The organism is Vibrio parahaemolyticus (assembly GCF_900460535.1).
Taxonomy (GTDB): Bacteria; Pseudomonadota; Gammaproteobacteria; order Enterobacterales; family Vibrionaceae; genus Vibrio; species Vibrio parahaemolyticus.
Window position 1 is genome coordinate 2018497 of sequence record NZ_UHIL01000001.1, and the last position, 57671, is coordinate 2076167.

A 57671-nucleotide genomic window follows, 5' to 3' on the forward strand; every position below is an offset into this window, starting at 1 on the left:
TTTCCATAACTCGGTTGAGATCCCGCGTGATTTGGTTTTAGCGTCACCAACTTTGAGCCAATCGACCAAAAATGAAATTACATCGATTTTATTGAAAATGGATGCCTCACCAGAAGGTTTGCATGCCTTGGATGTATTCCAAAATACCAAGCGCATATCAGCACTCACGCCAGATATGGCAACGTCTCTCGACACGGTTCGAAAGTCTGTTAACTTGCTACCAAAGGCAAACTGATGCTGAACAAACTTTCGCTAGAAACCAAATACATTTTCGCGACCATCTCCGTCGTTGTTTTGGTGGTTGTGGTCAACCTTGTACTTTACATGCATGGCTACGACACATACTCAAACAATCTCGCGCAGCAGATTACGCAAAATTCTCAAGATAAGACGGAATCCTACGTCAAACAAAAAGGATTAGTGTACGCGGAGTTGTTGTCTAAGCAGCTGTTTGATCCGCTTTACAACGATAACATCAGCCAAGTCTATGGACAGATTACGGCAACCTTAAGCCAACCGGACGTATCAAAAATCCATGTTGTAGATAACGATGGACTTGTATTCCACGACGGTACACCTCAGCTTGCCATGTTTGCTCAGCCCCACTACCGCTCAGACTTTATTCTTAAGGCAATTGAACAAGAACGTGTCCAAGTCGCTCTATCTAGAGAACAACTGGAAATTGCCGCGCCTATTCACCAATCAGATGTGACGCTTGGAGCCGTATATTTGGAGCTTAACCTTGCCCATTTATTAGAAGAAAAAGAGCAAAACATTGCACAAGTTGCAGCGATAACGTCTAAAGATAAACACAACATGTTTATTTTGCTGCTGGCAATCAGCATTATTTCTATCTTCATGGGTAGCTTATTCGCGTTTGCCGTAGGTCGATCGTTGGTGAAACCAATCAAACAGTTGAGTGAACAGTTTTCGGAATTTGATACCCAAGCACTTCCAGTTACCGATATTCAACGCAAAGATGAAATTGGTGAGCTGATTACTGCCTATAACAAGATGTCTAACAAGGTAAACACCTACACAACCCGTGTTGAGTTCATGGCCTATCACGACATTCTGACTTCGCTTTCTAATCGTGAAAAGTTGCTGATTGATCTTCAAGAACAAATCAGCACCAAGAGAGCGCCAGCGCTTGCCGTCCTGTTTGTCGATTTGGATGATTTTAAGCACATCAACGATAACTACGGCCACAATATTGGAGACAAATTACTGGTGCACCTTTCCGCGTTATTAAGGAATGAACTGCCAATTTATATCGAACCAGATTATCGACCATGGATACTCGCAAGCCGCGTTGGGGCGGATGAGTTTGTCGTTGTATTCCCTTGCAACAACAGCTTAGAAGCGCGCGAGATTGCCAACCAAATTCATAGACAAGTGCTATCGCCATTGAGGCTCGACAGTCACAATATCCGCTTAACCACCAGCCTTGGTGTCGCGGTATATCCAGAGTTTGGTTGTAACGCAGATTCGCTGCTGCAACTTTCATCCCTTGCCGCACAAGAATCAAAACGTCGCGGCAAAGACATTATGTCCGTTTACGATCCCGCATTCGATGCGACGGTGAAACAACGACTCTATATCGAAAGAGAACTGAGTCGCTCCATCCACGACTTATCTCAGTTTGAGCTTTGGTATCAACCTAAATTTGACCTTAAGACCTACCAGTTGGTTGGGGTTGAAGCATTAGTGCGATGGAATCATCCCGAGAAAGGTTACATTGGCCCTGAACAGTTTATTCCGATTGCAGAACAAAACGACTTGATTCTCGATCTTGGTGAGCATTTGATCGAAACCGCGATCAAGCAAAGATCGGAATGGGCAGAAGCATTTGACCATGATTTTCATATCGCGTTGAACTTGTCCCCACGACAAATCTACCGTCAGGATCTTAGCCTCATATTTGAGCACTTTTTATCGCAATACAATGTATCCGCCAAAGACATTCACGTAGAAGTGACGGAGTCACTTTTGATGGACGACATAGAAAAAGCCCACTTCGTTTTGCGCAAACTGCAAGCCACTGGTATTGAAGTCTGGTTAGATGATTTTGGTACTGGCTATTCTGCCCTGTCCTATCTTCAACAAGTTAACTTTGATGGGCTTAAAATCGATCGCTCGTTTATCGCACAAACCCAGCAAGACAACAAAGATGACTCTCTGGTACGCGCCATCATTTCAATGGCTCACAACCTCGGAATGAAAGTTGTGGCAGAAGGTATAGAAACCCAAACACAACTGGCGCTGATCGAGCGTCTAAATTGCGATGTGGCACAAGGCTTTTTCTTAGGCAAGCCTGTTCCAGCGGCGCAGCTCCTAGAACTTGAAAATACCTGCCAAGTAATGAAGCACAATGCCTCTTCCATCGTAGGTTAAAAACTGGCATGAAAAGCTCATGACGCTCTGCTTCTTGCTTGGCGTTATGAGAAGCTTTCTGCAAAACACGTCACATTTTTATCCCCTTTTAAACCCGATTGCACTCACAGCGCTAACAACCCAAATAGATAAACTACACTTTTCATATCAACCCTTTGGATATGGAAATGCGCTGTGGTCGGAATTTTTTCGTGGAATAACCTGTCAGTTAAACACAAACTGTTTGGCCTTGTCTTACTGCCAATCATTTTGTTGTTTTTTCTGGCGGGACAACACGTTCATAATCTTTCGACTCAAGCTCAAGATTTACAAAAAGCTCAATTATTCTCTGTTTACATCGACAAAGTCTCTTACCTGTTTAATTTACCCAATAACCCATCCATCCCGAATAAAGCTGACAAAACAGCGCAGCTCATTCAAGAACTAAAAGAAACGACCCCCCGCGTTTTTGGCGACAATTCTGAGGTTTTGCCTCTACTTGCGAGTTTTGAAGAAGCCAGCCTCTCGATGTTCACAGCAATCGTTATCGAAGAAAAACTAGATATTGCAGAATGGCGAGCAGATACTTTTGAGCAAATCCTACTTAATCTCGACAAGGTCTATTTTAGTAACGTCAGTTACGAAACCGATCGCCATCTTTCCTCCTTAATGCAATTGGAATGGTTAATGTTTTGGTCGACGGAAGAGCGTCGATTGAGTGAATATCTCATTTATTCAGCCAATAAGCGTCTTCATTACGACGACGCTGTTCGTGATGAGATTCAGTCTCTGATTCAAAACCAACAACTGCTTGTAGAGCGCTTCGTCGCGCTCAATGCCAACCAGAACCAAGTCCAGTTGCTGATAGAAACCTTTAGCAACAAGGTATTTCAAACTAGCCAAGAATTTCGTGATCAGTTACTTAACCAAGAGGAACTACAAGCGTTATCTCCTCTTAAAACGGGAGCTGGACTTGCTGCGCTGAACACGCGGCTGGCGCTACTTCATGACATCGACGATACGATGGAACATGAGCTGCAAACGAAGCTCGCACAAACCATTAAAGCAACCACGCAACAGCGGTTGGTATTCATTGTTCTCATGTCGTTGGTGACGATTCTTGTTATCAGCTTAACCATTCGCTTGGTGCGTAAAGTGACCAACAACCTGCATCTTGTTCTTGAGTTTTTAAGCCGCGAAAATTACAGCGAAGACTCACCACTTTCTGAGCTCATCAAAGGCAAAGATGAGTTAAGCAAGTTTGCTCAAGAAGTGGAAAAACTCAGTCATGAGAGAGAACAAGCAAAGCAGAAACTCACCAAAGCCAAAGAAGATGCCGAGCGCGCCAAAGACGACGCGATTGAAGCCAGCAAAGCGAAAAGTAGCTTCCTAGCGAACATGTCGCACGAGATTCGTACTCCGCTCAACGGTGTAATAGGTATTTCTGAAGTGCTGGCAGACACCCCGTTGACCGCTACACAGCGAGATTACGTCGACACAATAGAGACGTCTTCCCAATTGCTGCTCAGCCTGATTAACGACGTGTTAGATTTTTCCAAAATTGAGTCCGGCATGTTGCTGATAAGTCCTCATTCAACCTGCGTGCGAGAATCAATTTATGACATCGCCTCAATCGTGTCCCCAAAAGCAAAAGAGAAAGGCATCGAATTAACCGTCAGCATTAGCCCGAACACGCCTTATCACATCGTCATTGACGATCACCGCTTGCGTCAGGTGATCATGAACTTCATGTCCAATGCCGTTAAATTTACGGAACGAGGCAGTGTAGAGCTTTCGATTACCACGCTTGAAAGTACTGAATCGGAAGCCATCATCGAGTTTTCCGTGCAAGACTCAGGTATCGGCATCGATGAGCAGCAACAGAAACGAATCTTCGCACCATTCGCTCAGGAGGACGATTCCACCACCCGCCAATTTGGAGGAACAGGTTTAGGTCTTGCCATCAGTACGCAACTTGTCGAACTCATGGGCGGAAGCATACAACTTGAATCTGAAAAAGGCCGCGGAAGCCGTTTCTACTTCCAACTCACAGCGCCGATTTCTCAAGCCCATTTTCGTGCTCGACATACCGTGAATAACCAAATCTGGCTCGTCTGTGACGACAGTGACCTAGAAACAAAACTGCGCAATGAGTTGAGCTTCTATCAAATTCAAGTGCATCAATCTGTTCATGATCTTAGTGCTCTTCCGACATGGATTAACGACAAAGAACGCATCATCATTCTTTATGTTGAAACGACGCCAGATGCCGCAGTGAAGAACACAGATTTGATGCGAAATTTGGAACATCAACATGTGCAAGTTTGCCTAATCAAACATCTACACAGCCAACAGCTTGATTTCGGTCACCGTGTCGCAGCGATCATTACTCAACCTTTGCTAGGACAACGTCTACTCAAAGCGCTTGAAAGCTGTGCTGAACGATTTACTCAATCTATTTCCGTCGTTCAGCCTGCAACCCGACTTGAAAAATTACCCAAAGTGCTCGTTGTAGACGACAATACTGTGAACCAAAAAATTGCAGGGTTGCATGTCACCAAAGCAGGTTTTAGTTTTGATGTCGCTGCGAATGGTGAGGAAGCGGTCGACATGTTCAGGACATCCCAATACTGTCTGATTTTGATGGACTGCATGATGCCGGTGATGGATGGGTTTGAGGCAACTAAACAAATCCGACAAATAGAGCAGAAAGAAAATCGAACGTTCCGCATTCCTATCATCGCGTTAACAGCAAGCGTTGTTGATGACGATATTCAAAAGTGTTTTGACGTCGGCATGGACGACTACGTACCAAAACCGTTTAAGGCGGATTTGCTCAAAGAGAAACTTGATAAAGCCGTTGGGTTGCGACTTCCCGTAACTGCATCGACAAAGCTCAACCAATCAAGCTTGTCCGCTTTTGAAGAACCCGAATTTAAACAACGCGTTGGTGAGACGTTAAGTGCTGCGCCAATGCGACGTGAACGGATTTTATTGGTGGAAGATAACCGAGTGAATCAAAAAGTTGCTTCTTTACTGTTAAGCAAGGCTGGCTATCAATTTGAAGTCGCGGAAAATGGCCAGATCGCAGTGGAGATGTTCCAGCGCGATGGTGGCTTCGACATCATTTTAATGGACTGCATGATGCCAGTGATGGATGGTTTCGAAGCAACGAAACAGATCCGCGCTTATGAAGCAAGCTTAGGACTCGAAAAAACGCCGATCATCGCGCTAACAGCCAGTGTGGTCGACGACGATATTCAACGCTGTTTTGACTCTGGAATGGACGCTTATGTGCCAAAACCAGTGAGAAAGGAGAAACTGTTGCATCAAATCGAAAACGTAATATAGGCGAGCCACACATGAGCATGATTCTCCCCCCTCATAATCAACGAGCGCTGCGACTACTGGCCTCCGCTTGTTTGCTGCTTATATTTTCGTTGCCTTGGAGCCATCAGGCATTTGCCGCAGAAAGTTACGCCATTTTCTCACTTAACGCTCAGTTTGACGCGTTGACCATTAATAAAGCGAGGAAGCTCTACCGAGGCAAAACCAGACTATTACAAGGCCAACGAATTGAACTCTCTGATTGGCCAGAGACGTCCGTTGAACGAACGGAGTTCTATCGCTACCTGCTTAATAAAAACTTGGCTCAAATGAATGCGCATTGGGCCAGCCTTTCGTTTTCAGGCAAGGCGCGTCCACCCAAAGTAATTGATCAACCCAGTATTGAAATCTTGTTAGCTTGGATGCGGGAACAACCTAATCGCATTGGCTATGCCCCCGTCGACTCGTTGCCGTCGGATGCTCATGTTCTTTATGTCGTCAGTTCGGAGAAATGAAATGAAGAGATCGCTCCTCGCAGTACTTATTAGCAGTGTCGCTTTTCCGAGCTTAGCAACAGTAGAACTGACCGATAACTTATCGCTTAGCGGGTTTGGCTCCATTGCTTGGGCTCAGTCCGACAACGAAACTTCATTGCTCGTGAATCGATTTATTGATGATGACAGCTGTTTCGATTGCGACACTACGTTCGGTCTCCAACTTGATTACTTCTATCAAGCTTTTCGTGCTTCTGTTCAAGTCGTCAAGCGACCGCAAGATCATTGGAGTGAACCCAAAGTAGAATGGGCTTACCTCGCTTACACCTATAACAACGTCGAAATTCGTGGTGGTCGATTGCGTTTGCCTGTATTCCTTATTTCTGAATACAACTATGTGGGACAAGCGTTTACCACCGCCAGACCGCCGAACGAAGTGTATGACAGCATTCTCGGGATCACGGCGTATGATGGCCTATCCTTTAGGTGGAATTACGACCTGAATGAGAATGTGATGATCACTGCAATGCCGTTTGTGGGCTACGGTTACAGCAGCGACGTTACCATCAGTGAAGATACGGACATTAGTATAGACACCAACTATTCAGCAGGGCTTAACTTGACGTTAAGCGGTGATAACTACCGTTGGAACTTTGCGTATTTGAATGCCGAGTACGATCAAACCACCGTACTTTCTAACGCCATGCAGCCCATACCTGGCCAAGGCAGCGCAGCGGGAACAATACGGCTGAAAGATGAAGACCAACACATCCAGCTGTTTTCACTGGGTGCAAAATATGAGTTTGACCGTATAACCGTCACAGCCGAAGGACAAACCAGCGATATCTCGACCTCGTGGTACGCCGCTACCAGCTACAACCTAAACAAGTTCACCCCTTACGTGGTTTATGGCCAGCAGTTTGACGACAACGAAAAGAAGACCGGTGACAGCGTCCTTACAGGGTTAAGGTTTGACGTGGATTACAACGTGTCAGTGAATGCCGAATGGCAACACTTTAAAGCCTTCAACAACGACTCCGGCGCGTTTTCTCTCCCACCAGCCGATACCAATGCCAACCTCTACACGGTAATGTTGAATTTCGTCTTTTAGCTACTCAATACAAACAAAGGCAGATTGGATGGTCCATCTGCCTTTTCTTGTTTCTATCTATCGCTTCATGTGCCCAGCGTTAAGCCTCTTCTTGGTCGCTATAGACATTGCCCTCGACTTTACGATCCTTGAAGTAAAACTCTCGGTCATGCTCGCCGATTTCACGTAGCACACGACAAGGGTTCCCCACCGCAACGACATTACTTGGAATATCTTTAGTCACAACGCTCCCTGCACCAATAACCGAGTTTTCACCAATCGTCACACCCGGTAACACCACTGAGTTTGCGCCAATCCAAACATTGTCTTCGATATGAACAGGAATATTGAACTGAGCAACTTCCCGACGTAAATCTGGCTCTATAGGATGTCCTGCTGTCGCAATCGTCACATTCGGGCCAATCATCACGGAATTGCCGATATAAATATAGGTGTCATCGACAAGTGTAAGATTGAAGTTGGCGTACACATTATCACCCAGATAAGTGTGACGCCCCCAGTTTGCTCGAAGCGGTGGCTCTAAATAACAGTTATCGCCCACAGACCCAAGTAAACGCTGAAGGATTTCACCACGTTTTTCGCCCTCTGAAGGTCGCGTTTGGTTGTAGTCATAGAGAATCTCTAGGCATTGCGTTTGCTGTTTTGCGAGTTCTTCGTCAGTACAAAAATAAATCTTCTGACTATGCAGCATTGATTGTCGGTCCATGTATCCATCTCATTTAACGTTCTATTACCTTCGGTCTTACAATAACCAATCACAGTGACTGACCGGAGTATGTCTTGTAGAAACTAGCAGACCTTGCATGAACAAAATTTGCAAAAAATCATGAAAACCTTGCGGATTACTGCACGAAAAACAGGAAGTTGCGCCATCGCACAAAATGAAATTAACTCACTGATGAATTGTTTTGCTTTGCTTTTTCTCGCTTCATCTTTAGCTGCTTATCTTTACGTTTTAGAGCACGGAAGAACTTGGACTCTTCGTGATACCAGCCCACAACACTAATCGGGAAACCAACTAACATCATGATGAAGAAATCTGCCGGAAACTGCTCCGTCACGTCCTGAAAAGTGTGAAGCTCTCCAAAGATGAACAAACCGATAATTTTACCCACCAACAACGCACAACAAATCATAAAAAACGATTTCATGATGTAGTGCCATTTTCCTTTCTTTCTCTCCTCTCGCCAATAAACATACTTATGTTCTCGGTTATACATTACTCCTCCACAAAGTGACAGCGTCACTCATTAAATGATAGTGTGGGTTCAGTGCATCAGCACTATGGTAATCATAGTGCTGTTTACTAGGAGTTGCCTGTCAAACCAATGAGAAGAACACAAAAATGACATTGTGTTTTGAGAAGAATTCGCTTCGCGTTTTAGAAAGGAAAGAAATAGCGACTATGCTGATAAAATCTCTTTGTATGAGCGATGCTCTCTATCCGCTTCGCTCAGATGAAACTGCTGCGCAAGTGCGACTAACCGCTCGCGATAGCGAGCCAATGCTGTTTCGTCGTCGGTCATAATAGCGAACTCCGCAAAGTGACCAAAACCATCGAGAAAATCTAAGGTGATATGGAACTCGCCGACAAAGAAGATACTTCTGATTTTCTTGCTGCGTTGAATCACTTCGTAGCCCATGTTTTCGAGCATACTTTGAGCAGAATCTAACTTAGTGATATTTGTTGCTTCACAACGGTCAGCTTCTGGCCCTTTTACAATCCACAGTTTGATGCCGGCAGGCCGAATTTCTCTGAGCACTAAACTCTTCCCCTGCTGAGTCAGCGTGCGTTGTGGGGTATCGTAAAACCAATCTGACTCTTGGTTGTTTTCGAACATGACTTCATGCTCAATCTGTTTGAGCGTGTTTAAAAATGCATCATGATTTTTTACTCGATACTTTAACTCGACTTCAAACTGCCCTTGGAAATGCGCGTCACTCACCACTCGCCTCTACTACATAAACTTCGAAAGGAGCCGAATACTACACTCAAAATCTTAATCGTGTTGTAGCAATACACTCAGCTTGCGCATTTAGTGCTTTCGAAACACCCAGATTGGGCCGATTAATAAGAACTGTAGGTCCTCAAAAAAGGATGGCTTTTTGCCCTCGATTTTGTGCCCAATGAACTGAAGAATCCACAAAGCGCCAAACAACAGCATAGAAATGTGTAAGACGGGTAGCTGTAGAATCTCCAACGACCAAATCAAACCAATGCACGCTAACGTGTAACCGAGCATCATCATGAACACACTGAGAGATAAACGGAAGTAAAAGACCCAAACCGGAATGACAGCGAACCAAACCCAGTTGAGCTGAAAACCTAAGATTGAAAGTTGAGGAATGGACCAAATAAGCCCTACCACAGAAAGATAAATACCCGGTACGGCAACTTTGTGAATTTTTTGATTGATTGGGTTTTGATGGCTTTCACCGTAGGCTTCTAACCAGTCAGATAGTGCTCGCATATCACTTCCCTTTTTACGCAACTTCTTTTTATATAGTCCGAGCTCAAAAAAGGTGCGAGTTTTTCAGCGAGCAATTGATGGTTTTCGTTATTGCCTAAACGCTTTCCTGAAATGCTATTTGGCTTCAGTGTCCAAGCAATGTACGTTGCGCTTTGGGCAGTTTCGCTACAACCAAATCGTAGGAGCGCTCGCACAAGTCTTGAATGAGACCATCTTCGGCATCACCATTGAAATACACTGTGACCCAATGGCGTTTGTTAAGGTGGTAGCCCGGTGTGATGTCGGTAAACTGGGACGTTAGCACTTCTCCATCTTCCGGTTTCACTTTAACACTGACGTATTCTCGACCACCACGCTCCGCGATTATCGCGAACATTTTGCCTTTTACTATGAACACAAGTGCGTCAGGGCCGAAAGGGAAGTCACTTTCGGCGCACATAAATGTCTCTAAATACGATTCCAATTCTTTGATATTCATGCTCATTCCTTGTTTTTTTGCAACGAGATTCGCTATTCAAATTGAGGCAGTAGTAACTTTAACGCCTGATTCACTTGTGACTTTTCATCCGCCGACAATCCACTAATCAAACTATGTTGTACATCCACATGCTCTTGGATCAACGACTCAATCAATGCCAAACCTTCAGCCGTTAGCTCAACAGTAACACTGCGTCGGTCTTCTTTACTGTGCTCTCTGGCAATAAAGCCTTTCTTTTCTAGCTTGTCTAAGCGGTTGGTCATCGCTCCGGACGTGAGCATCATCGACGCAATCAACTCTGATGGGGTGAGACGGTAAGGCGCTCCGGCACGGCGCAGCGTGGCTAACACATCAAATTCGCCCATTTTCAGGTCATATTGTTTGTGCAGATCAGCGACTCGACACTCCATATGCTTAGCAATGCGCATTAGCCTACCCATGATAGCCATTGGTTCGGTATCAAGATCTGGTTTTTCCTTCGCCCACTGCGTTACTACTCTATCAATTGCGTCCACGAGTTTTCTTTCTCCAATACGAATTCGGTCTGACGATTTATTTTAACATAAAGATACTTTACAAAAAGCAATCTAGCGCGTACCTTTACAATTAATTATCTCAACGTAAAGATATTTTACATGAACATATTACTCGCAATGATCCCCGCATTTTTCTGGGGCACAACTTATGCCGTTACGCAGTTCACTCTTCCAGACTGGCCGCCTGTGTTGCTGGGAGCGCTGCGGGCACTGCCAGCCGGACTACTGCTACTGGCAATCAAACCTTCGCTGCCTAAAAAGCACGAATGGAAAGTGTTATTGGTATTGGGCACGATTAACATCGCTTTCTTCTTTGGCCTCATTTTTGTGATGGCGTTGACCCTACCTTCTGCAATTTCCGGTGTCGGCATGATTTCTGTCCCCGTCTTTGCCATGCTGTTTGGTTGGGCGGCTTACAAACGTCAGCCTAGCGCAATACAAGGCATTAGCGGCGCAGTATTGATTGCGTTAGCGTGGTTCTTGTTCGATCCAAGCTCAATCTCGCTCAACCCTATCGGTTTAGGGGCGATGCTGGCGGCCATCATGTGCATCGTGATTGGCAGTAGCGTAACCAAATCACTCGGCACAAAAATGCATTGGTGGACGGTACTCACGTGGCAGTTGATTTTGGGTGGTGTATTGCTGTCTATCGCCGCGGCTGTGTTAGCTACCATCAATCCGCAGCCTTATGTGCATGCCGTACAGAATATCGATATGACCAACACACTAGGGCTGCTGTGGGTCATTGTGCTCAACACCGCGCTAGGCTACGGCATGTATGTGTGGTTGTTGCAACGCATGTCTGTGGTCGACTTTACGTTTGGTGGCATTGCCAACCCGATTGCAGGGATCGTCTCTGGGTTATTGCTGTTGGGTGAAAACTTTACTCCACTCCAATACAGCTTGATGGTGGGCATGATTGTGATGTCTTTACTGCCTCAAATTTTAACGTCGTTGCGCGCAAGAAAAGAAGTAATAACGGTTTAAGTAATCATCCCCCATCATATTCAAGAGAACGCCCGATTTTGTATCGGGCGTTTTGTTATTCAATTCGCTCTGAGCTGGGCTTGTTTTCGATAAGCAAGCGGTGTGACACCATATTCTTTTCTGAAACAGGCACCAAAATAAGAGGCATGCTTAAAACCACATAGCTCAGCTATTGCACTGACACTCGCATCGCTATTGCACACCATTTTTTGTGCTGTATCTAGTCGTGCAGCCTGCAGCACGTCAGTAAACGTCGTCCCTTCCTTGTTCAACTTTCTTTTTACCGTCGACTCACTCATGTAAACCAGTTTCGCAATTTCTTTGAGCGTCCACGGCTTCGTTAGATCTTTAGAAATAAGCGCGCGAATACGTGAAGACAACGAAGAATATGAACGAGTTTCTGCCTGACTGGCGCTCTGCTCAAAGTGCATCAACAAATACAAAAGCATGCTGTTGATATCGAGCAATTCATCATTTGAACGGTTACCACAGCCCTTTTTCACCATTGCTTTTAATGCCGAGTAAATATCCACGATTCCCGGACGTAAAGTGAAACTCACCGCCACATTCCCCGAGAACACGCCATCGCAAAGCTCGCGGAAGTTCAACTGTTGATTGAGTTTTTCAATGAAACACGCAGCCAGTCTGAAACCCGAAATATTGGCATTTTCTACGAACGAATTGATGGCGATTTGCCCTTTGAAATCCGCGCCAATAGCGACCAAACAAGGTGGTTCAATAAACTGTTTAATGCCTTTGGAATCACATAACTCCAAAGCACAGTTATGGTTTAAGACAATGTAAAAATCCGTCGAGCTAATATCAAACTTTTGATTTATCGGACAGTGTTGCACCTGCCCGTCAAGAACCTCAATCAAAGCCTTCATTTACATTTCCAAAATGAGTGTCAACGCTATCTTGAAACGATATGAACAAAGTGCGTGAATGTTAGTTCTCGCGGTCAGAGAGTCAATTTGATATTTTTTAATCAGCGTTCAGAAATACTGAACACTGAAATCGGTTAGTTAACCAGCGTAATTTCGACTCTTTCTTTTCCTTTACCAACGTTTTTACGTTTTAAGGCAATGCGGCCGACTTCAGAGGTGCGTTTAAGATGTGTACCACCGCAAGGCACTTGAGCGAAGCCTTCCACTTTCCAATAGCGCCTTTCTTGGCCTTCATCAGAGAATGCGCTCTCAATCTCAGCGTCCGAATCGATAACTGCCTGAGCTTGTTGTTGAAACTCCGCCAGCAGTGGCGTGATGCTTTCAGGCCATTCAAAATCAATTCGGCTTTTATCTGCGGAGATATGTGCGCCAACCTTCTGAATGTTTGCAAATTTTTGCGTGAACAGTTCAAGTATGACTTCCGCCGCAAAGTGGAGCTTCATCAACGCATAACGCCTTTGCCAGTCAATTTGAGTGATCACTTGGTCGCCAACTCGAAACGTGGGTTGACGTTTTAGAGTGTAAACAATGCGTGAGCCAGACTTAATTGCACCGACGACAGGAATCCCGTCGATCGTACCTGCATCGCTCTCTTGTCCGCCGGATTCAGCATAAAAAATAGTGTGGGATAACTCGACTTCATTGTCCGAAATTCGAGTTACCGTGGAGGTGAGTTCTGTTTGGTAAGGGTTTTTCCAAAATACCTTGACGGTCATATGGCCTTCCTTTGCACATAATATTGACATACATCGATGCTACGCGGCTAATAAGTGAAGTCAAGCGATGCTGATGAGATAAAAATAAGCTCCCGAAGGAGCCTATTCACTTACTTTCACTAACTTTCAATTACTTAAGAGGAACGCCAGGCGCGTCAGACACGCAGGAAGCATAAGCCGGGTCTCGGGCATCCATCACCAACTGCGCTCGACCTCGATGCAGGTTAATGATGTCATACACGACGCCCTCGTGATGCGGTAAATCCATTAGAGAGGTAGACCAATACTCCGAACTCGCTGGCCAACCAAAACCTCCGCCATCTTTGTCTTCTTCATAGATACTTTCAGTCCCGTCCCAAACACTGCCTCGTGATGCACGATACAAGCTAAACAACTCATTGCGTGTGGCACGGCGCCAGTTGTCACGGCCAGCAAAGTTTCTTACAGACAAATCATGACACCAGTTTGCGTATTGGCTGGTTAAGCCTGCACGATCACGTCCGTATTGGTTGAACATCGCAAAGTCACCCACAGGGCCGCGTGTACCGTCTTCCGTTTTGATGCCAACGTAAGTTTTCGGTTTTGTCGCGTCGTAGCTCAAAGGTTTAACAAGCTCATAGCCTAGTTTGTTCATGAGCTTCACTGATGGTGGTGCGGTAAATAGGCGACCATCTTCATCACTCGCTACCATCAAACACGCTTCCGCGCTTCCTTCTCCTGAACGAGGCTGTGGGCAAATAGAGATGGCAGACTCTTTTTCTTCCGCCTCAACAACCTTGACCTCAGAGGTGCCTTTTAACTCCCCAAGGGAAGCTGAAATGCTGACCGAACCAAGCTGAGCACTATTTGAGAGCCCACCAGCAATCAAATCTAAAACCGCTTTATTACTGCTTCGCCATGTCACTCGATGCGTTACATCCTGAGTGGTTTCATCGCTATATTCACCGTAGGCATAAAATCGCTGGACGTTCTTTTCCTCTAGAGTGATTTCACTAGGATGAACATGGATTTTTTCTAACACCGCATTCGTTACTTGAATTTGCAATGGTGCACTGGTGATCGCATCTTTGGTGGCGTAAACCATTGCCTGCCCTACCGCAAGACCTTTAACGCGAGCGCCTTCTAGTTGTAGGACATCTTGATTATCAACCCACCAAGCAACCTGTTCGGTCAACTCAACGCGGCTTTCATCGCTATAAACTCCTTGTGCAGACAGCTGGGTCGAGTTGCCTTTTGCCACGCTCGACGCATTCGTTGTCACTTCAATATTTGTTAGGATTGCATCGGTTACCTGCACTTGTATTGGCTCGCTTTGCACACCATCTAACGCAGCCGTCACCAACGCTGTTCCTTTATGTTTGGCTTTCACAACGTTGTCGACAATCTCAACCACATCGTTATCGACGTGCCAAGTGATACCTCGGGTGAGGTCGACTTGTTCACCATCGCTCAACGTTCCCATGACCACCAAAGGCTTATGTGTGCCCAACGGCATTTCCAGTGCGGTTGACGAAATGTCCATACTCACTAATACCGCAGGCGTGACAGTAATAGAACCATGCGTACTGGTTAAGCCATCAAGTTCGGCATAGATATCCGCGTCACCCTCATCTTGTGCGGTGAAAATGCCATTTGTGCCTGGCATGACAACGCTACAATCTGTGGAATCCCACTCTACGAGATGGCTAATATCACGGGTTTGTTTGTCAGTATATTCACCGTAAGCTTTCGCTTGAAAGCTTAGCCCTTTGGCAATCGCCTTATGTGGCAGATCGAAGTAAATGTTGGTCAACTTCGCGTCCACAACCTGTACGGTCATTTCGCTACTGAACTCATCTAGGTCTGCGCGAATGACCGAAACACCTGTTTTAAGCGCTGTAATCACACCGCGTTCGTCGATGTTAACAATGTCAGCATTTTCAACGTTCCAAACAACTTGTGATGTAAGGTCGTCTTGAGTGCCATCGTTATAAAAGCCGATGACTTTCACCTGCGCCAGCTCACCCTCTGCAAGCGACACACGGCTTTGGTTTAGTGCAATACGAGACACCACTTTGTCTGGTACTGGCGGCTCCGGAATAACGGGTTCAGAAGGCTCCGGCGGCGTCACCTCTGGCGTTTCAGGAACTTCCGGTTTGGAAATATCAGGAAACTCAGGCACTGGCAGTTCCGGTATTGGCGCTTCAATTTCTGGCTCGTCAGGTAATACTTCTTCTGGCAAGCTCATTGGTGGTTGGCTAGTGCTGCTTCCACTGTCGCTATTACAACCAAACAAACTCGTGACGAGTAATAGCATTGCGATCTTATTAAAAGTATTTTTGCTTATCATAGAGTCAAACATTCAAACTTTTATTATTAGACAACATTAAAAATTCAAATTATGAATACAAACAACTCAGCAATACCGCTGACTGGTTAGCGCTTCGTATGTATGAAACTTTTTCTCTAATTCAACCTCCAACTCTGCTCTGTTTTTAGTATCTCTCATCAATATGTTTTCTCGATAACGGGTAATTGCTGAAATTAATTCACTTTTGGCCATCGCTAATTGCTCGTCAAACGAGCACACGAACTCATGTTCACTCATCGTGATTCTCACAATACATAAATTTAGAAATTACATTCTGTTTATTTACTTCGACGACCATCTATGAGATGGCAAAAAATGTAATGGGAAGTGCTTAGTTCGACAATATGCCGAATATCAAAATCGTCTCATCGTGATATAAAAATCAGCTCAAGTTTTCGATTTAAAGTTGGGAGTCACTTTTAATGACTTCCCTATTTTCTGGTAAACAATAGGCAAGAAAAAAGGTGCCACATTGGACACCTTTAAAATCAACGAACAGAAGTTACGCCTCCAGATTTGGTTCAGCAATATTCTCGATTGGCTCTGGCTTTGCGTACACATAACCTTGGATCAAATAGATATTGTGCGTAGCCAAATACTCAATCTGTTTTCTGTTTTCTACACCTTCGGCAATCATTTCACATTCCGCTTTCATCGCCGCAGACACAATAGAATCCAATACTTTGAGTTTTTGGTCGTCTGAGCCAATTGGATCAACGAACATTTTGTCCACTTTCAAGCAGCGAATACCCAAGTCCTGCAAGTAAGAAAAGCCACCATACCCTGTTCCAAAGTCATCAATTTTGAACTTGTAACCTTTGTTGGTGAGGTAGAGAATCTCTTTTTTCGCGGCTTCTACGTCTTTAACCGGAATTCTTTCTGTTAGCTCAAAATGAATTCGGTTTGCACACGGCCAATTCAAATCTGCTAGAAGTTTGGTTAGCGAACCGGTTTCTAAATGAGAAGAGACAATATTGACACTCACCCAAATCGACTCAGGCAGTGACTCAAGGTCTTGGATGATTTTGCGAATCATCTGGTTCGTCATCGGAACAATCAATCCGCTCTCTTCTGCAGCGCCAATAAACATATTAGGTGGCACCAAACCATCGCGTCTTGACCAACGCACCAACGCTTCATAACCTACAGTTTGGCCATCTCTGCTATCCACAATAGCTTGATAGTAAGGGATAAATTCGCCGTTATTGATACCGTTTTGAATCAGCCCTTTGATAGACTTTCTTAGGCTTTTACTTGAGATATAAAACAGCGCAAACACAATCCCAAGAATCAAAGTAGCGGGCACACCCCACACGAAAAGACGCTGATTCGCGTACGCAGCCAAGGCTTCACCGCTGTAAATCTTGATGAGCATGTTGGCCTGAGATTCGTCAGAGAAGAAAAACTCGCTCGATAGCGCATTGTCTTCATCAATAATGTTAGGCATGCCGCGACTGATTGAAAGGTCACCAAACATAGGTTCGTGATATTCAAATTTTACGAATAAGCACTCTTCACACGGCTCAGCAATAAGCTGTTTTACCCAACTGTTATCGAGAACCCAAAACACCTCAACGTGCTGATTGTCATAAATTACCATCCATTCTGCTTGGTCTTTGTATTCCGGCAAAATCAAGGAAACATAGAAGTTGGTATCTACTGGAACCCGTTTGGATGACGTAATTTTGGAGACAGGCATCCCTATGCTTGAACACGAGTCGCCATCTTCCGTGGTCATGCCAATAAACCGAATGTAGCGGTTGTAGTAACGAGGATCACGCAACACTTTCATATCATCAGATTGACAGTTGAAGTCGAGCTGGGCGATCTGTTTGGTAATGGCACTCTCTAAAAACGTGGATCTTTGATTTAAGTATTCAACCAACGTTTCGATTTTCGCCTCTTTGATATGCCCAACATATAAATTTGACAAAGCATTAAAAGCGACAGCAAAAATAATGATGGGGACTAGCCCTATTAATATGGCATTTCTTATTGTCTTATTAGCCAAAACTCCTCCTAATGTTCTGCCACGAACAATTTTCAGTAAGCTGGTTCACTATCTCACTTTAATAAGTGGAAAAGTGGGGATGGACTCTCAATCGCAAAGAATAAGTGATTGAGCGGCAATTATTTGCTGAGACTACTGCTGCACATTGGCTTTTACAACTCTCTCGCATGAGATTATGAGCTAATAATGATAGCAATTGACCTTTATTATATACGCAATGGCTTATCGCAAGCGGGAGACTGTTTTCTTCTGCTCTTTTGCGTTGAATCTAAATTTCCGACTCTGTCTTGCCAAAAACGAAAAAACCACCTTTAACGGTGGTTTTTTCATTATTTTCAGTGTGGCTTAGTCACTAGAGTGATTCAATCGCTTGTTGAATTGCAGGACCAATTTGACGCTTGCGAGACGTCACGCCATCCAATACCAACATGTCATTGTCAATTTTCACATCAAAAGCTTTTGATAGCACTTTCTTATCTGCGTCATCCGCCCAAAGCATGTTTGCACGTTTGTGCTTGGTATCTGTGATCGAGAAGAACAAGTAATCAAGATTCTGAGCTTTCTTATACGCTTGAATGGCTTCGTTGAAGTCCTGTTTGCGGTCAATCAACTGCTGCGCATTGAGCGTTTCTGCTACGCCGATGCCTACCTTTTTACCCGCGAATTCAAAGTTCTTGTAGTCCATCGTCAAAATCGTCTCTGCTGAGAAATGGCTCAGATCCGATTTCGCCAACAACATTTGTTCACCAAAACCTTTGATGTCTTTGATGCCTGCAATGTCCGCCAGCTTTTGCGCGTACTGTTTGTCATATTCAGTGGTAGTCGAAGATTGGAACACAACCGTGTCCGACAAAATAGCCCCTAAACCTGCACACGCAATATTCTTAGGCAGTTTAACGTTTAACTTCTCGGCATTTGCCGTAAGAATTGTTGCTGCAGAACCCCAAGCACGAATGTCCATCGTGACGATTTGCGGCATGCTGATTGGCGAACTGCCCATCGCGTGGTGGTCGATGATTGCCACGATGGAAGTTGGATCAACCGATTTTGCAAGTTGAGTCGATTGGTTGAAATCCACCAAACCAATGTGGTGAGAAGAGAAATCCGCCTTCACTTTTGGCGCGTCCATGCCACAAAATTCAAACACAAACTTACTTTCTGGGTTCGCTTCGCCTGTTAGCGCTGCTTCTCCGCCGTAGATGTGTGACGCAAGGATAACGGAAACGGCACTATCGGTGTCTGGGCTCAAATGTCCAACCCATACGAGGTTGTCGGTATTATTGTTTGAAAGCGTGGTGAGATCCAAAGCGCCCTCAGCCAAACAGCTGAAAGAGGCAATCATGGTTAATCCAAGTAGTGAACGTTTCATTTGAGTCCTTAATGGTGAGTGGTAAGTTACTATTGGTACTGCATAGACCATTGATTCAAATGTAATTTTTTCGAGTTACCAATTCACCCGATATTCTTGGAATCGCAAACGTTTTTCGAGTCGATACACACTTTTTTATCGATTCCGCTTACAACTTAAACAGGACGTTTAGACAAGCGAAAGACGATTTTCCAAAAACAAAAAGGAAACGATTGGTGCCAACCGTTTCCTTTACTTGTTATTGCTATTTAAAAGCGCGTGAATTACGCCACTTCAAGAATCACTTTTTCCAACTTATCTAAGCCTTCACTAAGCACTTCAGGCTCAATGGTCAGCGGCGGCAACAAGCGAATCACGTTCGCTTTTACTCCACAAGAAAGCAGGATAAGGCCGTTTTCTTGCGCTTTAGAAATCACCGCTTTGGTCATCTCTTGCAGTGGTTTGCCTGATTCTGGGTCAGTAAACTCAATCGCCATCATTGCACCAGTAGTGCGGATTTCACCGATAGCAGGTACTGACTGTTGCAGTTTCGTCATACGAGCATTGACCACTTCACCGATGCCTATCGCTTTAGCACACAAATCTTCTTCTTCGATGATTTTCAGCACTTCAAGACCAGCAACACAACCAAGTGGCGAACCCGCATATGTACCACCTAAACCACCGGGTAGTGCAGAGTCCATCACATCCGCTTTCCCCACCACCGCTGAGATTGGGAAACCACCGGCAATGCCTTTCGCCATTGTCATTAGGTCTGGTTCAATGCCTAGGTATTCTGTGGCAAACATTTTACCGGTACGAGCAAACCCTGTTTGGATTTCATCGGCAATCAGCATGATACCGTGCTTATCACACAGCTGACGCAAGCCTTGTGCAAACGCTTCCGGTGCTTTGTAGAAGCCGCCCTCACCTTGCACTGGCTCGAAGATGATCGCCGCAACGCGTGAAGGTTCGATATCGCAAGCAAATAGATCGTCGATCGCTTGTAAGCTTTGCTCCACACTGATGCCGTGGAACGCATTTGGGTACGGCGCGTGGTAGATTTCGTTCGGGAAAGGACCAAAGCCCGCTTTGTACGGCGCAACTTTACCAGTTAACCCCATCGTCATATTTGTGCGACCGTGAAAGCCGCCTTTGAACGCTATCACGCCGCTACGACCAGTATGAGCGCGCGCTACTTTCACGGCGTTTTCGACCGCCTCGGCGCCAGTGGTTAGAAAGATCGCTTTCTTCTTAGTCTCACCTGGTGCAAGTTCTGTCAGCTTTTCAGCCAGCTCAACGAATGACGCATACGGCGTAACCATCGCACACGTGTGCGAGAAGTTATCCAGCTGAGCTTTTACCGCTTCGCTAATGCGCTTGTGAGAATGCCCGGTATTGGTCACCGCAATGCCCGCTGCAAAGTCGATGTATTTGTTACCTTCGATATCCCATACGTAAGCGTTTTCTGCTTTCTCTACGTAAAGTGGGTACAGTGCGCCCATGCCTTGAGCGATAACTTGGCTTCTTCTTTCGTGCAGTTGTTGGTTTGTCATTGTTTTGTCCTTAATTAGTTGCCGCCAAAGCAGAGATATTTCACGTCCATATATTCATCGATACCTTGTTTTGCTCCTTCGCGTCCGATGCCGGACTGCTTAACACCACCGAAAGGAGCGACTTCAGTAGAAATCATGCCTTCGTTAATGCCGACCATGCCGTATTCGAGCGCTTCTGCGATTTTCCAAACACGGTGGATGTTTTGGCTGTAGAAGTACGACGCAAGACCGTAAATGGTGTCGTTCGCCATTTCGATCAGCTGTGCGTCACTGTCAAAGCGAATCACTGGCGCGACAGGGCCAAAGATTTCCTCGGAGACAATCTTCATGTCATGAGTAACGTCTTTGAGAACCACTGGCTGCATAAATAGACCATCCAGCTTTTTAAGTTCTGTAACTGGCTTAGCACCTTGTTCAATAGCACCGTCGATAAGCGCTTGAATGCCTTGCTTTGCCGATTCGCTGATCACAGGACCGATGTTTACGCCCTCTTCTAAGCCGTTACCGACGTTGAGCTGCTGAACCGCAGCGTCGAACTTAGCAACGAACTCGTCATACACTTTGCTGTGTACGTAGAAACGGTTCGCACACACACACGTTTGACCTGCGTTACGGAATTTCGACGCCATCGCGCCTGCCACAGCTGCATCAATATCCGCATCATCGAATACGATAAACGGCGCGTTGCCACCTAACTCCATTGAGGTACGTTTGATGTCAGCCGCGCTTTGCTGCATCAGCACGCTACCGACTTGAGTAGAGCCAGTGAAAGACAACTTACGAATCAACGGGTGTGAAGTGAAGATAGCACCTACCTGACGCGAGTTTTCACCCAGAACCACTTGCAGCACATCGCGCGGGATGCCTACTTGGTAGGCGAGCTCTGCAACCGCAAAAGCAGACAACGGCGTGGACTCAGATGGCTTTACGACAAAGCTACAGCCTGCCGCTAAAGCTGGCCCTGCTTTGCGCGTGATCATCGCAATTGGGAAGTTCCAAGGTGTAATCGCACAGGCAACACCAATTGGCTGTTTGATGGTCACCAAACGCTTGTCTGCACTTGGCGCAGGAATCGTCTCACCGTAGATACGTTTCGCTTCTTCAGCAAACCATTCGATAAAGCTCGCGCCGTAAAGCACTTCACCTTGAGCTTCAGCCAGCGGCTTACCTTGCTCCAACGTCATCAAACGGCCAAGGTCGGCTTTGTTTTCTAGCAGGAGTTGGAACCAACGATTGAGCATACCAGCGCGCGTTTTTGCTGGCAGTGCCGCCCATTCTTTCTGCGCGACATGGGCACGTTCAATGCTATTTAAAATATCGTTCTCAGTTGAGACTGGTGCGTACCCAAGAAGCTCTCCGGTCGCCGGATTAGTCACTGCAATGCCCTGTTGTGGGTTCGCTACCATAAACGAAACAAGGCTTTGGTTTTGTATCTGTTGCATGGTCATTCCTTTTGACAACTCATCATTACCGCTGAGTCAGCGGCGAGCTTGTGTTTAAGCGGGGATCTGCTGCGTAATGCAGTGAATGTTCCCTCCGCCGAGTAGAACCTCTCTCGACGGTATCGCGATGATTTGGTATTCCGGCATCGCGTTTTGCAAAATATCGATCGCAATGGCGTCGGTGTCTTCATCCAACATCGGTAAGAACACATGTCCGTTGACGATAAGAAAGTTCGCATAAGAGGCACTTAGACGTTCGCCAGCTTGTCGACTCATTCCTGAACTGGCGTCAATGCCATTGGCTTCGCGCTCGCTATAATGCAACGGACCCGGTAGTGGCAAACGGACAATTTCAATCTCGCGCCCTTTCGCATCGTGCTGCGATTTCAGCACTTGCTCTGCTTGACGAGACAACGCGTATTGCGGATCACTTGAGTCATCGGTCCAACTCAGTATCACCTTACCCGGTGCGATCACGTGCATCAGGTTGTCAACATGGCCGTCTGTTTCGTCATTGAATAAACCATTTGGCAACCAAATGATTTTTTCGATGCCGAGATACGCCTTTAACTGCTCTTCGATTTGCGCTTTGCTCAATTGCGGATTCCGCCCCGGACTAAGTAAACACTCTTCTGTGGTGTAAAGGGTGCCTTCACCATCGGTGTGAATCGCCCCACCTTCAAGTACAAACGGTGCGCGGTAATAATCTATACCGATGATGTCGCACACCGAGCCAGCGACAAGATCGTCCTGCTGCCAGTTATCGTAAAGCCCATTGTACTCGCCGCCCCACGCGTTAAATTGCCAACTAATCCCACGGCGCTCACCCGCCTGATTCACGAGCACGGTCGGTCCAATATCGCGCATCCACGCATCGTTAAATGGGATTTCCACCAAACGTACATCTGAGTGGAGCATTTGACGCGCTCGGTCAAAGTTGTGCGAGCATACCGCCACGCACACCTTGGTCACTTCCGCGATTAAGTTCGCGATTCTGGCAAAGGTTTCTTGCGCGGGTAATGCGTCATCACGCCAGTTGTCTTTCCTTTCTGGCCACGCTAACCAAACTTCACTAACCGGCTGAAACTCAGCCGGAAAATAGAAGCCATCTTGCGCTGGTGTTGTCGATAATTTCATTTTAACGCCTCTTTAAACAGCTAGTTTGCCAACGCTGGTGTAAAGGTCTGGACGACGGTCGCGGAACAAACCCCACGCGTGGCGCGCTTTCGCTGTCGCAGCGAGGTCGATTTCTGCGTAAATGATGGTTTCACCTTCACGTGGTGCTTCGGCAATTTTTGCACCAGTGTGGTCAGTGATAAAAGAAGAGCCGTAGAACGTGGTCTCGATGCCATCATCGAATTCAGTGCCCACTCGGTTTGATGCAATTACTGGAACGAGGTTTGCTGCCGAGTGACCTTGCATTGTACGTTGCCAGTGATCACGCGAGTCCAACGTTGGATCTTGAGGCTCAGAACCGATTGCAGTTGGATAGAAAATCGCTTCCGCGCCGTGCAGAGCCAAGCTACGCGCAAGCTCTGGAAACCATTGGTCCCAGCAAATGCCAGCACCGAACTTACCGAACTTGGTTTGCCACACTTTGAAACCGGTATCGCCAGGGCTAAAGTAGTACTTTTCACTGTAGCCCGGACCGTCAGGAATGTGTGACTTGCGGTAGTTATCTAGTACCGTGCCATCGGCATCTATCATCACTAGCGAGTTAAAAAACGTGTTGCCCGCTTTTTCAAAGTAGCTAATAGGAATAACCACGCCGAGTTCTTTCGCCAGTGCGCTCATTTCCTGAATAAGGTGGCTATTTGCCGTCTCTTCTGCGAGCTCGAAATACTTCGCTTCTTGTTTTTTGCAGAAGTAAGGCGCGGCGAACAGCTCTTGAGGAAGAATCACGTTCGCACCGTTTTGTGCTGCTTCACGAATCGCCTTTTTTGCTTTGGCTAAGTTATCTTCCAGATCCCAGCTTTTCGTCAGTTGAAGGGCTGCAAATTTCACTACTTTGCTCATTGGATATTCCTTATCTCTTAAATCGCCAGTTTGTCACGTAGGTTGTAGTAAGCCGCGCCCATTGCCGTAAACGGAATTTGGAAGTGGCGGCCACCCGGGAAGGAGTAATGTTTTAGAGCCGCAAACGCGTCAAAGCGTTCTGCGTGTCCAGTCAAGGTTTCAGCCAGCAACTTGCCTGCTAGGTGAGTACACGTTACACCGTGACCGCTGTAGCCTTGTAGGTAGTAAATGTTGTCTGCAAACGAGCCAAATTGCGGCATGCGTGAGTAAGTCAGCAAGAAGTTACCCGTCCAGGTGTAATCAATCTTGATGCCTTTCAATTGTGGGAAGACTTTCTCCATCTTCGGACGAATCAATGCTTCAATGTTTTCTGGGTCACGTGCGCCATAAACCACGCCACCTCCGAATAACAAACGCTTGTCGGCGGTTAAGCGGAAGTAGTCAAGCAAGTAGTTACAGTCTTCAACGCAGTAGTCACTGGTTAGCACTTGTTTTAACTGCTCATCACTCAAAGGCTGAGTCGCCACCACTTGTGTGCCGCACGGGATCGCTTTGTTGCTGATGTTTGGTGCCAAACCACCAAGGTAGGCGTTACCTGCCAGTACCACGTACTTGCTCTTCACGCTGCCTTGCGCAGTTTTAACTACTGGGTTCATCCCTTTATCAATCGACACGACCGCCGACTGCTCAAAGATTTGACCACCTAGAGAAATGAACGCAGCGGCTTCACCTAATGCCAGTTTCAGCGGGTGAATATGACCACCGCGCATATCCAGCAAACCGCCAGTGTACACTTTCGTACCTACCGCTTGTTCTACCTCTCCTGCGTCAAGCAGAGTCATTTGGTCGTTTCCGTAACGCTCCCAGTTCTTCTTATGTTCTTCTAGCCCTTTGAGTTGTTTACTGTTCAGTGCCGTGAACAAGCCACCTTGCTTGTAATCACAGTTGATGTCGTATTTGTCGATCAGGCCACGGATGATATCGCCGCCTTCAAAAATCATATCGCACAGAGCTTTAGCTTGGTTTTGGTCGTAACGGCTTTCAATCACGTCGACATCTCGGCTGTAGCTGTTAACGATTTGGCCACCGTTACGACCAGTTGCTCCAAAGCCCACTTTTGCGCTTTCTAACACAACGACTTTAAAACCTTTTTCTGCAAGGTGCAGCGCAGAAGAAAGACCAGAAAATCCCGCACCGACTACACACACATCGCACTCGATGTTGTCTTGCAGTTGTGGGTATTCCGGCATGTTTGGCACAGAGTGCGCGTAAAACGAATCCGTATGCTTGTTCATAGAACTATTCCTTTATTTATCGTAATCGTCAGCAGGCTTAAGGATGTAGGCGAATCCAAGTGGTTTTGGTTTCGGTGAATTTTTCAATCGCGTGGAGAGACTTATCTCGACCATTTCCGCTCATTTTGAATCCACCAAATGGGACCGTCATGTCACCTTCGTTGTAGTTGTTGACCCAAACCGAGCCAGCTTGCAGTCGTTTTGCTACGCGATGAACGCGGTTGATATTGCTACTCCAAAGTGCAGCACCTAAGCCGTACTTCGAATCGTTAGCGATCTCAATTGCTTGCGCTTCGTCTTTGAATGGAATGACACATAGCACTGGACCAAAAATTTCCTCTTGGGCGACACGCATCTTGTTGTCGACGTTGTCTAAAATGGTTGGAAAAACAAATGCGCCCTGCCCATCGACATCGCCGCCACAACGTACGTTTGCACCTTCTGATTCACCTAACGAGATGTATTCCAACACTTTTGATTTATGATCTTGATCGATAAGCGCGCCCATGGATGAACTTGGGTCCATTGGGTCTTTTGGCGTGAACGCTTTCGACGCTTGAATAACTTTTTCTATGAACTGTTCTTTGATGCTTTCGTGAACAAGCAAGCGGGTTGCCGCGACGCACACCTCACCTTGATTGTAGAAACACCCTGCAGCGGTTTCTTCTGCTGCGCGGTCTAAATCATCACAATCTTCAAACACGATGTTCGCGTTCTTGCCGCCCGCTTCTGCAAACACGCGCTTTAGGTTGCTCTCACCCGAGCTGACCATCAGTTGACCTGCAATGCGCGTCGAGCCTGTGAAGGCGATGCAGTCTACGTCTTGGTGTTTCGCCAACGCGTCGCCAGCTTCATGACCAAAACCCGTCACGACTTGGAAAACGCCTGTTGGCAAGCCCGCTTGAGAAGCAAGTTGACCTAGGAATATCGCAGTGAGAGAAGATTTTTCTGACGGTTTTAGAATCACGCTGTTACCAGCCGCTAAAGCAGGGCCAAGCTTCCAACACGCGAGCCAAAGTGGGAAGTTCCACGGCACAACCGCGGCAACCACGCCAATTGGCTGATGAGAAATATAGGCATGTACGTCTTTTTCTGTTGGGGCAACTTCACCGTACACTTTGTCGATCGCTTCGGCGTACCAGCGCAAAGAACTCGCCGCGCCAGGAATATCGGTCGAGAAGCTGTGAGAGATAGGTTTACCAGTATCAAGAGTTTCTAGCAGTGCTAACTCTTCTTGGTGTTGCTCAATCAGCTCAGCAAACTGTTTAAGCACTGCTTTGCGATGAGCTGGGCTGCTCTCGCTCCACTGACCTGATTGAAATGCTTGGCGAGCGTATGATACCGCGAGGTCGACATCTTCACTTTGGCAACGGGCGATTTCGGTGAATATCTCGTCTGTAGCTGGGTTAACTACCGGGATGGTTTGCCCTGTTAAAGCGGCACTGTATTCACCGTTAATGTACGCCCTGTTTTCGATGTTTAGATTGTTTTTTAGCTCAATCCATTGCTCTTGGGTTTTCATACGCTCTCCTTGTGATCACACAAGGCAAGCCCCCACTAAAATGTGGTTGGCGTATGCGCACTTATCAATCGACAAGCCTTGTCTGTGTGATTCGTAAATCGATGTGGCTTCGTCGTATCAATAATGTACGACTCGCCGGCTGTGAGGACGTAGGAGTGGCCTTTGTACTCTAGAGTGATTTCTCCCTCTAAAATCGTGCCGACCTCTTCGCCTTCGTGTCTGATTTCCGCCGCACCTGTTGTTCCATGTGGTGCGTATTCTTCGATCAAGAATCCAATAACTTGATCTTTGTCGCCATTCGTCACTAGTTTCATGGATACCGTCTCGCTCCCAATTTCCACCAGATCTGACGGTTTGAAGACCACTTTCACTTCATCATTCGAAGATTGTTCAAAAATGAAAAACTCCGACAGTGATAAAGAAAATACATTGACGATTTTTTGTAGTGAGCTGACCGACGGGCTCACTTTGCCATTTTCAATGGACGAGATTGCACTGTGGGTAATACCAGCGCGTTCGGCTAATTCCCTTTGTGACAATCCATGTTTTTTACGTAACTGAACAATATTTTTACCAATCTCATGATTGTCCATTCATGCAGCTCCAAACGTTTAACGAGAGGCTGCCATCATAAATTCATTGAATAAAATTTGAGAGAAATGATTGTTTTTTGCTTTCCATTCTGGGTGCCACTGCACGCCAACGAAAAATTTTTGTTGCGGAAGACTAAATGCTTCTACTAGGCCATCCGGGGCTTTAGCTTCAACTTGCAGTTCAGGAGCAAGCTGATCGACGCCTTGATTGTGCAGCGTGTTCACTTCAAAAAAGGTGGTATTTTCCCAGTAATTTTGTACCAACCATTGTTCAAACAAACTCTGCTTTTGCACTAATACCGCATGAGCGGGCGCGTATTTTTGTTCGAAATCTTCAACAGTCGCTTCGCGATGATCATTAAAGCCTGAGTCGTGAACGGCTGGGTTTAATGAGCCGCCTAGTGCAACATTCATCTCTTGGAAACCGCGACAGATACCAAGGCACGGAATGTTTTGGTCTACCGCGTGACGAATTAACGTCAGTGATAGTTCATCACGCGCTTCATCTTTATGGCTTTCTTCATGTGTTGCATTGTATCGATGCGGAGCAACATTCGAATGACTACCAGGAAATAGGAAGCCATCACACATGTCTAATATGGTGGCTACGTCGTCTCCCGACATTTCTGGAGCTAACATAATCGGTAGCCCTCCAAAATCCTTAACGGCGCGTAAGTAAAAGTCGTTGACCGCTTGTATCTGATAGCCACCTAACTCTTTAGTGCAGCTAACCACACCAATGATGGGTTTGCGTGTTCCTGACATGATATTTCCGTGTTCGATTTATTTAACATTCACCCTACAAACCATGTACAAAATTATCAACACGGATATTCGTTATTATCGTCACAACGTGATCTAACGCACTATTTAGGCCACTAAATTGAATATTTATGCTCATTATATTGAACAAAACAAAACCAACTGTTACAAAATAGTTAACAAAAAGACATAAAAACCAGCCGTTAAACACCAAAAGCACAGTATAAGTGCATGTTTAAATTAAAAATAACCTGAAAAACAAACAATTTAATTAAAACGCTGTAATTTATTTGTTAATTTGGTTGTTTCTAATTTCTACTCGTCAGGCTATTTGGAGAAGAAAATGGAATCGTATCTACAGGAAGTACAAAATTTTAAACAAAAATGGCCCAATATAGAGTTTATCGACCTTATCTTTACCGATATCAATGCCACTCCAAGAGGAAAGCGCATCCCGATAGACGCACTAGAGAAGCTTGATAAAGGGGTAGCACTCCCCCTCTCGACCATCACCCTCGATACTAAAGGTAACGTCGTTGAAACTGCGGGCTTGGGCGAAGATCTCGGAGAGCCAGATCACCTCTGTTACCCAATCAGCGGAACCTTGATGCCAACGGCAAAGGAACAAGTTGGCCAACTACTGCTTAGTATGATGGATGAAACCGGGCAACACCCTAACCCACTGTTCATCCGCAACATTCTCGCGTCTATGTTGCAAACGCTGCATACCAAAGATCAGTACCCATGTGTCGCGCTAGAGCTAGAATTCTATTTAATCGACAAAACTCGTGGGGAAAATGGCGAACCATTAACGGCAATTAATCCAACGAAGAAAACACGAGAAAAAGACACCGAGGTTTACGACCTTGATGGATTAGATGACTACGCGGATTTCTTGACCGATCTTAATCGAATCGCATTAGAACAAGGTTTGAATACGTCCGGCGCTCTTTCTGAGTCTGCACCGGGACAGTTCGAAATCAACTTCAACCATTCCAAAGACGTACTGCGAGCGTGTGATGAAATCATCATTGCAAAACGTTTGATTCGCCAAGTGGCTCACCAGCACGGGTTTGATGCAACATTTATGGCGAAACCTTTTGGTGAACAAGCGGGTAATGGCATGCACATTCACCTCAGCTTGGTTGATAAAGATGGTAACAACCACTTTAGTCAAACCGATGGTCAAGCTAGCCCCTTCTTCTATCAAACCATGGCAGCCATGTTGTCACAAACCTCCGATGCCATGGGTTTGATTTGTCCGAACGTTAACTCCTTCCGCCGCTTTTTACCGGGTGCATATGTGCCAACAAAAGCTGACTGGGGAGAAAACCACCGAGGCGTGGCGCTGCGCGTGCCGATTAGCGACAGTAAAAACCGTCGTATTGAGCATCGTATCGCTGGCGCTGACGTTAACCCTTACATTCTCGCTGCAGTAGTACTTTCCGCAGTATTAGCGAGTGATAACTACACCAAAGACCAATGTCCGCCAACCTTAAGTGACGATGCTGTTGAACTGCCGCTGCGTATGTCAGAAGCGCTAGAGCGACTGGAGCACAGCGAGTTAGCTCAATACATCTCACAAGACTTTATTGACTTGTATCTAGCTTGCAAGCGGAGTGAACTCGCAGAATTTGAGCGAGCGATTACTCCATTGGAAATCGACTGGATGTTGCACTCGGCATAAACAAAGGAAATGCACTTTATGACAACGCAAACCAAGGCGCTGGATGCGCCGCTTAAAATCAATACTCAACATATTATTGTTTCTTTAATCTCAGTTGCGACGTTTATCTTTTTTACCACAATCGGATTAAATCATGAGGAAGGCGAAGCCTACGGATGGATGAGTCTTCTGCCAACCGCGTTGGTTTTGGTCTTTGCCCTCACGACACACCGAACTGTGGAAGCCCTTTTTAGTGGCGCAATTGCTGGGGTACTTTTGCTTAATCCAACCGAAGCGGTCGAGCAAATTGTTGATATTTCGATGAGTGTAATGATGGATGAAACCATCGCATGGATCATTCTCGTATGTGGTTTGATGGGCGGTTTGATTGCCGTATTGGAGAAAGGCGGCAGTATTTTGAGCTTCTCCGATATGCTTGTCACCAAGGTTAAAAGCCGCAAGCAATCGATGTTGATGACATTTGCTCTGGGTATCCTGATCTTTATTGATGACTACTTAAACGCAATTGCAATTTCATCATCGATGAAAAAAGTCACTGACGGCTATCAAATCTCTCGTGAAAAACTTTCTTACTTAGTCGACTCTACTGCTGCGCCTATCTGTATCCTTGTGCCAATTTCCACTTGGGCGATTTTCTTTAGCTCGCTGCTAGAAGCAAACGGCGTCGCAGAAGCAGGCCAAGGTATTCAGACGTACATGCAAGCAATTCCTTACATGGCTTACGGCTGGGTAACTTTGGTGATTGTTCTGCTGGTTGCGATGGAAAAAATTCCTGACCTCGGCGCAATGAAAAAAGCAGAAGAGCGAGCGAAGAATGGTCAAGTTCGTCCAGACGGCGCAACCGATGTGGACTTTGGTTCTGAAGTTTCTGCGCACACCAATCCGACAATGGGTCTGATCAACTTCCTTTTACCGATGATCGTCCTCGTTGCTGCCAGCTGGTACTTTGGTATCGACCTACTGGCGGGGGTTTTCGTCGCGCTGATCTTCACCATTAGCTTCTACGGCGCACAAAAACTGATTTCGATGAACGATATGTTCGAAGCTGTTTATGATGGCATTAAAGTCATGCTACTGCCGCTTGCAACCGTAATTGGCGGCTTCATGCTGAAATCCGTCAATGACTCGCTAGGTGTCACGCAATACGTGATTGAGACCGTAAGCCCTTACTTATCGGCGTCTTACTTCCCTGCGATTATCTTTATGATTACTGGTGCGTTGGTCTTTGCTACTGCATCTTCTTGGGGAACATTCGCGGTAGCGATGCCAATCGTTCTGCCTTTGGGTGAACAGCTTGGCGTGCCACTACACTTAACCGTTGCGGCTCTACTTTCGGCATCAGCGGCCGGTAGCCACTCTTGTTTCTTTAGTGACTCTACCGTGTTGTCTGCACAAGGCTCTGGTTGTACATCCATGCAACACGCGACGACACAGTTCCCTTATGCGCTGATTGGTATTGTTGCAACCGCGATTTTCTTCTTCATCATCGGTTAAGATTAGCCCTAAAAGCAAAGCCCTGCTCACCAATGAGCAGGGCTTTTTAGTTTGGCGAAACATCCGAAGTGGAAACAGGCAGAATCTCAACTAAACCTGCACCGCTTTAATATGCTTGATGATACTGGCGTAAAGTAAGGCATACCAAACGATGAATGGCAGAACATCGACGGACGAGCTCACCACAATGCCATCCTCAGGCATCACCGTCATGTAGTAGGCAAGCAAAAATACAGATATCGGAATCAATAACGTACAAAACCGCACTGACACAACAAAGCTAATACTAAAGTAACGCCCAAGGAAATCCGTACCATGTTCGGAACCATTGGCCTTATACGCCCAGTACGTACCAAACAAGACAATCAGAATATAAGACACAGATTCGACAGCATCCCATACATTTTGTGGTTCGAGTGGCGAGATGGAAATAAGCTCAATACCAATAGTCACAAACGCTATGCTTAAAAACATATACAAGAACTTATCTTTTTCCGACAGTTTGTTGGCTCGAATATCGTTCTTCAGACTTTGTACATCCCAAAAATACATAGCGACTCCTTTAAGTATTGCTCGTCTTGAACTGAACACGCCGAGTGATACTTGTACAGTTAATTCATAGTAACTCGAAATATAAATTAAAAATCAAATAGATAGTCAAATCGACTAAAAATACTCTCGCACAAATGGGATGGTTTGTCTCTAAGAAATCTCTCGTTATCGGTACCGTCTTGAACTCAACAAGACCAATGTACCAAACCGATTTTTACAACGTAATTGGCAGTCAAAATCACTAACTTTCTAATTTACCTTTGAAGGCATAAGCAATACATTGCATTATAAGAAGCCGCTTACCGCTATTGCACTAACTTACCGACCAAGGAGGGTCTGAAATGAAATTAGCACAGTTAAATATTGCGCTTGCCAAATATCCTCTGGATGCACCTGAAATTAGAGAATTTGTAGACAATTTAGACTTAGTTAATGGTATTGCTGAAGAGAGTGAAGGCTTTGTTTGGCGTTTAAAAGACGACTCCGGTGATGCCACCAGCATTAAATTGTTTGAAGACCCAAACATGATTGTAAACATGTCTGTCTGGGAAAGTACTGACGCACTCAAAAACTTTATGTTCCGTACTGACCATAGAGATTTCATGCGCCGAAAAAGCGAATGGTTTCATCGATTAACAGAAGATAGCTATGTTCTATGGTGGGTTGAAGATGGCCATATACCAACACCACAAGAAGCTTTATTCCGCCTTCAACATTTGCGCGATAACGGAGATACGCCCTTTGCTTTCACATTTAAAACTAACTTTACAGAAGCAGATCTTACGTGAGCTATGCGCTGGTTAAATCGCTAAGTTGTATAAAGCACCGATATGACATGCCTCACCCCATCATTGGAGTTGTGCACTTCAAGGGAAATTGTAACTGACTCAAAAGGATAAAGTTTGATAGTAGGAGCCTATTTTTCAAGACTTACCCATTCAGCGACTAGGTATATCACCGTCAGCAACTGAAATAGACTCTGGTAGTTGCTTATATTTTGTTCCATGATAATTACCATTTTGTTCTAACGCCGCATTAAGGTGTGAGCAACGCTACCACAAAACTTAACCATACCACCATAAACACAAAACCCAACGATGAAATGAAAAATGCCAAGCGTTGAGAATCACTCTTAAATGCCTTGTTATACACGCTCTAAAGGCTTGACTCGTAATACTTAACCATTTCGTCTTGGCTAATCGCGTTACTTTCTAAGTTTTGTTGATCTTTAAAGATTTGCGCCAAAGAAGAATGAATTGAACGATTTACTTTATAGTCATCAGACCAAAGCTTCCCTCCCATCACTGCTTTAGCACAGTGAAAATACATACTTTCTATCACTATTTTGATAACAAGTTGGAGTCAGTATGAATACTCGCTGTTCCTTTGATGCGAACTACTTCATCAATACCATTAACCATCAACAACAGCCCTACTTTTGGGTTACTGATAATATTTTTAAGGCCATCTATTCGATTATTCCCCGAGTGATCTGCTCCAGCCAGACTGGACACTTCATTAAGCGACATTTTTCTGTTCAAAGTTAACTGGGCTTAGATACCCAAGAGCACTGTGCCTTCTCGTCCGATTATAATCAACCTCAATGTACTCGAAGACTGTTTGGCGCATCTCATCTCTGGTCATGATCGGTTCGTACTGGATCGCTTCAACCTTCATCGAATGGAAGAAGCTCTCAACACACGCATTATCCCAGCAGTTTCCTTTTCTAGTCATACTTTGCTTTAGATTATAAGCAGTTATGAGGTCTCGATAATCTTTCGAGCAATACTGGCTACCTCTATCTCTATGAAGAATAACCTGCTCAGGGAACCCTCGACGGAACAAAGCCATTGATAATGCATCGCAGACCAGTGTTGCCATCATCTTCGTATCCATTGACCAACCAATTACTTGCCGTGAGTAAAGGTCAATGATCACAGCCAAATACAACCAACCTTCACTTGTGGCAAGATACGTGATATCGCCCGCCCATTTTTGATTCGGAGCCGTTGCAGTAAAGTCCTGAGCTAGCAAGTTCGGAGCTACAGGCATCTTACGCTTGCTGTCCGTTGTACACTTAAACTTGCGTGCCGCTTTCGGCGTTAAATCCTGACGCTTCATGCTGGCTGCAATGGTTTTAACATTATGGCTATTACCGTTCTCAGCGAGTTCTTTCTGGATACGTCTTGAACCATCTCGACCTTTACTGTTGTCAAAAGCATCTTTGACCTTTGTATCAAGCTCTTGACGAATTGTCTCGCGCTGGACGGCCTTGTGACGATGCTTAATCCAATAATAAAACCCACTTCGAGAAACCCTGAACACCTTAGCCATACGGACAACACTGAAGCACAGCAGGTGTTCGAGCATAAATTCATAGCAATCTATTTTAGATTTTTCGCGAAGTAGGTGGCGGCCTTTTTTACGATATCTAGCTCTTCTGCTTGTTCTGCTAACTGCCTTTTGAGCTTGGCTACTTCAGAGGCTAGCTCTTGCTCTCGCTGACTGGTCGTGGTGTCTTTCTTTACAGCCTTACGCCAACCGTAGATCTGAGATTCATGCAAGGAGAGCTGTCTTGCTGCCGCAACCACTCCCACTTTCTCTGCTAGCTTCAGGGCTTCGGCTTTAAATTCAGGAGAATGGATAATACGTTTCTTTTTGTTTGTCATGGTTCACCTCGTTAGTGATTGTACTCACTTAACTCGGTGTCCAAAACTGGTGGTGCGGATCACTTTGAAAACACCAAGCTTTATGTACATTCATACACTCAAATCAGGCGTAGTCTCAAAGCGACTACTCAATGAAACCACTTGGAACAACCAACGTCGCAAAAAACGAACTCACAATACCAAAAAGCCCGTTTGGAAAACCAATCTCACAATGCGGACTTTCAACAAAGTCACTGAAACCACGTAAAACTTACCACACCAGAGAAAGCATCCTTTCAGCAAGCAAATCAGCTTTTAAAACGACAAATTCAAAGAGCAAGGTTTCAGCAAGAAAGTACGACTCAGTTGCCCCAAAAGTCCCAGCGCCAAAGAACAAGTCAACGAGTGCAATGCGATTTTTGCTGAGCTAGTTAACGGTGAGACCGAACGCCGATATGACAAATTTAACTTTGCGCTTTTACCGCTAGATCTTGCGATATTGCTGCGTTTATCCTCTTGCCAACTAACACCGCGTTAAGTAGTGAGAGACGCCTGCACCTAACCTAAACCATTACACCTTAAACACAAAACTCAATTTGAACTGAGAATGCCACGCGTTGCGAATCTGCCTTAAACGCTTTGTTATGGCTAACAACCCACGAATAAACAAAGGAAGTAATCTATTGTTTTATAGAAACTTAACACGCTCATCTAAGCACTCATTGGAGCCCATTTCGAATTCGCGGCATATCCAAGGACGATTTTCATAAATTGTGCACATTAGAGTGTCTCTGTCTAAAGCAGCACACCAACCATCATTTAATCGCATCATTGTTTCACCGCCATACTGATCGCGTACGATGAATTCTTCTGGCACTCCAGTATCCGAGATAATCATAACTTCAAGACGGCAGCAGCAAGCTTGGCAGTTTGAGCAAGATACATTTGAAGAAGAAGGTGTATTAGTTGGTATAAGCATAAGTAACTACAGTTTAGTCAATTGTGTATGATACCGTAAATTTGATGCGAACAACCTTCATTTCTGAGATTGGTTACCTTGTGAGCCATAACGCCTTGTTAAGGTGTGAGGCGCGCAATACGATACTCCCGCATACCACCTTAATCACTTAAACCAACGCATAGTAAAAATGCCACGCGTGCCGAATCACTCTTAAATTGTTTGTTAGTTGCCCATCTCAAAGCCTAGTGCTAACATTTGTACACACACCAACAAAGGAATACATCATGGACACTAGAATTCAATTTCGTGTTGATGAAGAAACAAAACGCCTAGCTCAACAAATGGCTGAGAGCCAAGGTCGCACTCTGAGTGACGCATGCCGTGAACTTACTGAACAACTCGCTGAACAACAAAGAAAAACATTATCTCACGATGCATGGCTAACTGAACAAGTAAACCTAGCATTTGAGAAGTTTGACTCAGGAAAGTCCGTTTTCGTTGAGCACCAAACTGCTAAATCTCGAATGGAAGAGCGCAAAGCCAGAATCCGTAATCGAGGTAAGCAATGATTTTATGGGAAGAAGAGTCACTTGATGATCGTGAAAAGATCTTCGAGTTTCTCTATGACTTTAACCCTGATGCGGCAGAGAAAACTGACAACCTCATTGAAGCAAAAGTAGAAAACTTGCTTGAACAACCTTTAATGGGTGTACAACGAGATGGCATCCGCGGACGATTGCTCATTATTCCTGATATTTCGATGATTGTGTCTTACTGGGTCGAGGGCGATATCATCCGAGTTATGCGTGTACTACACCAGAAACAAAAATTCCCTACGGATTGATTGCTTCCTCTGGGGAACTAACGCCCTGTTAAGGGGTGAGCAACGCAATACCGAAACCGCCGCAAACCACCTTAAACACTAAAATCAACGCATAGTAAAAATGCCACGCGTTGCGAATCCCTCTTGAACAGTTTGTTATGTGGTTTTCCCACGTAGTCCTATTAAGTTTCCAAATGGATCCTCAACTTGGCACATTGAAAGACCATCTTCAATTTCCATTGGTCCGCGATAAAGGCGCGCACCTAGTTTTTGAAAATGAGCCAGTGCAACACATAAGTTATCTACTGACCAGTAAACAACTGTGCCACTTTTACCAGCACCAACCTTTTTATCTGCTTGGACTATTTCTAGGGAGAAACCATTTATATCAAGCGCTGTGAAGTCAAAGTCAGGATGATAAACCGGAACGGCTTCTGGAAAAGCTTTCTTGTACCATTCAAGCCCTTTCGTTACATCTGAGACATGAACAAGAACCGCTGATGGATTCATAATTTTTCTCCAACCACATAACGCGCAGTTAAGGTGTGAGAGACGCACATGCACCCTAACCTAAAATAAACTCTGATAAATCCGTGCCTATTTGGGCACTAAAACCCCAATGCGTTTCGAATCGCCTTGAACGTCTTGTTATTCCGCAACTAAAGTCGGCTATGTTTACGCCTAATCTTTTGATATGACGAGAAATTTTCGGTATGCAGGCAAAAATCGAAGCCGAAGTATTTGGCAGCTCACTACCTTAAATCGCTTTAGCGTCACTCTTTAATTGCTGCGCCATATTAAGGTACGCTTTAAGGCTAGCATGGAAATGACCAATATTCGCCCTTTTCGCCGCTTTTCCACCCTATTACCCCGCCACTTTCACTCTTAGGCTACAATCACGTACATTCAGCCTGAGAGATCCGTTGCGGAAATAACGCCTTGCTAAGGTGTGAGCAACGCAATACCTTAGCCTCCGCATAATACCTTAAACACATAAACCGACGCATAGTAAAAATGCCACGCGTTGCGAATCACTCTTAAGCAACTTGTTATACCGCTTGGTTGAGGCTAAAATGACCAACATAAAGACCACTTAAGAGACCTATTATATGACCACTAGAATTTTAGCCGATGTTGCTGCAAGCATTACTGAGTTGAAAGCTAACCCTATGAAAGTTGCAACTAGTGCTTACGGCGAACCTGTTGCTGTATTAAACCGAAATGAACCAGCATTTTATTGCGTACCTGCCGAAGCCTACGAAATGATGATGGACAGACTCGAAGATCTTGAACTACTCGCTATCGCTAAAGAGCGTGAATCTGAAGAGAGCATTTCGGTAAATATTGATGACCTATAAACTCGACTTTAAAAAGAGCGCCCTCAAAGAGTGGAAAAAGCTTGGTTCTACTCTGCAACAACAATTTAAGAAAAAGCTAATCGAGCGCTTAGATAACCCACATGTTCCGGCTTCAAAACTATCTGGAGCTGACAACATGTATAAAATTAAGTTGCGTCAATCGGGCTACCGTCTCGTCTACAAAGTTGAAGACGATGTCATCATTGTAACCGTCCTAGCAGTTGGAAAGCGCGAACGTAGCGATGTTTACCGTAAAGCCATGAAAAGGTTAGATGACTGATTGCGGTATAACGCCGCGTTAAGTGGTGAGCAACGCAGACCACCCTACTAAACCATTGTGCCGTAAACACTAAAACCGATTCAAACCGAAAATGCCAAGCGTTGAGAATCCGCCTTAAACGCTTTGTTAGGTGATAACTCAATTGGGTTCCTGGTATGACATGCTTTTAAAAAAGCCGTCGCGCCAACCTTGAATAGTTACATAGCATTCTGAAGAACATTCGTACCCCCAAAATTTAACTGGCTTACCACATGCGGTGAACTCGCCAATATAACTTAGCATGTTTGAATCAAACTGTTCTTGGTGTTCCAGAGATAGATAGTCTACGATTTGTGATTCAATGTCAGGAGGTAAGTTGTTTAAATCATAAGTTGAATTCACAACTTCATCAAAGCAAGTTAAGCCATTGTCTTGTTTTAACTCAGACCATCGATCAGAATCACAACCAAGAATAAATATAGCCCAAAGCCAAATAATACAAATTTTATTAGTCTTCACTTACTTCCACTCATCCTTAATTCACCTAACGCCCGCTTAAGTGGTGAGCAACGCTACCACGATAATCAATTATTACACCGTAAACGCAAAAGCCAAATCAAACCAAAACCGCTAAGCGTTGCGAATCCGTCTTAAAGCGTTTGTTATATTCAAGTTTACGTGTAGCTGAAATTTAGTGGTATTTCGCAATATCCAATAATTTCCGTCGGTTGAAATCTTCGGTAAACATGAATATCTGATGGGTTTACAACAATCTCCTTTACTTCCAAGCTTTCAAACCTAACGACAAACACTACATACCCTTTGTCAAACTTTCCATTTAAGTGAGCTAGACATGAACTACTTCGAAATGCATACGATACAGATTCAAGTCCGCTTCCGTACAATTCATGAGAGGATAAAAAGCCTTTGTTTTTAATAGAGTTCAAATTTTCCGTAGGTGTGGCATGAAACAGAATCTTAGAATCGTCCTCCAAATCAGATGTGAACAAACTATATCTGTTGCTCTCTGTTGGATGAATTAAATCAAATTTTTTCATAGATTTCTCATACGTTGAAATGAATATAACGCCGCGTTAAGTAGTGAGCAACGCAGCCACGAAACTTAACCAGACCACCGTAAACACTAAACCCAACGATGAAATGAAAAATGCCATGCGTTGGGAATCTGTCTTAAACGCTTTGTTATAGCGATTTAGCCACAACACTTCTTGTTCTTTTTTCCTGAACCACAGTAACACTGATCGTTTCTTCCAGTGTACTTTTTAGCGAGAGACAAGATAGCAGGATAAAGTAGCGATGCTCTCATTTGGAACTGATTCAGATCAGATTGAGCAACAATACCTTGATTATCCAAACGTAATTTGTCTTGCTCAACTTCTATAGCAATGTACTCAGATAATGATTGGTCACTTATCAAAGGCACAAATTTTGTCGGAAGAAAGTTATGCTTAGCGAGAGTTTCGACCGAACTGTCAGGAGCAAACTTCAATAGCCCCGTCCTATACTCATTCGGTGTTACGCAGACTAATGAATTGTCAGGCATTTTGACGACAGCATGAGCTGTCATTTTGATTGAAATATTCCCTAAACACCAAAAAATCCAGCCAAATTGCACACTACCGCCATATTTTTCAATGTAAGCAGTGACATTGTTTAGACAATTAAGAGGCTTGGCACTCGGTTCGGGTTGAACAGGAATCTTCTTTAAATCTTCGACACCTAGTTTCTCTAGCAAATTATTACTTAATTCGGATAAATCAAAATACTGTAATTCTGTACTCCTAACTCAACAATCGCTATAACGCCCAGTTAAGGGGTGAACAACGCAATACCGAAGCCGCTGCATACCACCTTAAACACTAAAATCAACGCATAGTAAAAATGCCACGCGTTGTGAGTCCCTCTTGAACTGTTTGTTATGTTTAAGATTCAATACCTTACGTTCAGCTATACGAAAGTTTAACCCGACTTACTTTTGTAAACAAAACCAGAAGCTAAAAAACTGAATTAAATCATAAATTTGACAAAATTGAACTTTGAAAAGAGAAAACACAAAAACTGAAGTTCTAATTTAAAGATTGGGAAATTGTTCGGAAAATAGCGTCAAACCATGCCAATTTGCTAAAAGACCAAAACAGAATGACTTAGGGAGCAAAGAAAAGACACAAGCTACTGATTTTACTTGATTAAACATAACGCCCTGTTAAGGTGTGAGCAACGCAATACCGATGCTACCGCATGCCACCTTAATCACTAAAAGCAACGCATAGTAAAAATGCCACGCGTTGCGAATCCCTCTTGAACAATTTGTTAGCTTAAATTATGTAGCACCAAGCCAGAGCACCCCAAAACAGAATATTCAAAGTCCAGACCATTACACTCTGAACTGGAAGCATATGAAAAACTAACTGGGGACATGCCTTAAGTTCACTAGGAGAGAACAGCATTTGCGGCTGAAAATCCCAACTAGTAGCTAAACGCAGACCTCTTTTGAATCTAGGATGATTCACCAAGTATTCAGCGTAGGATGAATAAATTGTCCATAACCCCAAAAAGCCTAGTAACTCAATTAGGGATATCACTTCCAAACTAAATGGCAATAGTGAAGGTCCACCAATGAGCAAAATAGCTGCAAATATCCATTTTCTATTTCTCATTACACATCCTTGTTAATGATTTAAGCTAACGCCGCATTAAGGGGTGAACAACGCAAACCACCCAACCTAAACCATTGTGCCGTAAACACTTAAGCTAATTCAAACCAAAACTGCCAAGCGTTGTGAATCCCTCTTGAATGCTTTGTTAGTTGCCAAGCCTAAAGCTTTGATTTGAAGCCAATGACTGCTTTGCCAACTATGTTTTTATGTGTTTTGAAAAACTAAAATCAGGCGTAGTTTCAAAGCGACTGTCACTGAAACCACTTGGAACTCAAAGCGCCGCAGAAAACGAACCAACAACACCAAAAAGCTCTTTTAGACAGACAATGTCACCGAGCTGACTTTCAACAAATAAATCGGTTTCTGAAACAGAAAATCCAACCACAAAAGAAACCTGAGGACGTTTTTCGCAAACCCGAACGATTCAAAATTGAATAACGAAACCCCACCAAAAACACACTGACTTTAACTCTAAACATTCTGTTTAAGCTGCGTTTTCCTCGTTGGCAACTAACGCCGCATTAAGGTGTGAGCGACGATTGGCTATACTTGAGCGAAGCGAAACTGCCAAGCGTTGCGAATCACTCTTAAATGCTTTGTTATACAAATGATTACAGCGCAAAAAAGCTACCTAATATCGCGACAATTAATCCAATAAGGATTTCCTTACCGTAATCGCGGTACAAACGCTTGTACCAAACATCTTTAACTTTTAATGGTATGGGATATTTAGTATTTAACCACAACGCTAAATTAGCCGAAGACTCCCCGATATGGTAGAGCGTGCCTGTATGTATCCAATTCTTAGAGCCATTTTCGTCTATTTCGTACCCAGACGTGCCAATTTCATATGATGAAGTATGCTTTTTAAGCATTCTGTACCATGCCCATTGAGGTCTCTCACCAGAAATGATATTTCCATATTCACTTTCCGACTTTAGTAACTCGATTAACTGCTCACCTGCTAACTCACAGAGTAACTCAAACTCCTCGACTGATTTGCAAGGTTGACCAGCGACACGCCACCACTCTCCTGCTGCTCCAGTTTGAGCATCCAATCGATGATATTGAAGTACAGGTGCTAATGTTCGAAATCTATGCTCAAAGTCCAGCCACGAGTTCATTTATTACTCCATTTGTATAACGCCCTGTTAAGGGGTGAGCAACGCTAGCCACCCAACCTAAAATTTACACCGTAAACACTTTTACCAAATTTAGCATTAAACCGCCAAGCGTTGGGAATCCCTCTTGAACAGTTTGTTAGTTGCCAGTTCCAAGGCTTTAATTTGAAGTTTATGAGCACTTTGCCAACACGACCTTTACGTATTTTGTAAAATCAAATCAGGCGCAGTTTCAAAGCGCCTGTCACTGAAACCACTTGGAAGTTACAACGCCGTAGAAAACGGACTTTGAACACCAAACAAACCTTTTTGAACGACAATGCAGCAGAGCAGACTTTCAACATATAAATCGGTTTCTGAAATAGGAAATCCAACCACAAAAGAAACCAACGATCGATTTTCACAAACCCAAACAACTAGAAATTGAAATACGAAAACCCAGCCAAAAACACATGGACATTAGCCCTAAATATTCTGCTTTAGGTACATTTTTCCTCGTTGGCAACTAACGCCTTGCTAAGGTGTGAGTAACGCAATACAAAAGCTACCGCACAGCGCCTTAATCACATAAGCCACCGCAAAGTAAAAATGCCACGCGTTACGAATCGCTCTTAAGCAATTTGTTAGTACATGCGCTACTTCTATTTATGCGCTCCAAGATATTGAAAACTGCGATGATATGAAAGGCTTTGAACACTGAAGTGAGACGGGCAGCTACAAAACTTTACCCCGATTGAAAGACGAAAGTTGGCTAGAAGAAAAACGCACTGAACTGCCCTACTTTCACTTGCTTCAAATTAGAAAAGGATTCTTTCCTCGTACTTCAACCGCAACAACAAAAGTAATCAAGGTTCTCTCAAAAGCCACCACGAAAATGAAGAAGCACCAAAGAAATAGGCTAAGAGTTAGAAGCCGTAAACGATGAAATCAAAGCGAACACTTCGCATATAGTGCCACCGGAAAGAACGTGAAAGGCACTAACTGAAAGGTGTAAATACGAGCGCCAAAACAGATTAACACCAAAACTTATGACCTTTGATGTCAAACCCGTACTAACGCCGCGTTAAGGGGCGCAGGCACGCAATACAAAAGTGACCGCATAACACCTTAACCACTAAACACAACGCAAATTGAAAATGCCACGCGTGCCAAGTCCCTCTTGAACGCTTTGTTAGGCAAATTTCCAGTTGAGAGCCTTAGCCTCATGCTCTTTAATAAAGCTATCTTTATGACGGCAATATACATCTATGTCATTGTTGCAGATTGCTGCTCCAGTTTTCTTTAACACACCATACTCATCGGCCACTTCAGGAAAAGCGATAAGATACTCTTTAAAAGCGATGTGTCTTTGTGCTTCATGTGAACCTGTTAGAAAAGCGTGGACTTGATGAGTTCGTTGAACCCCACCTTTTTGAAAGTAACGCCTACCCGGGATACCAAACTCACCTTTAGCAAGATAGCCCAACGATTCCATCAAGTAACTTTGCTCATCCAGTTCACTGAGACATTTAACTTCGAGCAGAATATCTATAATTGGTTTCGCACATAAACCTTCAACTGAAGTGCTACCGATGTGGTGAACTTCCACCACATTTTCTTGGCTTAACGCATTACAGATTAACGCTTTCTCTCGGTTAAAATCATCAGCCCACGACGACTGAAAATCTACGACTTCAATTATCCTTAAACTCACGCCTATCTCCATTTGCCTAACGCCCAATTAAGGTGTGAGGCACGCAATACCGATGTTGCCGCATACCACCTTAACCACTAAAGCCAATGCATACGAAAAATGCCACGCGTGCCGAATCACTCTTAAATTGTTTGTTAGGTGCGTAGCTTAATCTTGCACTAATCTGACCCATTTTGCCCGCCATGCCTGTGCCTCCATTGGGTCTGGCCAGAACTCTTTTTGCTTACTTATTAAGCCATTTTCAACGGTATGAAAAGTTATAGCTCGTGCTTTTTGGACACTATCTGTAATTGATACATCAGTGACAACTGTTTCACCGTCGCAAACTACAGAGTGAACTGTAAACTCCCAAATACCATTCGCTGGGTAATAGGAATTGATAGACGTAAAGTTGTCTCGGCCAATAATAAGTTCACCAGACTGCGGCCAGAAACCCTCAAAGTCTGGGCTAAGCCACTCGCTTGCTTTGGCAAAGTCATTTGTTTTCATCGCATCCCAAAAAGCTAGGACGACTTCCTTTGAATTCATGATTTTCTCCAAGCACCTAACGCCCAATTAAGGGGTGAGTAACGCAACACCGATGCTACTGCAAACCACCTTAATCACCAAAATTAACGCATAGTAAAAATGCCACGCGTTACGAATCCCTCTTGAATTGTTTGTTAGCACGCTGCCCTTAAAGCCTTTGGAACACACCAAGGCATTGAAATATAGCACGAAATTCATGGCTTAAAACACCAAAACTAAACGGACAGCTGCCAAACTAAAAACAAACTTCAAGACGTAAGTTAGCTAGAAGAAAAAGATGCTTAACTGCCCTTTTCCACCGCTTTCAAATTAGCAAAGGATACTGGCTTCGGACTTGAACAGCAGCGAAAAAGAAACGCTTTTTTACCTAAATTCCGCACCACTAAAGAAACAACACCAGAGAAATAGCCCGAAAGTTAGAAACCGTAAACGATGAACTCAAAACGAAAACTTCGCATCTAGTGCCACCGGAGCGAACATGAAAGGCATATTTGATCAGGTGTAAAGCTAGGAAAAGAGACCAATAAACACAGAAACTTTTAACCTTTGATGCCAACCCAGTGCTAACGCCCAATTAAGGGGTGAGTAACGCAACACCGATGCTACCGAAAACCACCTTAATCACCAAAATTAACGCATAGTAAAAATGCCACGCGTTACGAATCCCTCTTGAATTGTTTGTTAGCACGCCCCTTAGAGCCTTTGGCACACGCCAAGATGCTGAAATATTGCACGAAACTTATGGTTTAAAACACTAAAACCAAACGGGCAGCTGCCAAACTGAAAACTAACTTCAAGATGTAAGTTAGATAGAAGAAAAACATGCTTAACTGCCCTTTTTCACCGTTTTCAAATTAGCAAAGGATTCGGGCTTCGAACTTGAACAGCCACGGCAAAGAGCCAAATTTAAGGTAAGAAATCGACGGCATCAAAGAAACCGCGCCAGAGAATTAGCCCAAAAGTTGGAAACCGTAAACGGTGAAATCAAAGCGAAAATAACTCATATAGTGCCACCGGAGCGAACATGAAAGGTACATTTTATCCGGTGTAAAGCTAGGAAAAGAAACCAATAAACACAGAAACTTTTAACCTTTGATGCCAACCCAGTGCTAACGCCCAATTAAGGGGTGAGTAACGCAACACCGATGCTACCGCAAACCACCTTAATCACCAAAATTAACGCATAGTAAAAATGCCACGCGTTACGAATCCCTCTTGAATTGTTTGTTAGCACGCTGCCCTTAAAGCCTTTGGCACACGCCAAGATGCTGAAATATTGCACGAAATTTATGGTTTAAAACACTAAAACCAAACGGACAGCTGCCAAACTGAAAACTAACTTCAAGATGTAAGTTAGATAGAAGAAAAACATGCTTAACTGCCCTTTTTCACCGTTTTCAAATTAGCAAAGGATTCGGGCTTCATACTTTAACAGCAGCTTCAGAGAAACTAGGTTTTGCCGCAAATTTCTCAGCGCCAAAGAAACCACACCAGAGAAATCGCCCGAAAGTTAGCAACCGTAAACGGTAAAATCAAAGCGAAAACTTCGCATATAGTGCCACCGGAGCGAACATGAAAGGCACATTTGATCAGGTGTAAAGCTAGGAAAAGAAACCAATAAACACAGAAACTTTTAACCTTTGATGCCTACCCAGTGCTAACGCCCTGCTAAGGGGTGAGCAATGCACTGCTAAAGTTACCGCGCACCACCTTAATCACAAAACCCACCGCATACCAAAAATGCCACGCATTGCGAATCCCTCTTAAGCAGTTTGTTAGCTTAAATTTCAACACTTTAGATTTACCAAAATTGAGATTAACCCGATTTGGGAAACCGGCAAACCGCTTGAGTTTTAAAACCCGAATTGACTCAAACTTTGTGGCGGTTCACTTGCTATGAAACCAGTAAATCTGATAGCACATTTTCGGAAAAATCAAAGCGAAAACAAAACTTACAAAGCGACTTTGCACCAGACTGGCTAACCTCGCGCAACCCCAAAACTCAATTGAGGCAACGGCTCAAAACTCGCGTTGGCAAACAATGCTGATTTGCCGATAAACCGAAACGAATTGCCAAAGGAAGAAAGAAAAGACCACAACCAATTGATTTTAATTGTTTTAAGCTAACGCCCTGTTAAGGGGTGAGCAACGCAATACCGAAGCCGCCGCATGCAACCTTAAACACTAAAACCAACGCATAGTGAAAATGCCACGCGTTGCGAATCCCTCTTGAACAGTTTGTTAGGTGCGTAACCAAAGTTGGTAAAAGTCTGTTTCATCGTGCTTGGGATTCTTGCGCACGAACTCCCAACCATGGCGCTTATAGAATGAGAGCGCGCGATGGTTAGTTCGGCTTACTGAAAGTACAGCACGAAAACAACCCGCTTTACTCAAAGTGCTTACAATATAATCCTGCACTTTTGGGGCGAGTCCTGAACCACGAAAATTCGGCTTTAAGTAAATGAGATGCACATAGCCAGTCTCCGGCTCGGGTGAAAAACTACGAAACTCTAATTGCCCTGCAAACTGACCATCCACAAATATATGGATATAGAACCATCCTGATGTTGCTAACCGGCCTAAGACTCGTTCACGATAACCACTGATGAAGTCGTCGATACCATCGCAATGCCCAAAACTACAAAAGTATGCATCTTTTCTCGCAGCAACGCATAATTCGAAATCATCAATGTTTATCTGCCGAAAAGCAATTTCCATACTTACCTTTTCCTTCAAGCACCTAACGCCTTGTTAAGGTGTGAGGCACGCAATACCGAAGCTTCTGCATACCACCTTAACCGCTAAAACCAACGCATTGTCAAAATGCCACGCGTGCCGAATCACTCTTGAACAATTTGTTAGCATACTTTTTCAACGCTCATAGATCTTTAAGTGATTCTCTAAGTTTATCCATACTTTGAATCCCAAGTTCACTACTAATCCAACCATACTGGTCGCCATGGAACCGAGGGAAAATATGCAAATGGTAATGGTCGAGCTCGTTGAAATGAGGTGCCTCTCCGTTGTTTTGCATAAAGCCGATACCATCGGGATTGAACTTAGCTTCTATACGCTTATATAAATCTCTTGCGACGTCGGTGATCTCTAAAAACACAGACTCGGGCAAGTCGATGAAAGTGCGGTATTGAGTCTTGGGACAAATTAAAATATGTCCAAAGTTGATTGGGTCATGGTCTGCAAAAGCTATAACTTGGTCAGATTCGTACACGATGACCGAGTCAATTTCACGATTAACAATTTGTTCGACTATCGTAGTCATCTAAACTCCTATCAAAGTATGCTAACGCCGCATTAAGGGGTGAACAACGCCACCACCTAGCCTAAGCCATTGTGCCGTAAACACTTAAGCTAATTCAAACCAAAACTGCCAAGCGTTGTGAATCCCTCTTGAATGCTTTGTTAGTTGCCAAACCTAAAGCTTTGATTTGAAGTCGATTGCCGTTTTGCCAACACTAGCTTTATGTGTTTTGGTTGACTAAAATCAGGCGCGTTTCAAAGCGCCTGTCACTGAAACCACTTGGAATATGCAGCGCCGTAGAAAACAGACTAACAACACCAAAAAGCTCATTTGAAAAGGCAATGCCACAGAGCTGACTCTCAACAAGTGAATCGGCTTCTGAAACGGCAAACCAAAACCACACTAATAAACATCGAACGCAACTTCAGCAAACTTACACCTAAACACAGAATCAGGCAAAAACAGCACAGACCATTAGCCCTAAATGCTCCGCTTTAGCTGCCTTTTTCGCCTTGGCAACTAACGCCCAATTAAGGGGTGAACAACGCCACCACCTAACCTAAACCATTGTGCCGTAAACACTAAAGTTAATTCAAACCAAAACTGCCAAGCGTTGTGAATCCCTCTTAAATGCTTTGTTAGTTGCCAAGCCTAAAGCTTTGATTTGAAGTTGATTGCCGCTTTGCCAACACTGTTTTTACGTGCTTTGAAAAACTCAAATCAGGCGTAGTTTCAAAGCGCCTGTCACTGAAACCACTTGGGACACAAAGCGCAGTAGAAAACGGATTAACAACACCAAAAAGCGCCTTTGGACAAACAATGTTACAGAGCTAACTTTCAACATATAAACCGGTTTCTGAAACGGAAAATCCAACCACAAAAGAAACCTGAGAACGATTTTCACAAACCCGAGCGATTCAAAATTGAAGTACGAAACCCCACCAAAAACACACTGATTTTAACTCTAAACATTCTGCTTTAGCTGCGTTTTTCTCGTTGGCAACTAACGCCTTGCTAAGGTGTGAGTAACGCAATACAAAAGCTACCGCACAGCGCCTTAATCACATAAGCCACCACAAAGTAAAAATGCCACGCGTTACGAATCACTCTTAAGCAATTTGTTAGTACATGCGCTGCTTCTATTTATGCGCTCCAAGATATTGAAAACTGGCATGATATGAAAGGCTTTGAACACTGAAGTGAGACGGGCAGCTACAAAACTTTACCGCATTGAGAGACGAAAGTTGGTTAGAAGAAAAACGCACTGAACTGCCCTACTTTCACTTGCTTCAAATTAGAAAAGGGTTCTTTCCTCGTACTTCAACAGCCACACCAAAAGTAATCAAAGTTATCTCAAAAGCCACCACGAAAATGAAGAAGCGCCAAAGAGATCGGCTAAGAGTTAGAAACCGTAAACGGTGAAATCAAAGCGAACACTCCGCATATAGTGCCACCGGAAAGAACGTGAAAGGTACAAACTGAAAGGTGTAAAGACGAGCGCCAAAACAGATAAACACCAAAACTTATGACCTTTGATGTCAAACCCCTACTAACGCCGCATTAAGGGGTGAACAACGCCTCCACCCAACCTAACGCATTGTGCCATAAACACTAAATTTGACCTAGAGCCAAAACTGCCAAGCGTTGTGAATCCCTCTTAAATGCTTTGTTATGTTCGTACTCAAAGCGCTACTACTGCCTCAATTTCAATTTGTAAGTCCGGATGAATGAGCTTAGAAACTTCAACTAGAGAACAGGCTGGCAAATGACCATCATAGAAATGAAATAGTAGCTCTCGGATACTCGCTAAGTTAGATATATCACGAACAAAAATGGTTAGCTTTACCAAGTTGCTTTTTGTACAGCCTTCCGCTTTGAGAACCGTTGAAATTTGAGCGAGAATTTCTTTGGCCTGTTCTGTCAAACTAAGGACTTGAGCATCAGTACCGTAAGCTGTAAGCCCTGATATATAAAGCGTTTTATTGTGTTTTGTTGCATGGACATAAGGTCCTGCGATTTGAGGTAAGCTTTCGTAATTAACCCGATCAACCACTTGATTTCTCCCTAGAACATAACGCCGCGTTAAGTAGTGAGCAACACTACCACTGAACCTAAATTATTGCGCCGTAAACACTAAAGCTGAATAAAACCAAAAATGCCACGCGTTGCGAATCTGCCTTAAACGCTTTGTTATACAATTTCTCACAACGAGCGCTCAAACTGACCATTTTGAGCTTTGAAACCTAATTTTTCAAACAGAGCTTTAGACCGAAAGTTACCTTCATCAATGTCTGCATACAATTTTTCAATGCCCACAGATTTTGCATGAGAAAATAATAAACTGAGAGCTTCAAACATATAACCTTGTCGCCAATATGATGAATTAAGTAAGCATCCAACCTCGCATGAATGACCGCAATCACTAAAACTATGTAAACCGCAAGTTCCGATAACTTTGTTGGTTGATTGTTCTAAGACTGCCCATTCCAACGATTCACCCGACTTTTCTAATTGGACGACGCTTTCTAGCATCTGAAATATCGTATCTTTCGATGGAAAAACCGGTTCTGAGGCAAATTCCATTGTTTGAATATCTCCATAAATTTCAAACAAGTCATCAGAATCATCCATTTGAATTGACCTTAAAACAACCCTACTTCCGTGTAAATCAGGCTTCATTTTTCTCCTTAATCGTATAACGCCCAATTAAGGGGTGAGTAACGCAACACCGATGCCGCCGCAAACCGCCTTAATCACTAAAACTGACGCATAGCAAAAATGCCACGCGTTACGAATCCCTCTTGAATTGTTTGTTAGTACGCTGCTCTTAAAGCCTTTGGCACACGCCAACATATTGAAATATAGCACGAAACTTGTGGCTTAAAACGCTGAAGCTAAAGGGACAACTGCCAAACTAGAACTCACTATCAAAACGCAAGTTGGCGAGAAGAAAAATATGCAAAACTGCCTTTTTTCACCGGTTTCAAATTAGCAAAGGATACGGGCTATAGAACTAAACGACCGCGCCAAAGAAGCTCGTTCTTTGACGAAAATATCTCAACACCAAAGAAATAGCCCCGAAAGTTAGAAACCGTAAACGATAAAATCAACGCGAACACAACTCATATAGTGCCACCGGAAAGAACGTGAAAGGTACATTTGACCAGGTGTAAAGCTAGGAAAAGAACCCGATAAACCCCGAAAAATTTACCGTTGATGCCAATCCAGTACTAACGCTCTGTTAAGGGGTGAGCCAACGTAATACCGAAGTCGCCGCATACCGCCTTAATCACTAAATTCAACGCATAGTAAAAATGCCACGCGTTGCGAATCCCTCTTAAACAGTTTGTTAGCTAGTAAGCCGCTTATATCGATAGTCTTTCAACCTTTTCTTGCAAATAGCGAGCTCTTCTTCATTAAAAAGATCATGCCAAATTGGATTATCAATTATTAATGCTTCGACTGTTAAATCTAGGCGACCTAGTTGCCATAGAGAAGTATAACCGTCAGAAACTTTGGGAGAATGAATTAGAAGTTTAGCTGTTTCGAGCCCCTTATGTTCAAGGAGCATCCTCAAGAAAACAGTTGCTTTATAATTAACTTCCGATAGGGCACGCTTATATATCGCCATCATCGCGTCATCAAATTTCACTTCAAGATTACCGCTGTCCATTTAGATATCCTCTACTAGCTAACGCCCTGTTAAGGTGTGAGCAACGCAACACCGAAGCTCCCGCATAACACCTTAAACACTAAGTGCAACGCATAGTAAAAATGCCACGCGTTGCGAATCACTCTTAAACAGTTTGTTAGGCATCTTTACGACTCATTTTGATTATTTAACATCCTCAACATCTGCCCAATAACACTCGTCATTTTGTTGGAATTTTCTTTAAAGTGGTTTTGCAACTCTTTGAAAATATCTTCAAAATAAATAAGAGTAATATTATTTTTTACAAGCAAGCTTTCATATTCAGATCTTGTTTTTTCAGTAAATGCTTTCCTATTTGTAACAAAGATATGTTCAACCAATAGTAATTGAGGGTTTAGTTCATCAATTTTTTCGATTCTTGACTCTAGAAAAAAGTTATTTATTACTTTATCCAGATTTGATGCCCTATCCGTTCCACGATGAAATGGCGCTTTTTCTCGGTATTTAACCTCAATATCTAATATTCTGTTATCTAATGGAGAGTAAGCTAGCAAGTCTATATCGCTCCACCCACCACCTTTCTTATTCCCTTCTCTCTTGGTGGTAACTTTGTAAAGAACATTTTCTTGAATGAAGCACTTTTTCACCGAACAAAAGTATTCTTTTACTATTTCTTCATTGAGTTCCATTTCACCTGTTCCTATTGATAATCACATTGATGCCTAACGCCCAGTTAAGGGGTGAACAACGCAATACCGAAGCCGCTGCATACCCCCTTAAACACTAAAATCAACGCATAGTAAAAATGCCACGCGTTGTGAGTCCCTCTTGAACTGTTTGTTATGTTTAAGATTCAATACCTTACGTTCAGCTATACGAAAGTTTAACCCGACTTACTTTTGTAAACAAAACCAGAAGCTAAAAAACTGAATTAAATCATAAATTTGACAAAATTGAACTTTGAAAAGAGAAAACACAAAAACTGAAGTTCTAATTTAAAGATTGGGAAATTGTTCGGAAAATAGCGTCAAACCATGCCAATTTGCTAAAAGACCAAAACAGAATGACTTAGAGAGCAAAGAAAAGACACAAGCTACTGATTTTACTTGATTAAACATAACGCCCTGTTAAGGTGTGAGCAACGCAATACCGATGCTACCGCATACCACCTTAAACACTAAAGCCAACGCATAGTAAAAATGCCACGCGTTGCGAATCACTCTTAAACAGTTTGTTATGTAACTATCTAACAGCAATAGAGATCTCGACTTCATGAGCACTTTTATAGTATTCAAAGTCTGTTGTGTATGCGCGTTTGTAAAGGCAGTTTTCAGAACTAAAGTAACTCCAGACTTTACCCCAAAGATCTATAACTGCTTGTGGCATTTCACCGCTTGCAGCAAAAGTTACGTATTTGCCAGAAGTAACGTTAACTTTTACTGAGTCTGATAATATTTCTGGTGACAAAGTATCCGAACAAGCGATAACGTCAAAAGCCCCCGTGAAATCAGACTCATAATTTGTGTAAATGCCAAAAACTTTTGATTTTTCATTCAATTTTGGAGCAGCATTTGAGTAAAACTTTGCCCAAAGCTCTCCAATTTTTGCAGTCGATGGATTTACTTCACCCGCATTAGTTGTGCGAATGACGAAACCCGTAGCCTCAAAGCCGTTTATTTCACTGATCTTCATTTTTCCTCCTAGTTACATAACGCCGCGTTAAGGGGCGCCGGCACGCACTACAAAAGTGACCGCATCACGCCGTAACCACTAAACTTACCGCAAATTGAAAATGCCACGCGTGCCAAGTCCCTCTTTAACGCTTTGTTATGCTTTTTTTGATTTACTATCTCGAGCAACACAAAGAATCCCACCAATAACAGCGCTCGCTATGAAAATTTGTTGAAGCACGACTATGCTGACCATCCCATGAAACGGATTGCCATCGAATAAGGGAGAAAAAGGTAAAACATCTACATGCATTATGGCGTCAATAAAAACATGGCTGTATGTACCTAGAAAGGAACTTAGATAAGCAGTTTTCCACTTTATTGGAAGAAAGCGCTGCCACCGAATAATAAACAATCCACTTTCACTCAGATACTTACCCGTTATTGCTGATAACAGACCTAGCAAAGTAGCTCCTAGAATCGTGTGACTCCAGCCATGTAACTCTCCTGAGTCAGTCAACATCACAACTAAAGGTTGAATATCCATAACTATTTGAGACCAACCAAAAACAGTTAATGAAAAACTTGCACTAGCCGCCGATTTCAAAACTAACGCTGACCCCATATGCAAAGGTGTAAATGGCATATTTACTCTCTTAACTAATCCTTAAGTCACCAAAAAGCATAACGCCCAATTAAGGTGTGAGGCACGCAATACCGATGTTGCCGCATACCACCTTAACTACTAAAGCCAATGCATACGAAAAATGCCACGCGTGCCGAATCACTCTTAAATTGTTTGTTAGGTGCGTAGCTTAATCTTGCACTAATCTGACCCATTTTGCCCGCCATGCCTGTGCTTCCATTGGGTCTGGCCAGAACTCTTTTTGCTTACTTATTAAGCCATTTTCAACGGTAAGAAAAGTTATAGCTCGTGCTTTTTGGACACTATCTGTAATTGATACATCAGTGACAACTGTTTCACCGTCGCAAACTACAGAGTGAACTGTAAACTCCCAAATACCATTCGCTGGGTAATAGGAATTGATAGACGTAAAGTTGTCTCGGCCAATAATAAGTTCACCAGACTGCGGCCAGAAACCCTCAAAGTCTGGGCTAAGCCACTCGCTTGCTTTGGCAAAGTCATTTGTTTTCATCGCATCCCAAAAAGCTAGGACGACTTCCTTTGAATTCATGATTTTCTCCAAGCACCTAACGCCCTGTTAAGGGGTGAGCAACGCAATACCGAAGCCACCGCACACCACCTTAATCACTAAAATCAACGCATAGTAAAAATGCCACGCGTTGCGAATCCCTCTTGAACAGTTTGTTAGGTGCGTAGCCAAAGTTGGTAAAAGTCTGTTTCATCGTGCTTGGGATTCTTGCGCACGAACTCCCAACCATGGCGCTTATAGAATGTGAGAGCTCGATGGTTAGTTCGGCTTACTGAAAGTACAGCACGCAAACAACCCGCTTTACTCAAAGTGCTTACAATATAATCCTGCACTTTTGGAGCGAGTCCTGAACCACGAAAATTCGGCTTTAAGTAAATGAGATGCACATAACCAGTCTCCGGCTCGGGTGAAAAGCTACGAAACTCTAACTGCCCTGCAAACTGACTATCCACAAATATATGGATATAGAACCATCCTGATGTTGCTAACCGGTCTAAGACGCGTTCACGATAACCACTGATGAAGTCGTCGAAACCATCGTAATGCCCAAAACTACAAAAGTATGCATCTTTTCTCGCAGCAACGCATAATTCGAAATCATCAATGTTTATCTGCCGAAAAGCAATTTCCATACTTACCTTCTCCTTCAAGCACCTAACGCCCTGTTAAGGTATGAGCAACGCAATACCGATGCTACCGCATACCACCTTAAACACTAAAACCAACGCATAGTAAAAATGCCACGCGTTGCGAATCACTCTTAAACAGTTTGTTATAGCGCTAGTTTGGCGTAGTTGATGAAGACGCGTTTGCTGCTTGAGTTGCTTGTTCTGGTGTCATTTGGCCAAAAAGCGTGTCCATCATAAAACCAATTCTCTTACTTGCATCACCAAATTTATTAGGATTAGCGGTATAAGGAACTTTAAATTTCACTTCCCCAACTCTTTGCCCGCCTTGATAAGCTGTTATCTCCGCGTTTTTCAAATATAACGCCAGATCCCACCCCCAGTGACCTTCATATTCAAGAGTCAATTTGTTCAGGTCGTGCTTAGAATTATCAGGTACGACAACATAAGAATAGTTATGTTCTTGTAGCCAAGACTCAATTGTATTTTGGAACCCAGAGCGAGTTTCATTATCTTTAACAACAACTATTTCCGACTTAATATTAGTCTCAGGAACAGGGGTGCCCATATATCTGGGAGCCCCACAACCAACTAGTGTAAGAGAAGCTAAAGACAACACCATAATTTTTTTCATTTTTATTTTCTCATATTGTTTTTCAGGCACATTGTATCTGTTTGTTTATGCGCTATAACGCGCAGTTAAGGTGTGAGAGACGCACATGCACCCTAACCTAAAATAAACTCTGATAAATCCGTGCCTATTTGGGCACTAAAACCCCAATGCGTTTCGAATCGCCTTGAACGTCTTGTTATTCCGCAACTAAAGTCGGCTATGTTTACGCCTAATCTTTTGATATGACGAGAAATTTTCGGTATGCAGGCAAAAATCGAAGCCGAAGTATTTGGCAGCTCACTACCTTAAATCGCTTTAGCGTCACTCTTTAATTGCTGCGCCATATTAAGGTGCGCTTAAAGCGCTTTAAGGCTAGCATGGAAATGACCAATATTCGCCCTTTTCGCCGCTTTTCCACCCTATTACCCCGCCACTTTCACTCTTAGGCTACAACCACGTACATTCAGCCTGAGAGATCCGTTGCGAAAATAACGCCCTGTTAAGGGATAATAAAATAAACATAAAACCCACAAAATACAACAACTTAGAAAGCAAAATAGATATAACTCAAAAGGATATGTAGCACATGTGTAGCTATCGAAGTAAACAGCCATAAAGCTCTGCTAACTCACATTTGGACATAAACGTTTTATGCGTTTTTCTCGTTGGCAAAGCATAGATTACATCAGGTATCACAAACTAACAGAGTTTAGCGTTCACGATGACTGGCGTAGAAAACTTATACGAAGGAAAGTTATCTACGCCTCTTTTAAAACAGCTCAGCTAATCGATAGAATCACGGCTATCCATATGATCGTAGCGATTATGAAACTGATCAAAACACAAGCAGAGCCAATGTCTTTCGCTAGGCCTGAAAGTGGATGAAAATCGGTGCCAATTCGATCAACAGTGGCTTCAATCGCGGTGTTAGCCATTTCCGAAAACAATATAAACAATAAGCTACAAATAAGTAGGGCTTTAAGTAAAACCGATATCGGCAGCCATACAGCAACTGCTGTCAGAGGGACGAATAACATGAGTTCTTGTTGAAATGCGGCTTCATTCTGAATCATCCAGCGAATACCACGGTAGCTGTTAGCAAAGGTAAAAATGATGCGATTCAACCCTGTTCGCTTTTGAATAGTCTGTGATTGTGTCATAAGGATTAGCTCTTCGATATGTGGCAATGATTGATAATATCCATATCGTCATTTTTGTCTTTCGTGATAACACCAAAGAAACCGATTAGAGTATGGAAGAAGTTATCGTGAGAAAACTCACCTGTTTCTGCACTTGTTGATAAACAGGCTCGATCAATTTTTCTCTGTTCAGAATATTGACTAGGCAACCATATCAACCATGGTACTTGAGTTTGCTCTTTAGGCGCGATGGAATAAGGTGTGCCATGTAGATACATCCCGTTTTCACCCAGAGACTCACCGTGGTCAGAGATGTACATAAGAGCAACGTTATATCTATCTTGGTAGGTCTTTAATTTATTGATAAATTCAGCAAGAACAAAATCGGTATATGCAATTGTATTGTCATAGGTGTTTACGATTTCTTCGTCGGTGCAGTGCTCGATATCGCTGCGAGGGCAGTCTGGCTGAAAATGAGCCTTTTCTTTAGGGTAACGCTTGTAATAAGTAGGGCCATGACTTCCTATCACATGAAAAGCAATCAGTTTGTCTCCTTGTGTCGCTTGAACCTGTTGATCCAACATCGGCACCATGACTTCATCGTAACAAACACCATTGTTGCACAAGTCAGAATTCGCAGCGTGGTCAATTTCTATTAATTGGAAATTTTTGCTGATCCCTTTATCACCACCATCATTTTCAATCCAAGACAAATTCACGCCTGCACGACCAATAATATCCATCGCATTATCACGACTTATCGCGTGTGCCTTATCGTAATTATTCCTACTTAAATCTGAGAACATACAAGGTAAAGAAACTGCTGTCGCTGTACCACAAGATGATACATTCTTGAATGATATCAGTCCCATATCTTCTGTGTACGGGTTAGTATTTCGACTGTAACCATTATAGTAGTAGTTCATTGAACGCGCCGTTTCACCAACAACCAACACAACTAAATTCGGTTTCCCATTAAGAGCAGGTTCAAGTTTGGCGTCTTCTCCAAGGGGTTGGTAGACAAGCGGTGTCGTGAAGTAATTATTTCGGACATATTTGACCGTGTTATATGCAAATGCTGGGTTGATCATCTTATTCAGATAACGGTTATTTCGTCCAACAGAGGCATAGTCTTTGTAAAAAAGTAGCGCAATAAGCACGATACCTATTGCTGCAACGAGAACAGCAACAATTCGGCTCATCAAGCCTTTCAATACTGAACTAGATTTCTTTATTTTCACAAAGCCCAAAACGACTGCGGGCGCTAAACCAAAAACGACAAAATATAAAACAGAACTCGGGCTTAGATAAGACGTGGCTTCGCTAGAGTGAGTTTCGAAAATATTTTCTATCATGCCATAGTCAAACATAACGTTGTACTTAACGGCAGCATAAAGCGC

At 43.8% G+C, this 57671-nt stretch carries 56 protein-coding genes and 1 pseudogene (2 of these 57 only partly in view); 13 read left to right on the plus strand and 44 right to left on the minus strand.

From position 1 onward, the window contains the following. From DYB02_RS09860 to DYB02_RS09880, 5 genes are all read left to right on the plus strand, one after another. Positions 1-235, plus strand: partial view of a phosphate/phosphite/phosphonate ABC transporter substrate-binding protein gene (locus tag DYB02_RS09860; RefSeq protein ID WP_021486610.1) — the 3' end only. The gene continues 695 nt to the left of window position 1, outside the view; 235 of the gene's 930 nt are visible here — the last part of the coding sequence; the start codon falls outside the window, past its left edge; it ends in the stop codon at positions 233-235. Then, entirely contained in the window at positions 235-2394 is a 2160-nt protein-coding gene (locus DYB02_RS09865; protein ID WP_029805140.1) for a GGDEF domain-containing phosphodiesterase, read from the plus strand. The genes DYB02_RS09860 and DYB02_RS09865 overlap by 1 nt, the downstream gene beginning before the upstream one ends. A gap of 174 nt (positions 2395-2568) precedes the next feature. Further along, entirely contained in the window at positions 2569-5724 is a 3156-nt protein-coding gene (locus tag DYB02_RS09870) for a response regulator (RefSeq protein ID WP_029805137.1), read from the plus strand. 11 nt (positions 5725-5735) lie between these two features. Beyond that, positions 5736-6215 carry a hypothetical protein gene (locus DYB02_RS09875; RefSeq protein WP_020840704.1) on the plus strand — a complete coding sequence of 160 codons (480 nt, stop codon included), beginning with the start codon at positions 5736-5738 and terminating at the stop codon, positions 6213-6215. 1 nt (position 6216) lies between these two features. Further along, positions 6217-7305, plus strand: a complete 1089-nt coding sequence (locus DYB02_RS09880; RefSeq protein ID WP_029805135.1) for a sulfate ABC transporter permease — start codon at positions 6217-6219, stop codon at positions 7303-7305. Between the two features lie 79 nt (positions 7306-7384). Here DYB02_RS09880 and DYB02_RS09885 read toward each other — a convergent pair whose 3' ends face one another. The 6 genes from DYB02_RS09885 to DYB02_RS09910 all read right to left on the minus strand — a co-directional run bounded on the left by DYB02_RS09885 (position 7385) and on the right by DYB02_RS09910 (position 10769). Then, positions 7385-8011, minus strand: a complete 627-nt coding sequence (locus DYB02_RS09885; RefSeq protein ID WP_025508940.1) for a sugar O-acetyltransferase — start codon at positions 8009-8011, stop codon at positions 7385-7387. A 181-nt stretch (positions 8012-8192) separates the two neighbouring features. Further along, the gene (locus tag DYB02_RS09890; RefSeq protein WP_005464576.1) at positions 8193-8525 is read right to left on the minus strand and encodes a hypothetical protein; all 333 of its coding nucleotides are present in this window, start codon (positions 8523-8525) and stop codon (positions 8193-8195) included. Positions 8526-8708: 183 nt separating this feature from the next. Beyond that, positions 8709-9254, minus strand: coding sequence for a class IV adenylate cyclase (cyaB, locus tag DYB02_RS09895; RefSeq protein WP_025578003.1), 546 nt, complete (start codon positions 9252-9254; stop codon positions 8709-8711). A gap of 87 nt (positions 9255-9341) precedes the next feature. Then, complete coding sequence (locus tag DYB02_RS09900) at positions 9342-9776, minus strand: Mpo1 family 2-hydroxy fatty acid dioxygenase (RefSeq protein ID WP_005477866.1); 435 nt, start codon at positions 9774-9776, stop codon at positions 9342-9344. A gap of 124 nt (positions 9777-9900) precedes the next feature. After that, positions 9901-10254 carry an MmcQ/YjbR family DNA-binding protein gene (locus tag DYB02_RS09905; protein WP_025578004.1) on the minus strand — a complete coding sequence of 118 codons (354 nt, stop codon included), beginning with the start codon at positions 10252-10254 and terminating at the stop codon, positions 9901-9903. 32 nt (positions 10255-10286) lie between these two features. Next, the gene (locus DYB02_RS09910; RefSeq protein WP_023623467.1) at positions 10287-10769 is read right to left on the minus strand and encodes a MarR family winged helix-turn-helix transcriptional regulator; all 483 of its coding nucleotides are present in this window, start codon (positions 10767-10769) and stop codon (positions 10287-10289) included. A 120-nt stretch (positions 10770-10889) separates the two neighbouring features. Here DYB02_RS09910 and DYB02_RS09915 point away from each other — a divergent pair, with 120 nt between their 5' ends. Next, positions 10890-11777 (plus strand): DMT family transporter, encoded by an 888-nt coding sequence (locus DYB02_RS09915; RefSeq protein WP_029805131.1) that lies wholly within the window; start codon positions 10890-10892, stop codon positions 11775-11777. Between the two features lie 59 nt (positions 11778-11836). Here the strand turns inward: DYB02_RS09915 and DYB02_RS09920 are convergent, their stop codons facing one another. The 13 genes from DYB02_RS09920 to DYB02_RS09990 all read right to left on the minus strand — a co-directional run bounded on the left by DYB02_RS09920 (position 11837) and on the right by DYB02_RS09990 (position 28338). Beyond that, positions 11837-12664, minus strand: a complete 828-nt coding sequence (locus DYB02_RS09920) for a helix-turn-helix transcriptional regulator (RefSeq protein ID WP_025540620.1) — start codon at positions 12662-12664, stop codon at positions 11837-11839. Between the two features lie 134 nt (positions 12665-12798). Continuing rightward, the gene (locus DYB02_RS09925; protein WP_029804634.1) at positions 12799-13440 is read right to left on the minus strand and encodes an alanine--tRNA ligase-related protein; all 642 of its coding nucleotides are present in this window, start codon (positions 13438-13440) and stop codon (positions 12799-12801) included. 130 nt (positions 13441-13570) lie between these two features. After that, positions 13571-15736, minus strand: coding sequence for an Ig-like domain-containing protein (locus tag DYB02_RS09930; protein WP_029804633.1), 2166 nt, complete (start codon positions 15734-15736; stop codon positions 13571-13573). Between the two features lie 556 nt (positions 15737-16292). Then, on the minus strand, positions 16293-17801 hold the full coding sequence (locus DYB02_RS09940) for an EAL domain-containing protein (protein ID WP_029804632.1): 1509 nt from the start codon (positions 17799-17801) through the stop codon (positions 16293-16295). Between the two features lie 352 nt (positions 17802-18153). After that, positions 18154-19170, minus strand: a complete 1017-nt coding sequence (locus DYB02_RS09950; protein WP_005477846.1) for a manganese-dependent inorganic pyrophosphatase — start codon at positions 19168-19170, stop codon at positions 18154-18156. 263 nt (positions 19171-19433) lie between these two features. Then, a complete protein-coding gene (gene gabT, locus DYB02_RS09955) occupies positions 19434-20705 on the minus strand; it encodes a 4-aminobutyrate--2-oxoglutarate transaminase (RefSeq protein ID WP_029804631.1) in 1272 nt (423 codons plus the stop codon). Between the two features lie 14 nt (positions 20706-20719). Then, complete coding sequence (locus tag DYB02_RS09960; RefSeq protein WP_029804630.1) at positions 20720-22147, minus strand: NAD-dependent succinate-semialdehyde dehydrogenase; 1428 nt, start codon at positions 22145-22147, stop codon at positions 20720-20722. A gap of 54 nt (positions 22148-22201) precedes the next feature. Next, entirely contained in the window at positions 22202-23284 is a 1083-nt protein-coding gene (gene aguA, locus DYB02_RS09965) for an agmatine deiminase (protein WP_029804629.1), read from the minus strand. A 12-nt stretch (positions 23285-23296) separates the two neighbouring features. After that, complete coding sequence (aguB, locus tag DYB02_RS09970; protein ID WP_029804628.1) at positions 23297-24163, minus strand: N-carbamoylputrescine amidase; 867 nt, start codon at positions 24161-24163, stop codon at positions 23297-23299. 17 nt (positions 24164-24180) lie between these two features. Then, positions 24181-25458, minus strand: a complete 1278-nt coding sequence (locus DYB02_RS09975; RefSeq protein ID WP_029795336.1) for an NAD(P)/FAD-dependent oxidoreductase — start codon at positions 25456-25458, stop codon at positions 24181-24183. 37 nt (positions 25459-25495) lie between these two features. Then, positions 25496-26980: an aldehyde dehydrogenase gene (locus tag DYB02_RS09980; protein WP_029804627.1), complete on the minus strand. Its 1485-nt coding sequence runs from the start codon at positions 26978-26980 to the stop codon at positions 25496-25498. 35 nt (positions 26981-27015) lie between these two features. Continuing rightward, positions 27016-27573 carry an HTH-type transcriptional regulator PuuR gene (gene puuR / locus DYB02_RS09985; RefSeq protein WP_005464588.1) on the minus strand — a complete coding sequence of 186 codons (558 nt, stop codon included), beginning with the start codon at positions 27571-27573 and terminating at the stop codon, positions 27016-27018. An 18-nt stretch (positions 27574-27591) separates the two neighbouring features. Further along, complete coding sequence (locus tag DYB02_RS09990; RefSeq protein WP_029804626.1) at positions 27592-28338, minus strand: gamma-glutamyl-gamma-aminobutyrate hydrolase family protein; 747 nt, start codon at positions 28336-28338, stop codon at positions 27592-27594. A 340-nt stretch (positions 28339-28678) separates the two neighbouring features. Between DYB02_RS09990 and DYB02_RS10000 the strand changes: the two genes are divergently transcribed. Continuing rightward, positions 28679-30022: a glutamine synthetase family protein gene (locus tag DYB02_RS10000; RefSeq protein ID WP_029804625.1), complete on the plus strand. Its 1344-nt coding sequence runs from the start codon at positions 28679-28681 to the stop codon at positions 30020-30022. An 18-nt stretch (positions 30023-30040) separates the two neighbouring features. After that, positions 30041-31516, plus strand: coding sequence for a Na+/H+ antiporter NhaC family protein (locus tag DYB02_RS10005; RefSeq protein ID WP_025557583.1), 1476 nt, complete (start codon positions 30041-30043; stop codon positions 31514-31516). A gap of 90 nt (positions 31517-31606) precedes the next feature. On the opposite strand, the gene DYB02_RS10010 is transcribed toward DYB02_RS10005, so the two are convergent. After that, a complete protein-coding gene (locus DYB02_RS10010) occupies positions 31607-32068 on the minus strand; it encodes a hypothetical protein (RefSeq protein ID WP_005500350.1) in 462 nt (153 codons plus the stop codon). Between the two features lie 341 nt (positions 32069-32409). On the opposite strand from DYB02_RS10010, the gene DYB02_RS10015 reads away from it, so the two are divergent. Beyond that, positions 32410-32856: a DUF3291 domain-containing protein gene (locus tag DYB02_RS10015; protein ID WP_021449154.1), complete on the plus strand. Its 447-nt coding sequence runs from the start codon at positions 32410-32412 to the stop codon at positions 32854-32856. 367 nt (positions 32857-33223) lie between these two features. Here the strand turns inward: DYB02_RS10015 and DYB02_RS26085 are convergent. The 3 genes and pseudogenes from DYB02_RS26085 to DYB02_RS10035 all read right to left on the minus strand — a co-directional run. Further along, a pseudogene (locus DYB02_RS26085) lies at positions 33224-33579 on the minus strand (PNPOx family protein); the annotation flags it as partial. Between the two features lie 7 nt (positions 33580-33586). After that, a protein-coding gene (locus tag DYB02_RS10025; protein ID WP_104411426.1) for an IS3 family transposase occupies positions 33587-34737 on the minus strand; the annotation gives its coding sequence in 2 pieces (ribosomal slippage) (positions 33587-34494 and positions 34494-34737; 1152 coding nt in all). A 667-nt stretch (positions 34738-35404) separates the two neighbouring features. Further along, positions 35405-35695, minus strand: a complete 291-nt coding sequence (locus DYB02_RS10035) for a YkgJ family cysteine cluster protein (protein ID WP_005500341.1) — start codon at positions 35693-35695, stop codon at positions 35405-35407. A gap of 266 nt (positions 35696-35961) precedes the next feature. Between DYB02_RS10035 and DYB02_RS10040 the strand changes: the two genes are divergently transcribed. Both DYB02_RS10040 and DYB02_RS10045 read left to right on the plus strand, forming a co-directional pair. Then, positions 35962-36246, plus strand: a complete 285-nt coding sequence (locus tag DYB02_RS10040) for a type II toxin-antitoxin system TacA family antitoxin (protein WP_005398409.1) — start codon at positions 35962-35964, stop codon at positions 36244-36246. Further along, positions 36243-36521, plus strand: a complete 279-nt coding sequence (locus DYB02_RS10045; RefSeq protein ID WP_005500338.1) for a type II toxin-antitoxin system RelE/ParE family toxin — start codon at positions 36243-36245, stop codon at positions 36519-36521. Before DYB02_RS10040 ends, DYB02_RS10045 begins: the two co-directional genes overlap by 4 nt. A gap of 135 nt (positions 36522-36656) precedes the next feature. On the opposite strand, the gene DYB02_RS10055 is transcribed toward DYB02_RS10045, so the two are convergent. Beyond that, a complete protein-coding gene (locus DYB02_RS10055; protein WP_017449619.1) occupies positions 36657-37010 on the minus strand; it encodes a VOC family protein in 354 nt (117 codons plus the stop codon). Positions 37011-37609: 599 nt separating this feature from the next. Here DYB02_RS10055 and DYB02_RS10065 point away from each other — a divergent pair. Then, the gene (locus DYB02_RS10065; protein WP_005377003.1) at positions 37610-37858 is read left to right on the plus strand and encodes a type II toxin-antitoxin system Phd/YefM family antitoxin; all 249 of its coding nucleotides are present in this window, start codon (positions 37610-37612) and stop codon (positions 37856-37858) included. Then, positions 37848-38138 carry a type II toxin-antitoxin system RelE family toxin gene (locus DYB02_RS10070; RefSeq protein ID WP_005377002.1) on the plus strand — a complete coding sequence of 97 codons (291 nt, stop codon included), beginning with the start codon at positions 37848-37850 and terminating at the stop codon, positions 38136-38138. Before DYB02_RS10065 ends, DYB02_RS10070 begins: the two co-directional genes overlap by 11 nt. A gap of 138 nt (positions 38139-38276) precedes the next feature. On the opposite strand, the gene DYB02_RS10080 is transcribed toward DYB02_RS10070, so the two are convergent. From DYB02_RS10080 to DYB02_RS10320, 20 genes are all read right to left on the minus strand, one after another. Beyond that, positions 38277-38636, minus strand: coding sequence for a hypothetical protein (locus DYB02_RS10080; protein WP_029806843.1), 360 nt, complete (start codon positions 38634-38636; stop codon positions 38277-38279). A 155-nt stretch (positions 38637-38791) separates the two neighbouring features. Beyond that, positions 38792-39175 carry a hypothetical protein gene (locus tag DYB02_RS10085; RefSeq protein ID WP_029806841.1) on the minus strand — a complete coding sequence of 128 codons (384 nt, stop codon included), beginning with the start codon at positions 39173-39175 and terminating at the stop codon, positions 38792-38794. Between the two features lie 155 nt (positions 39176-39330). Next, positions 39331-39873: an SEC-C metal-binding domain-containing protein gene (locus DYB02_RS10090; RefSeq protein WP_029806840.1), complete on the minus strand. Its 543-nt coding sequence runs from the start codon at positions 39871-39873 to the stop codon at positions 39331-39333. 580 nt (positions 39874-40453) lie between these two features. Beyond that, complete coding sequence (locus DYB02_RS10105; protein WP_029807300.1) at positions 40454-40795, minus strand: hypothetical protein; 342 nt, start codon at positions 40793-40795, stop codon at positions 40454-40456. 611 nt (positions 40796-41406) lie between these two features. Continuing rightward, complete coding sequence (locus DYB02_RS10110; protein ID WP_029807290.1) at positions 41407-41919, minus strand: hypothetical protein; 513 nt, start codon at positions 41917-41919, stop codon at positions 41407-41409. Positions 41920-43087: 1168 nt separating this feature from the next. After that, positions 43088-43609: a GrpB family protein gene (locus DYB02_RS10130; RefSeq protein WP_000058623.1), complete on the minus strand. Its 522-nt coding sequence runs from the start codon at positions 43607-43609 to the stop codon at positions 43088-43090. A gap of 147 nt (positions 43610-43756) precedes the next feature. Next, entirely contained in the window at positions 43757-44137 is a 381-nt protein-coding gene (locus tag DYB02_RS10140; RefSeq protein ID WP_061064929.1) for a nuclear transport factor 2 family protein, read from the minus strand. Between the two features lie 2241 nt (positions 44138-46378). Then, positions 46379-46855 carry a GNAT family N-acetyltransferase gene (locus DYB02_RS10200; RefSeq protein ID WP_047022990.1) on the minus strand — a complete coding sequence of 159 codons (477 nt, stop codon included), beginning with the start codon at positions 46853-46855 and terminating at the stop codon, positions 46379-46381. Positions 46856-47015: 160 nt separating this feature from the next. Beyond that, a complete protein-coding gene (locus DYB02_RS10210; protein ID WP_041956323.1) occupies positions 47016-47417 on the minus strand; it encodes an HIT family protein in 402 nt (133 codons plus the stop codon). A gap of 1660 nt (positions 47418-49077) precedes the next feature. Then, a complete protein-coding gene (locus DYB02_RS10230) occupies positions 49078-49449 on the minus strand; it encodes a RidA family protein (protein ID WP_029807031.1) in 372 nt (123 codons plus the stop codon). A gap of 149 nt (positions 49450-49598) precedes the next feature. After that, positions 49599-50075: a GNAT family N-acetyltransferase gene (locus DYB02_RS10235; protein ID WP_029807029.1), complete on the minus strand. Its 477-nt coding sequence runs from the start codon at positions 50073-50075 to the stop codon at positions 49599-49601. A gap of 670 nt (positions 50076-50745) precedes the next feature. Further along, the gene (locus DYB02_RS10250) at positions 50746-51069 is read right to left on the minus strand and encodes a hypothetical protein (protein ID WP_029807330.1); all 324 of its coding nucleotides are present in this window, start codon (positions 51067-51069) and stop codon (positions 50746-50748) included. Between the two features lie 146 nt (positions 51070-51215). Next, positions 51216-51737 carry a hypothetical protein gene (locus DYB02_RS10260; protein WP_029807279.1) on the minus strand — a complete coding sequence of 174 codons (522 nt, stop codon included), beginning with the start codon at positions 51735-51737 and terminating at the stop codon, positions 51216-51218. A 553-nt stretch (positions 51738-52290) separates the two neighbouring features. Then, positions 52291-52740 carry a GyrI-like domain-containing protein gene (locus DYB02_RS10275; protein ID WP_010645962.1) on the minus strand — a complete coding sequence of 150 codons (450 nt, stop codon included), beginning with the start codon at positions 52738-52740 and terminating at the stop codon, positions 52291-52293. A 135-nt stretch (positions 52741-52875) separates the two neighbouring features. Further along, complete coding sequence (locus DYB02_RS10280) at positions 52876-53364, minus strand: hypothetical protein (protein ID WP_029807198.1); 489 nt, start codon at positions 53362-53364, stop codon at positions 52876-52878. Positions 53365-53533: 169 nt separating this feature from the next. Then, the gene (locus DYB02_RS10290; protein ID WP_047022988.1) at positions 53534-53914 is read right to left on the minus strand and encodes a nuclear transport factor 2 family protein; all 381 of its coding nucleotides are present in this window, start codon (positions 53912-53914) and stop codon (positions 53534-53536) included. Between the two features lie 134 nt (positions 53915-54048). Continuing rightward, complete coding sequence (locus DYB02_RS10300; protein WP_047022987.1) at positions 54049-54525, minus strand: GNAT family N-acetyltransferase; 477 nt, start codon at positions 54523-54525, stop codon at positions 54049-54051. Positions 54526-54673: 148 nt separating this feature from the next. Further along, complete coding sequence (locus DYB02_RS10310) at positions 54674-55153, minus strand: Sbal_3080 family lipoprotein (protein WP_025523695.1); 480 nt, start codon at positions 55151-55153, stop codon at positions 54674-54676. Between the two features lie 758 nt (positions 55154-55911). After that, the gene (locus DYB02_RS10315) at positions 55912-56292 is read right to left on the minus strand and encodes a diacylglycerol kinase (RefSeq protein WP_029805565.1); all 381 of its coding nucleotides are present in this window, start codon (positions 56290-56292) and stop codon (positions 55912-55914) included. Positions 56293-56297: 5 nt separating this feature from the next. Further along, on the minus strand, positions 56298-57671 hold the 3' portion of the coding sequence (locus DYB02_RS10320) for a phosphoethanolamine transferase (RefSeq protein WP_029805568.1). It continues 276 nt past the right edge of the window; 1374 of the gene's 1650 nt are visible here — the last part of the coding sequence; the start codon falls outside the window, past its right edge; it ends in the stop codon at positions 56298-56300.

Bases quoted from the DNA above. Each gene is read 5' to 3' on its own strand.
- DYB02_RS10280 (WP_029807198.1), bottom strand. From the start codon at position 53,364: ATGCCATTTACACCTTTGCATATGGGGTCAGCGTTAGTTTTGAAATCG.
- DYB02_RS09890 (WP_005464576.1), bottom strand. From the start codon at position 8,525: ATGTATAACCGAGAACATAAGTATGTTTATTGGCGAGAGGAGAGAAAG.
- DYB02_RS10315 (WP_029805565.1), bottom strand. From the start codon at position 56,292: ATGACACAATCACAGACTATTCAAAAGCGAACAGGGTTGAATCGCATC.
- DYB02_RS09915 (WP_029805131.1), top strand. From the start codon at position 10,890: ATGAACATATTACTCGCAATGATCCCCGCATTTTTCTGGGGCACAACT.
- DYB02_RS09925 (WP_029804634.1), bottom strand. From the start codon at position 13,440: ATGACCGTCAAGGTATTTTGGAAAAACCCTTACCAAACAGAACTCACC.
- DYB02_RS10290 (WP_047022988.1), bottom strand. From the start codon at position 53,914: ATGAATTCAAAGGAAGTCGTCCTAGCTTTTTGGGATGCGATGAAAACA.
- DYB02_RS09900 (WP_005477866.1), bottom strand. From the start codon at position 9,776: ATGCGAGCACTATCTGACTGGTTAGAAGCCTACGGTGAAAGCCATCAA.
- DYB02_RS10085 (WP_029806841.1), bottom strand. From the start codon at position 39,175: ATGAAAAAATTTGATTTAATTCATCCAACAGAGAGCAACAGATATAGT.
- gabT (WP_029804631.1), bottom strand. From the start codon at position 20,705: ATGACAAACCAACAACTGCACGAAAGAAGAAGCCAAGTTATCGCTCAA.
- DYB02_RS10200 (WP_047022990.1), bottom strand. From the start codon at position 46,855: ATGGAAATTGCTTTTCGGCAGATAAACATTGATGATTTCGAATTATGC.
- DYB02_RS10040 (WP_005398409.1), top strand. From the start codon at position 35,962: ATGGACACTAGAATTCAATTTCGTGTTGATGAAGAAACAAAACGCCTA.
- DYB02_RS10275 (WP_010645962.1), bottom strand. From the start codon at position 52,740: ATGAAGATCAGTGAAATAAACGGCTTTGAGGCTACGGGTTTCGTCATT.
- DYB02_RS09875 (WP_020840704.1), top strand. From the start codon at position 5,736: ATGAGCATGATTCTCCCCCCTCATAATCAACGAGCGCTGCGACTACTG.
- DYB02_RS10015 (WP_021449154.1), top strand. From the start codon at position 32,410: ATGAAATTAGCACAGTTAAATATTGCGCTTGCCAAATATCCTCTGGAT.
- DYB02_RS10260 (WP_029807279.1), bottom strand. From the start codon at position 51,737: ATGGAACTCAATGAAGAAATAGTAAAAGAATACTTTTGTTCGGTGAAA.
- DYB02_RS09865 (WP_029805140.1), top strand. From the start codon at position 235: ATGCTGAACAAACTTTCGCTAGAAACCAAATACATTTTCGCGACCATC.
- DYB02_RS10310 (WP_025523695.1), bottom strand. From the start codon at position 55,153: ATGAAAAAAATTATGGTGTTGTCTTTAGCTTCTCTTACACTAGTTGGT.
- DYB02_RS10055 (WP_017449619.1), bottom strand. From the start codon at position 37,010: ATGAATCCATCAGCGGTTCTTGTTCATGTCTCAGATGTAACGAAAGGG.
- DYB02_RS09980 (WP_029804627.1), bottom strand. From the start codon at position 26,980: ATGAAAACCCAAGAGCAATGGATTGAGCTAAAAAACAATCTAAACATC.
- DYB02_RS10010 (WP_005500350.1), bottom strand. From the start codon at position 32,068: ATGTATTTTTGGGATGTACAAAGTCTGAAGAACGATATTCGAGCCAAC.
- DYB02_RS10065 (WP_005377003.1), top strand. From the start codon at position 37,610: ATGACCACTAGAATTTTAGCCGATGTTGCTGCAAGCATTACTGAGTTG.
- puuR (WP_005464588.1), bottom strand. From the start codon at position 27,573: ATGGACAATCATGAGATTGGTAAAAATATTGTTCAGTTACGTAAAAAA.
- DYB02_RS10070 (WP_005377002.1), top strand. From the start codon at position 37,848: ATGACCTATAAACTCGACTTTAAAAAGAGCGCCCTCAAAGAGTGGAAA.
- DYB02_RS10105 (WP_029807300.1), bottom strand. From the start codon at position 40,795: ATGAGAAATAGAAAATGGATATTTGCAGCTATTTTGCTCATTGGTGGA.
- DYB02_RS09975 (WP_029795336.1), bottom strand. From the start codon at position 25,458: ATGAACAAGCATACGGATTCGTTTTACGCGCACTCTGTGCCAAACATG.
- DYB02_RS10210 (WP_041956323.1), bottom strand. From the start codon at position 47,417: ATGACTACGATAGTCGAACAAATTGTTAATCGTGAAATTGACTCGGTC.
- DYB02_RS09905 (WP_025578004.1), bottom strand. From the start codon at position 10,254: ATGAATATCAAAGAATTGGAATCGTATTTAGAGACATTTATGTGCGCC.
- aguA (WP_029804629.1), bottom strand. From the start codon at position 23,284: ATGAAATTATCGACAACACCAGCGCAAGATGGCTTCTATTTTCCGGCT.
- DYB02_RS10110 (WP_029807290.1), bottom strand. From the start codon at position 41,919: ATGAACTCGTGGCTGGACTTTGAGCATAGATTTCGAACATTAGCACCT.
- DYB02_RS09990 (WP_029804626.1), bottom strand. From the start codon at position 28,338: ATGTCAGGAACACGCAAACCCATCATTGGTGTGGTTAGCTGCACTAAA.
- DYB02_RS10045 (WP_005500338.1), top strand. From the start codon at position 36,243: ATGATTTTATGGGAAGAAGAGTCACTTGATGATCGTGAAAAGATCTTC.
- DYB02_RS10250 (WP_029807330.1), bottom strand. From the start codon at position 51,069: ATGGACAGCGGTAATCTTGAAGTGAAATTTGATGACGCGATGATGGCG.
- DYB02_RS09950 (WP_005477846.1), bottom strand. From the start codon at position 19,170: ATGAAACGTTCACTACTTGGATTAACCATGATTGCCTCTTTCAGCTGT.
- DYB02_RS10300 (WP_047022987.1), bottom strand. From the start codon at position 54,525: ATGGAAATTGCTTTTCGGCAGATAAACATTGATGATTTCGAATTATGC.
- DYB02_RS10000 (WP_029804625.1), top strand. From the start codon at position 28,679: ATGGAATCGTATCTACAGGAAGTACAAAATTTTAAACAAAAATGGCCC.
- DYB02_RS10140 (WP_061064929.1), bottom strand. From the start codon at position 44,137: ATGAATTCAAAGGAAGTCGTCCTAGCTTTTTGGGATGCGATGAAAACA.
- aguB (WP_029804628.1), bottom strand. From the start codon at position 24,163: ATGAGCAAAGTAGTGAAATTTGCAGCCCTTCAACTGACGAAAAGCTGG.
- DYB02_RS09880 (WP_029805135.1), top strand. From the start codon at position 6,217: ATGAAGAGATCGCTCCTCGCAGTACTTATTAGCAGTGTCGCTTTTCCG.
- DYB02_RS09960 (WP_029804630.1), bottom strand. From the start codon at position 22,147: ATGCAACAGATACAAAACCAAAGCCTTGTTTCGTTTATGGTAGCGAAC.
- DYB02_RS10235 (WP_029807029.1), bottom strand. From the start codon at position 50,075: ATGAAGCCTGATTTACACGGAAGTAGGGTTGTTTTAAGGTCAATTCAA.
- DYB02_RS09930 (WP_029804633.1), bottom strand. From the start codon at position 15,736: ATGCTATTACTCGTCACGAGTTTGTTTGGTTGTAATAGCGACAGTGGA.
- DYB02_RS10005 (WP_025557583.1), top strand. From the start codon at position 30,041: ATGACAACGCAAACCAAGGCGCTGGATGCGCCGCTTAAAATCAATACT.
- DYB02_RS10035 (WP_005500341.1), bottom strand. From the start codon at position 35,695: ATGCTTATACCAACTAATACACCTTCTTCTTCAAATGTATCTTGCTCA.
- DYB02_RS09885 (WP_025508940.1), bottom strand. From the start codon at position 8,011: ATGGACCGACAATCAATGCTGCATAGTCAGAAGATTTATTTTTGTACT.
- DYB02_RS09920 (WP_025540620.1), bottom strand. From the start codon at position 12,664: ATGAAGGCTTTGATTGAGGTTCTTGACGGGCAGGTGCAACACTGTCCG.